Source organism: Streptomyces sp. NPDC006174 (genome assembly GCF_040614075.1).
Taxonomy (GTDB): domain Bacteria; phylum Actinomycetota; class Actinomycetes; order Streptomycetales; family Streptomycetaceae; genus Streptomyces.
The window spans coordinates 1-54888 of the sequence record NZ_JBEXTJ010000001.1 but is presented as its reverse complement, the minus strand read 5'-3'; the positions used below and the strand labels follow the sequence as shown (position 1 = coordinate 54888).

The window sequence follows — 54888 nt, the reverse complement described above, 5'->3', positions numbered from 1 at the left end:
GTGATCAACGTGGCGTCGGTCGCGGCGTTCGTGCCGCGCGGTACGTACGGCGCGTCCAAGGCGTGGGTCGTGCAGTTCACCACGGGCGCGGCGAAGGATCTGGCCGGTTCGGGCGTGCGGCTGATGGCGCTCTGCCCGGGCTTCGTCCGTACGGAGTTCCACGAGCGGGCCGGGATGGGCACCGGCAACATCCCGGGCTGGATGTGGCTGGACGCGGACAAGCTGGTGGCCTCGGCCCTGACCGACCTGGCCCGCGGCCGGACGGTGTCGATCCCGGACCCGCGCTACAAGGCGCTGATGGGGCTGGTCAAGGTCACGCCGCGCGGCCTGCTGGGCGGCGTCACCTCGCGTACGGGACGTAAGTACGGGCCGCAGTAGGCCCGCGGACGCACCGAGGCCCGGTACCCCCGCGACGGGGATACCGGGCCTCTGACGTACCGGCAGGTACTAGTGGGAGTGGCCGTGGCCGCCGTGACCGGCGTCGCCCTCGTCCTCGGCCGGCTTCTCGACGACCAGGGTCTCGGTCGTGAGCAGCAGCGAGGCGATGGACGCGGCGTTCTCCAGGGCGGAGCGGGTGACCTTGACCGGGTCGATGACGCCGGCCTTGACCAGGTCGCCGTACTCGCCGGTGGCGGCGTTGAAGCCCTGGCCCTTGTCGAGCTCGGAGACCTTGGAGGTGATGACGTAACCCTCCAGGCCGGCGTTCTCGGCGATCCAGCGCAGCGGCTCGACGGCGGCGCGGCGGACGACCGCGACACCGGTGGCCTCGTCGCCGGTCTTGCCGAGGTTGCCCTCCAGGACCTTCACGGCGTGGACGAGAGCGGAGCCACCGCCGGAGACGATGCCCTCCTCGACCGCGGCGCGGGTGGCGGAGATGGCGTCCTCGAGGCGGTGCTTCTTCTCCTTGAGCTCCACCTCGGTGGCGGCACCGACACGGATGACGCACACGCCGCCGGCCAGCTTCGCGAGGCGCTCCTGGAGCTTCTCGCGGTCCCAGTCGGAGTCCGTGGACTCGATCTCGGCCTTGATCTGGTTGACGCGGCCCTTGACGTCCTCGGAGTTGCCCCCGCCGTCGACGATGGTCGTGTCGTCCTTGGAGACGGTGACGCGGCGGGCGGTGCCCAGCACGTCGAGACCGGCGCCGTCGAGCTTGAGGCCGACCTCCTCGGCGATGACGGTCGCACCGGTGAGGGTGGCGATGTCACCGAGCATGGCCTTGCGGCGGTCGCCGAAGCCCGGGGCCTTCACCGCGACGGCGTTGAAGGTGCCGCGGATCTTGTTGACGACGAGGGTGGAGAGCGCCTCGCCCTCGACGTCCTCGGCGATGATCAGGAGCGGCTTGGAGGCGCCGGCCTGGATGACCTTCTCCAGGAGCGGGAGCAGCTCCTGGATGGAGCCGATCTTGCCCTGGTGGATCAGGATGTACGGGTCGTCGAGGACGGCCTCCATACGCTCCTGGTCGGACACCATGTACGGGGACAGGTAGCCCTTGTCGAAGGCCATGCCCTCGGTGAACTCCAGGTCCAGACCGAAGGTGTTGGACTCCTCGACGGTGATGACACCGTCCTTGCCGACCTTGTCCATCGCGTCCGCGATGAGCTCGCCGACCTGGGTGTCCTGCGCGGAGAGCGCGGCCACGGCGGCGATGTCGGACTTGTCGTCGATCGGGCGCGCGGTCGCGAGGAGCTCCTCGGACACGGCCTTGACGGCGGCGTCGATGCCCTTCTTCAGGGCGGCCGGGGAGGCGCCGGCGGCGACGTTGCGCAGACCCTCGCGGACGAGCGCCTGGGCCAGGACGGTCGCGGTGGTGGTGCCGTCACCCGCTACGTCGTTGGTCTTGGTCGCCACCTCCTTGACGAGCTGGGCACCGAGGTTCTCGTACGGGTCGTCGAGCTCGACCTCGCGCGCGATGGTGACGCCGTCGTTGGTGATGGTGGGTGCGCCGAACTTCTTGTCGATGACGACGTTGCGGCCCTTGGGGCCGATCGTCACCTTGACCGTGTCGGCAAGCTTGTTGACGCCGCGCTCAAGGGCGCGACGGGCGTCCTCGTCGAACTTCAGAATCTTCGCCATGGGCTGTACTTTTCCCTCTCGAAATGAACTGCGCCCCTCGCCACCCGGCTAGTTGTTACGCAGGGGGCCAGGGGCGCAGAACACAGGCAGACGTGGGTGAGTTACTTCTCGACGATCGCGAGGACGTCGCGGGCCGAGAGGACGAGGTACTCCTCGCCGTTGTACTTCACCTCGGTGCCGCCGTACTTGCTGTACAGGACGACGTCGCCGGTCTTGACGTCGAGCGGAAGACGCTCGCCGTTCTCGAAGCGGCCCGGGCCCACGGCGAGGACGACGCCCTCCTGGGGCTTCTCCTTCGCGGTGTCCGGAATGACCAGGCCGGAAGCCGTGGTCTGCTCGGCGTCGAGCGGCTGGACCACAATGCGGTCCTCGAGCGGCTTGATCGCAACCTTGGAGCTGGTGGTCGACACGATCCGGTCTCCCCCTTCGGAGATCTCACGGGGTTTAACAGTCAGTGGGCGGCGACCAGACCGATCCGTCGTCGCGGGTGCCGGACCTGCCCTGTCGCACAGTGTGGTGCTGGCACTCTCCAGTGGGGAGTGCCAGACCTGAGACTATGACCGCGATTAGCACTCGGTCAAGCGGAGTGCCAATTCACCACCCTCGCGCCGTCTCGATCGGGGCTCCGTCGGATCACCGTCCGGACAACGCGGCGGCGGAGCCCCGGGTTCCGTACGACGGTACGGAGATGACGCATCCCGAGAGCGACCTGCCCGGAAGACCGGAGGGGCGGGCCCCGGACGAGCGGTCGGAGCCCGGCGGCTGCGCCGATCCCGCCGTAGGCCTCCTGCTCACGGTCGCCGAGGCGGCCGTCCTGGCCATGCTGCTGATGTGGCTGGCGCTGCGCGGCCTGGGACGGTCCCACGCGCCCATCGACAGCGGCGCGCCCTCGTCCTCCGGCGCCGGAGCGGAGCCGGACTGGGCGCCCACCATCGCGTTCGGCGTCCTGGCCCTCGCGGTCGCCGTCCTCGCCGCCGTGCTGCTGCGTGGCCGGTGGTACTGGGCGGGCGGCATCCAGGCGCTCGTGGCCGTGGCCCTGTGCACGCTGACTCTGACGTCCGTGTCCCGGGCCGACGGCCACGCGCTCCCCGCGCCCACACCCAGCACCGCTCCCGCCTGGGAGTCCCCGCCGTGCCGCAGCGGCGGCACGAGCGACGAATGCGCGCGCAGCGGAGGCTGAGCGCGCATTCGGGGCCGTACGTCCATGAGGCCGGACCATTCCATGGCCGTACGGGAGAAAGGTCCGTCAGCTCCTCAGACGTAGTCCTCCAGCTTCGCCACCGCGTATCCCTTGTCCGTGATGGTCTTCATGACCAGGCGGATCATGTCCGGCATCGTGCCCTTCCAGGCGCCCTTGCCGCGGAAATGGGTGAGGACGATGTCGCCGGGGTGCAGGTCCCGGTCCCACTCGCGCCACTCCATGTGGTCGGCGAAGGCCTCGGCGGACCAGAGCGGTACGGCGGTGATGCCGCAGGTCTTGGCGACGACGAGGGTGTCGCGGTTGTAGTTGCCGTACGGCGGGCGGAAGAGGGTCGGCCGCTTCCCGTAGTGCTTGAGGATCTTCTCCTGCTGGCCGCAGATCTCCCGCTTCTGCTCGGCGTAGGAGAGGCCGGGCAGATAGCGGTGGTTGAGCGTGTGGTTGCTGATGACCACGCCGCGCTTCTGCATCTGCTTGAAGTAGCCGTAGTCGTCGTTGATGACGTAGTCACTGAGGAACGCGCTGTACGGAATGTCCAGTTCGGTCATCATCCGCAGCAGCGCGGGGTCCTTCTCCGCACCGTCGTCCATGGTGAGGAAGACGATCTTCTCCTTGGTGGGGACGGTGGTGAAGACGGGCGGCAGGCCCTCGTCGTCCCGGACCTCGAACCCTTTACGGGTGGTGATGCGCGGCTTCACCTTCGGCGGTTCGGGCGCCGCGAGCGGGACCTTGGACAGGCCCCACTTCTTCGCGGCGACGACCCGTGCGGCCTGCTTCCGCTTGAGCTCCTCGGCGTACGTGTCCAGAGCGCGCGCGGGCCCGCCCTGCCGGGCGGCCTCGCCCTGCTGCCCGGCGGCGGGCTCGGCCGGCCCGCCAAGGGCTCCCGCGCCGCCGCCGGCCGTCTCCGCGGCGCAGGCCGAGGTGACGGTGGCGGCCAGGAGGGCCGCCAGCACGACGGAGACCGGCCGGTGCCGCTTCATGGGTGATTTTCCTTTTTGTCGTACTAGCTGCATGGCGCCGCATCCTGCCAGCCACCCGCCCGTCGCCGGTCCCGACACCGCGAGGCGGCCGCGCCCGTCGCCCGACCGGCGGATCGTGGCCGGCGCGCACCGGCCACAATGGACCGGGTGAACGCATCGACCCCCTCCGCCTCCTCGGCCTCCTCCGCCTCCTCGGCCGACGACTCCGCCCACGCCGCCTTCGCCGCGCTGCGTACGCCCGAGGGCGAGCACCTGCTGGCCGAGCTGCGCGACCACGACCCGGCCGACGAGCTGGCCACCGCGACCCGGTTGCGGCGTACGCATCCGGCGGAGCTGGTGTCGGCAGCGCTGGGCCAGGCCCGGTTGCGGCAGCGGGCGGTGGCGAAGTTCGGGGCCGAGGACGCGTACCGGATGTACTTCACGCCCAACGGCGTCGAGCAGGCCACCCGCACCTCCGTCGCCGCCCACCGCGCCGCCCGGTTCGCCGCGCTCGGCGTGCGGAGCGTGGCGGACCTGTGCTGCGGCATCGGCGGCGACGCCATCGCGCTGGCCCGCGCCGGGATCGCCGTCCTCGCCGTGGACCGCGACCCGCTCACCGCCGAGGTGGCCCGCGCCAACGCGGAGGCCCTCGGGCTGAGCGCGCTGATCGAGGTGCGGTGCGCCGACGTCACGGAGATCGACACCTCTCCGTACGACGCGGTCTTCGTGGACCCGGCCCGGCGCGGCGGACGCGGCAGGATCTTCGATCCGGAGGCGTACTCACCGCCGCTCTCCTGGGCCACGGCCGCCGCGCTCAAGGCGCCGCGCGCCGCGCTGAAGATCGCGCCCGGCATCCCGCACGAGGCGATCGGCCCGGAGGCGGAGGCCGAGTGGATCTCGGACGGCGGGGACGTGAAGGAGGCGGTGCTCTGGTACGGAGAAGGCATCGCGCCCGGTTCGTTCCGGGCCACCCTGCTGCCGTCCGGCGCCACTCTCACCGCTCCGGCCCCGCTGGAGGCTCCGCCGGTCGGCCCGGTCGGGCGGTATCTGTACGAGCCGGACGGCGCGGTGATCCGGGCGCACCTGGTCGCCGACATCGTGGAGCGGTGCGGCGGGCGGCTGGCGGACGAGACGATCGCGTACGTCACGAGCGATGTGCCGTACTCCTCGCCGTACGTCGCCGGGTACGAGATCACCGACCGGCTGCCGTTCAACATGAAGAAGTTGAAGGCGCTGCTGCGGGAGCGTCAGGTGGGTGTGCTGACCGTCAAGAAGCGCGGCTCGGCGGTCGAACCGGAGGAGCTGCGCCGCCGGATGAAGCTCGCCGGACCGAACGCGGCGACGGTGTTCCTGACCCGGGTCGCCGGAGCTCCGACGATGCTGATCGGGCATCCGCTGAGGTGAGCCGGAAGGCTTGGGCCGGTGTCAGCGGTGGACCGGGACGTCGAGCGCGGCAGGCGCCGTCAGGACGCGCAGCACCCAGCGCCGGTGCGCCAACGCCTTGACGGCGCCGGTGAGTCCGGTGAGTCCGGTGAGTCCGGTGAGTCCGGTGAGTCCGGTGAGCCCGGTGAGCCAGGCGACCATGCCGAAGCCATGATCAGGGCGACCATGCCGTACGTGTCGTCGCCGGGCCGGGCGCTCGCCGGGCCGATCACACAGAGCGCCGGCCCGCCCGCCGCCAGCACGAACGACAGCAGCAGCCAGACCAGGCTCATCCCGGGCAGCCGCAACTCCCGGTCGCGCTCAGGGTCCTGATCCAGCGCGGCCCACTCCACGAGCAGCGCGCATGATCGACAAGACATCCCCTAGGTGCATCCGCACCCCGCACCGTCCCAACCGAACCCGCACTCCGCGCGGTCCGGACCGAGCCTGCGCACCGCACGGTCCGGACCGGGCCCCGTAGCTCACGCGTCCCGCAGCGCCTGGATGTCCAGCTTCCGCATCCCGAGCATCGCCTTCATCGTGCGCTCCGCCTTCGCCGGATCCGGATCGGCCAGCAGCTTCGGCAGCTCGTTCGGGACGATCTGCCAGGAGACGCCGTACCGGTCCTTGAGCCAGCCGCACCGGCTCTCCTCGCCGCCCTCCGAGAGCGCGCTCCAGAGCCGGTCCACCTCGGCCTGGTCGGCGCAGTCCACGGAGAGCGAGATCGCCTCGGTGAACGGGAACTGCGGGCCGCCGTTGAGGCCCAGGTACTCCTGGTCCGCGAGCCGGAAGCTGACGGTGAGGACGGAGCCGGTCTCGCCGGGAGCCTCTTCGCCGTAGTAGCTGATGTCCAGGATGCGGGAGTCGCCGCCGAAGATCGCGATGTAGTGCTCGGCCGCCTCCTTCGCCTGGCCGTCGTACCAGAGACAGGGGGTGATCTTCTGCATGATGGTCGTCTCCTCGTCCGGCCGCCCCGTGGTCGGGGTGGGTCTCGTGGAAGGTAGACCGGCCGGCGCGCCCGGACTCATCGGCCCGCCGCGTCCTCTTCGTGCTCCGCCACCACCGCCTCACCGGCCACCGGACCGCCCAAGGTCCTCCGCTCCGCCGGCAGCAGGACGTACGCCGCCGACGCGGCGGCCGCCAGGAGCCCGGCCGCGACCCAGAACGCGGCCGCGTATCCGGAGGCGAGGTCCACGACCTCGGCCGATCCGCCCGTGACCTGCGCGGCGACCGTGACCAGCACCGCGAGGCCGAGCGAACCACCGACCTGGCGCGAGCTGTTGAGCAGCCCGGACGCCATCCCGGTCTCGCCGGGCACCACGTCGGTCGTGGCGGCCGTGCCGAGCGGGACGAAGCAGAGGCCGATGCCGAGCGAGCAGAGCAGCGACGGGCCGAGGATCGAGGTGAGGAAGGAGCCGTCGGCCGTGGCGGTGGCCGCGAACCAGGCCATCCCGAGCGCCGCCAGCGCGCCGCCCAAGGCCATCAGCCGCCGGGTCCCGAGCACCGCGACCGCACGGGTGGCGAGGATCGAGCCCGCGACGACGCCCACGCAGAACGGCAGGAACGCGAACCCGGTGGCGGTCGGCCCGTAACCGAGGACCAGTTGCAGGTGGAGCGAGACGAAGTAGAAGGCGCCGAACTGGGCCGAGGCCAGCAGCAGGCAGAACAGGTTGGCGGTGAGCACCGGCCGTCCGCGCAGCAGGCCGGGCCGGAGCAGCGGCGACGCCGTACGGAGTTCGACGGCGACGAAGGCGGCCAGCAGGAGCACCGCCGCGCCGAGCGTGGAGAGCGTGACGGCCGAGGACCAGCCGTCGTCCGAGGCGCGTACGAGTCCGAGGACCAGCAGCGTCGTCCCGGCCGTGGCGAGGAGCGCTCCGGCGAGGTCCAGCCGGGCGCCGGTCCGCCGCCGTCCGCCGACCGGTCCGGTGCGCGCGGCGGCGGCCAGAGCGAAGGCCACGATCGGCACGTTGACGAGCATCACGGCCCGCCATCCCGCCACATCGGTGAGCACACCGCCCGCCAGCACCCCGACCGCGCCGCCCGCCGCGCCCGCCATGCCCCAGAGCCCGAGCGCGCGGGAGCGGGCGGGTCCGGCCGGGAAGGCGAGCGTGATCAGCGCGAACGCCACCGGCGCGAGGGCCGCCGCACCGACGCCTTGGACGGCCCGCGCCACCACCAGCGAGCCGGGCGACCAGGCGAGGCCGCCGGCCAGGCTGGCGAGGCCGAAGAGGACGAGCCCGGCCGTCAGGACGCGGCGCGGACCGGCGAGGTCCGCGAGCCGGCCGCCGAGCAGCAGGAGCCCGCCGAAGGCGAGGGCGTACGCGTTGATGACCCAGAGCAGCCCGTCCCGGCCGAAGCCGAGGTCGCCGCGGATGTCCGGCAGCGCCACGTTCACCACGGACATGTCCAGCGACACCAGGAACTGCACGGTGAGCGCCACCACCAGCAGCCACCACGCCTGCCGCGCGGCCGTCCCGTCCGTATCCGACCCGCTGGCCACCGTGCCGCTCATGACGCGCCCTCCCCTTCGCCACCCTCGGCCAGAGAATTACCATACACGTATAGAAACTAAACCCGCCGGCACGGAGAAGGACCCGAAAGGGGAGAATGCCCGGGTGCCAGGCAGCGAGAAGACCGAGAAGTCCGAAAAGAAGAAACCCGTGGGCCGCCCGCGCCGACTCGACCCGGACGTGATGGTCGCCACCGCGCGCCGCATCGTCGAGGAGGAAGGCGTGGACGCGCTGTCCATGCGGCGGGTGGCGAAGGAGCTGGGCTCCACGCCGATGGCGCTGTACCACTACGTGCAGGACAAGGACGAGCTGCTGATGCTCACCCTGTCCGGCACCGCGGCCGCCTTTCCGCGCCCGGAGCTGCCGGAGGACCCGCGCGAGCGGCTGGTGGCGGTGGCCGTGCACATGCACGACATCATCGGCCGCATCCCGTGGGTGCTGGACATCCTGGCGCTCGGCGAGCTGACCGACCGGAACGCGCTGTGGATGGTGGAGGAGATCATCGACTGCGCCCTGGCCTGCGGCCTCTCACCCGCCCGCGCGGTGCGCGCGTACCGGACGATCTGGAGTTACGTCTACGGCGACCTGGTCTTCCGCAGAGCGGCGGCCCGCCGCGCGGAACAGCCGTCGCGCCGGGAGTTCTTCCCGGAGATGATCACGGAGAAGGACACGGCGGAGCTGCCACGGCTCACCGAGGTGAAGGAGCACTGGCGGGGGTACGCCGCCGACTACGAGACCGCCGCCGAACTGGACGCGATCGTGGAGGGCCTGATCAGCCGGGGAACGCGGAGCTGAAGAGCGCTGCTCAGTCCACCGCCTCGAACCGCCACCGGTGCACCGGCCGGGTGATCAGGGCGCCGTCGGGCTCGGGGAGTTCGGGGAGGTCGTCGGCGTACGACGCTTCCTCCCACCACGTCATGACCAGCACCCGGTCCTGCGGGGCGCGCAGGAGTTCGCGGCGGGCCGGTTCGCGCGACAGCTCGGCGGACCGGGCCCGCGCCCACTCCAGGAGCTCGCCGCCGCGGCCCTCGACCGCGCGGGCCTCCCACATCAGGACGACGGTCGCGGCGCTCATGAGTACAGGTTGTCCTTGCTGATCTCGTGCACGTGGTCGTGATCATGCGCGTGCTGGTGCTTCCCCGGAACGTGCGGCTCCGTCACCGGCAGCGACGAGTCCGCCGACAGCTCCAGGTCGGACGGGCGCCGGTTGCGCGCCACCATCTCCGCGCCGAGCGCCGCGACCATCGCACCGTTGTCCGTGCAGAGCCCCGGTCGCGGCACCCGCAGCCGGATGCCGGCCCGCTCGCACCGCTCCTGCGCCAGCGCACGGAGCCGGGAGTTGGCCGCCACGCCACCGCCGATCATCAGGTGGTCGACGCCCTCGTCCTTGCAGGCCCGCACCGCCTTCCGCGTCAGCACGTCCACCACGGCCTCCTGGAAGGACGCCGCCACATCCCGTACCGGCACCTCCTCACCCGCCGCCCGCTTCGCCTCGATCCAGCGCGCGACCGAGGTCTTCAGGCCGGAGAAGGAGAAGTCGTACGGTGCGTCACGCGGGCCGGTCAGGCCGCGCGGGAACGCGATGGACTTCGGGTCGCCCTCGCGCGCCAGGCGGTCGATGACCGGGCCGCCGGGGAAGCCGAGGTCCAGCACGCGGGCGATCTTGTCGAACGCCTCGCCCGCCGCGTCGTCGATCGTCGCGCCGAGCGGCCGCACGTCGCTGGTGATGTCCGGCGCGAGCAGGAGCGAGGAGTGGCCGCCGCTGACCAGGAGCGCCATGGTCGGCTCGGGCAGCGGGCCGTGCTCCAGCTGGTCGACGCAGATGTGCGAGGCGAGGTGGTTGACCCCGTACAGCGGCTTGTTCAGCGCGTACGCGTACGCCTTCGCGGCCGACACACCGACCAGCAGCGCGCCCGCGAGTCCGGGGCCGGAGGTGACCGCGATCCCGTCGAGGTCGCGCGCGCTGACGCCGGCCTCCTTCAGGGCGCGCTCGATGGTGGGGACCATCGCCTCCAGGTGGGCGCGGGACGCGATCTCCGGGACGACGCCGCCGAAGCGGGCATGGGTGTCGACGCTGGAGGCGACGGCGTCCGCGAGCAGGGTCGTCCCGCGCACGATGCCGACGCCGGTCTCGTCGCAGGAGGTCTCGATGCCGAGTACGAGGGGTTCGTCGGCAGCCATCATTCAGTCCCGGTCTCTGGTGCTTGCTCTTGCATGGTGAGGCGCATGACGAGCGCGTCGATGTTCCCCGGCTGGTAGTAGCCGCGCCGGAAACCGATCGGCTCGAAGCCGAACCGCTCGTACAGCTTCTGCGCGCGCGTGTTGTCGACCCGGACTTCGAGGAGCACGGTGGCGCACTCGAAGGCGGTCGCGGCCTTCAGCAGGTCGGCGAGGAGTTCGGAGCCGAGGCCGGTGCCCCACGCCGCGCGGCTGACCGCGATGGTCTGGACGTCGGAGAGGTCGCCGAGCGCGGCGAGCCCGGCGTATCCGACGATCCGGCCGGTGTCCGGTTCCTCCGCGACGACGTAGTGGCGGGTGGCGCCGGGGCCGCGCGCGTGGGCCAGCTCGGACCAGAACATGCCGGGCGACCAGGCGTCGTCCGGGAAGAGCGCGTGCTCGAGCTCCAGCACCGGCTCGATGTCCCACCAGCGCATCTCGCGCAGCACGGCAGTGACGGCGGCGCTCACTTCGGGGTGACCACCTTGTAGTTCTTCGGGACCTGCGCGTCGGGCCGGCGCAGATAGAGCGGCTGCGGCTCCAGCAGCTCCTGGCCGGCCGCCAGCCGTTCGGCGGCGAGTGCGGCGAGTGCGCCGGCGGCCACGTGCTCGGGTCCGCGCGCGTCCGGGAAGGCGTCCGGGTAGAGGACCGCGCCGGCGCCGACCACCGGGAGGCCGGCCAGTTCGGCGGCGATGTCGGCGGGCCGGTCGACGGCCGGGTCACCCGTACGGGTGCGGGCGTCCTCGTACCGCGCCCAGTACACCTCCTTGCGGCGCGCGTCCGTCGCCACGGCGAAGGGCCCTTCCAGGCCGCCGTCCTGCCCGGCGGCGTACGCCAGTCCGTCCAGCGTGCAGATCCCGTGTACCGGGACGGCGAGGGCGGAGCCGAAGGTGGCGGCGGTGACCAGGCCGACCCGCAGGCCGGTGTACGGGCCGGGGCCGACGCCCACGACCACGCCCGTCACGGCGTCGAGCTTCACGCCGGCCTCGGCGAGGACCCGGTCGACGGCGGGCAGCAGCAGTTCACCGTGCCTGCGGGCGTCGACCTGGCCGGAGGCGGCGATGACGGACGTACCGTCGTGCAGGGCGACGGTGACGGCGGGCGTGGCGGTATCCATGGCGAGCAAGAGCACGCAAACAGCCTACGGCTCCGCCGACGGCGGTACGGCGTCCGTACGGCGTCCCGGCCTGCCCGTCGCCTGCTGCTACCGTCACCGGGTATCCGCGGGTACGACGTAAACGCTTGTACGACAACGCCGGTGTGAACCATGCGGCAGCCGAAAGGGGAGTTCACGGTGTCAAGGGGAAGCTCGGGAATGGTGGCCGGGCTCACTGCGGCGGCGGTCGTCGCGGTCGGCGTCCTCGCCTACCAGGCATCGGCGAACGCACCCGATTCGGTGGCGTCCTCCTCCTCGGCCACTCCGAAGGCCTCGGCCTCCGCCTCCGCGCAGCCGTCGGCGAAGCCGAAGCCCACACAGGACGCATTGGCCGTCCCGGTGGCCTCGGGCACCGGCGAGCGCGTCGTCTACGCGCTGAGGGACCGGCGGGTCTGGCTGGTGGAAGAGAGCGGCAAGGCGATCCGTACGTTCACGGTGATGCCGAGCCCCGTCAGCCCGCCGCCCGGCACCTACCGGGTCTCCTCGCGCTCGGGCACGGTCCAGGGCTCGGACGGCGTGCCCATCGAGCACGTGGTGCGGTTCGCCAACGTCAACGACGTCGCGGTGGGCTTCAGCGCGGCGCAAGACGGCTCGATGAAGGCGCCGGACCCGACGTCGAAGACCGGCGGCGTACGGATGAAGCGCGCGGACGGCAACGCGATGTGGAGCTTCGCGACGGTCGGCGCCAAGGTGGTCGTGGTCCCGTAGGACCTGGGCCTCAGGCCGCCCGGCGCCGCACCGCGCTCTCGTCGCCGCTCTCCTCGTCACCGTCGGCCGCGTCCGGCTCGCTCGGCGGGGTGGAGACCGCGGTCGCCGCCGCACCCGCGGCCAACAGGTCCTTCATCGACAGGTCGGACGGCGTCGGCTGCTGCCGCGGCTGCTCCGCACGCTCGGGCGTCGGCATGGATGCCTCCTGGGTTCCGGTGGAGGTCGTGGTTAGGCAGACCTAACTAGGTCTCGTACCCATGTGACCACGACCACGGTCCCGTGCGCAACAATTTACCGACAGCTCGTCGGGAAGGCCGCCTCCGCCTGACGCTCCGGCTAGGCCAGCTCCTCCCGCAGCCCCGCCCAGCGCGGGCCGATACCGACCAGCGTGACTTCGCGCCGCTCGTCGTCCGTGTCGCCGGTCGCGCGGTCGATGAGCACGCGCAGCCGGTCCTCGGCCAGCTCCTCCACCTTGCCGTCGCCCCACTCCACGACCACCACCGACTCCGGCAGCGACACATCGAGGTCCAGGTCCTCCATCTCGTCGAGCCCGCCGCCGAGGCGGTACGCGTCGACGTGGACCAGTGCCGGACCTTCTACCAGGGACGGGTGGACGCGGGCGATGACGAAGGTGGGCGAGGTGACCGCGCCGCGCACACCGAGGCCCTCGCCGAGCCCGCGGGTCAGCGTCGTCTTCCCGGCGCCCAGCTCGCCCGTGAGCATGACCAGGTCGCCGGGGGCCAGGACGCGGGCGAGGCGGCGGCCGAGGTCCTGCATCCGTTCGGGCGACTGAACGGTGAGCGTGACGGTGACGGCCTCGGTGACGGCCTCGGGGAGGGCCTCGGTCACGGCCGTCTCGCGGCTATCGGCGGCCGGGCTGCTGTGCGGTGCTTCCATGCTCGCCAACGTTAGCGGCAGCCACCGCTCCGCCGCGTACGAGCAGGTCGGCCAGCCGGTCGGTGACCGTCTCCGGGTGCTCCAGCATCACCAGGTGTCCGGCGTCCGGCACCAGGATCAGCTCGGCCTCCGGCAGTACGTCCGCGATGGCCTCGCTGTGCGAGCTCGGGGTGACGAGATCCTTCTCGCCGGCCAGGATCAGCACCGGCACGTCCCGGAAGGCGGGCAGCGCACCGCTCTTGTCGTGCTCGGTGAAGGCCGGATAGAACTCGGCGACCACGTCGATCGGGGTCGACTCGATCAGCCGCTCCGCGAACCGCGCGACGGCCGGATCCACGTCCCGCGAGCTGAACGAGTACCGCTTGATCAGCCCGGCGAAGAGGTCGGCCGTGGCCCGGCGCCCCTTCTCCACCAGCTCCGCCTGCGTCCCGAGCGCGCGCAGCACGCCCGGCAGCACCCGCCGCACCGCCCGTACGCCCGCCACCGGCAGCCCGAAGTCGACCTCGCCGAGCTTGCCGCTGGAGGTGCCGACGAAGGCGACGGCGGCGACCCGGTCGCGGATCAGGGCCGGATACCGGTCGGCCAGCGCCATCACCGTCATGCCGCCCATGGAGTGGCCGACGAGCACGATCCGGCCTTCGGGAGCCGCCGCGTCGATGACGGCCTTGAGGTCGCGGCCGAGCTGGTCGATGCCGAGGGCCACGCCGTCCGCCTGCGCGCGCCCGCGCTCGGAGCGGCCGTGGCTGCGCTGGTCCCAGTAGACGGCGCGGACGAGGCCGCGCAGCGCGGCGCGCTGGAAGTGCCAGGAGTCCTGGCCGAGGCAGTAGCCGTGGCTGAAGACGACGGTGACGGGAGCGGGTGCCTTGCGCCCGAAGAGCCGGCGGCGGCGGTTGCCGTCGGATGCGGGTCCGTCGGATGCGGGTCCGTCGGCGGGCGCCGGTGGCTCCACCTCGTCGACCTCGTAGTACAGCTCGGTCCCGTCGTCGGCGACGGCCCGGCCCGGCGTCCCGCGCAGCGAGCCGTACGGCCCGGTCGCGTCCAGCGCGAGGCGGGCCTTCTTGCGCATCCCGCGCCCGACGGTGAGCCGCTCCACCGCGACCCCGGCCGCCGCACCGGCGGCGAGCACTCCTATCGCGGCCCCGGCGACGCCCGCCCGGCGCCATCCGGGTGCCGTCGCGGCGGCCACCGCCATGACGTCTCCCGCCGCCGCCCCCGCGCTGCTCTCGCTCACTGTGGTGCGCCCCCGCTCGGTTCTGCCGTCTCGTTCACGTACACCCTGGGCACCCGGCTGCCGATCCGGGTGACGATCTCGTACCCGATCGTCTCCGCCGCCACCGCCCACTCCTCGACGCTCGGCTCGCCGCGGTCGCCGGGCCCGAACAGCACGGCCTCGGCGCCCGGTTCGGGCCGGTCGCCGCCGAGATCGACGACGAACTGGTCCATGGCCACGCGGCCCGCCGCCGTACGGACCGTGCCGCCGACCAGGACGGGTCCGCGTCCGGAGGCGTGGCGCGGGATGCCGTCCGCGTAGCCGACGGGGATGAGGCCGAGCGTGGTCTCGGCGGAGGTGGCGTAGTGGTGGCCGTAGCTGACGCCGTGGCCGGCCGGGACGTCCTTGACCAGCGCGACGGCGGCGGCGAGCGTCATCACCGGGCGCAGGCCCAGCTCGGCGGGCGTGCCGAGTTCGGGAGCGGGCGAGACGCCGTACATCGCGATGCCGGTCCGTACGAGGTCGAAGTGCGCCTCCGGAAGCGTCAGCGTGGCCGGGGAGTTGGCCAGGTGGCGCACCTCGGGGTCGACGCCCTCCTTCTCGGCGTACGCCACCATGTCCCGGAACGCGGAGAGCTGGGCCGCGTTGGCCGGGTGGCCGGGCTCGTCGGCGCAGGCGAAGTGGGACCAGAGGCCGGTGATCCGGATGGTGCCGGTCCGCTCGGCGGCGCGGGCCTCGGCGACGAGTTCGGGCCAGTCGGCGGGCTGGCAGCCACCCCGGCCGAGGCCGGTGTCCGCCTTGAGCTGGACGCGCGCCGGCCGGGCGGCGGCGGAGGCGGCCGCGACGACCTCGCGCAGCGCCCACAGCGCGCTGACCGAGACGTCGATGTCGGCCTCGATCGCCTCGCGCCAGGGTCCGCCGGGCGTCCAGAGCCAGCACATGATCCGGCCGTCGAGACCGGCGGCCCGCAGCGCGAGGGCCTCGTGCGGAGTGGCGGTCCCGAGCCAGGTGGCCCCGGCCTCCTGCGCGGCCCGTGCGCACGGCACGGCGCCGTGCCCGTACCCGTCGGACTTCACCACGGCCATGAGCTGTGCGCCGGCCGCACGCTCGCGCAGCGCACGCACGTTGGCGCGCAGCGCGGCGAGGTCGATCTCGGCACGGGCTCTCAGGGACGCTGTCTCGTTCATCGCGCCCAGTCTCTCAGAGGCGCCCGCCACCTCCCCGGCAGTGCGCGCCGGTATCCACACCTATGTACGTTTCATCACATGCTGGAGGTGGTCGGCGAGGACCGGCACATGGCTGCCGGCGACCTCCTTCACGGCGGTGATCAGCGTGACCGGCCCGCCTCCGGCCTCCGGGCTTCCGCCTTCGCCCCCGCCTCACCCGGCCCGCACGTCTCGCCAGGCCGCCGGGATGCCGTCCGCGACGTCCTGCGCGGAGACCGGAGCGCCGTCGGAGTTGTGCCGGGCGGCGAGGCCGTGCAGGTAGGCGCCGACGGACGCGGCGTCACGCGGAGCCAGTCCGGCCGCCAGCAGCGAGCCGGTCAGCCCGGAGAGCACATCGCCGCTGCCGGCCGTGGCGAGCCAGCCGGTCCCGGTCGGGTTGACCCGCACGGGCGTGTCCCGGGCCTCCGCAACCAGGGTCGTGGAGCCCTTGAGGAGGACGGTGGCGCGGTAGCGGGCGGCCAGTTCGCGTACGGCGGCGAGCCGTCCGGCCCCCACCTCCTCGCGCGCCACGCCGAGCAGGGCCGCGGCCTCACCGGCGTGCGGTGTCAGGACGGTGGCGGCGGTCCGGGTCCGTACGGTCTCCGGCTCCAGCAGCCGCAGCCCGTCCGCGTCGACCAGCACGGGGACGTCGGCGCCGAGCACGTCGGCGACGGCCTCCTCCGCCCACCGGCCGTCACCGAGGCCGGGCCCGATCACCCAGGCCTGCACGCGTCCGGCCTCCGACGGCGGCCCGGCGTGCACCAGCGTCTCCGGGAAGCGCGCGATCACCGCGTCCGCGCCGGGCCCGACGTACCGCACGGCGCCCGCACCGCCGCGCAGCGCGCCCGCGACCGCCAGGACCGCCGCGCCCGGATAGCGCTCGGACCCGGCGACGACGCCGACGACGCCCCGGCTGTACTTGTCGCTCTCGCCGCCCGGCACCGGCAGCAGCGCCGCCACGTCCGCGTACTGGAGCGCCTCCAGATCCGGCGGCTCCGGCAGCTCCGGCCCGAGCCCGATGTCCACCAGCCGCAGCGCGCCCGCGTGTTCGGCGGCCGGGTCGATGAGGAGGCCCGGCTTGTACGTACCGAAGGTGACGGTCGCGTCGGCGCGCACGGCCTCGCCGTGCACCTCGCCGCTGTCGGCCTCGACGCCGCTCGGCAGGTCGACGGCGACGACGGGCGTACGGCCGTGGTCCCGGGTCACCGCCCGCAACAGGGCCACGGCGTCCTCGCGGAGCCCGCCGCGCCCGCCGATGCCGGTGATGCCGTCCACGACGAGGTCGAGCGCGCCGCCGACATCGTCCGGCTTGTCGACGACCTGGCCTCCGGCGGCCAGGAACGCGGCGAGCCCGCCGGCGTGCGCCCGGTCGGGCGAGACGAGGAGCGCGCGCACTCCGGCGCCTCGCCGGGCAAGGCGTGCGCCCGCGTACAGCGCGTCGCCGCCGTTGTCGCCGCCGCCGACCAGGAGCAGGACCCGGGCCCCGTACACCCGTCCGCCGCGCCGGAGCAGATCGCCGCAGGCGGCGGCGAGGCCGGCGGCGGCGCGCTGCATCAGGGCGCCTTCGGGCACCCGCTTCATGAGGGCGGCCTCGGCGGCCCGTACGGTCTCCACGCTGTAGGCACGTCGCATGGCACCAACCCTCCGCGATCACGACGGCTGACGCCACCCCCGACGCCCCGGAGCGTCGGTCACCCTTCCGCGATCACCACCGCCGACGCCACGCCCGCGTCATGGCTGAGCGAGACGTGCCAGCCGCGTACGCCCAGTTCGGCCGCGCGGGCGGCGACCGTGCCGCTCACCCGCAGCCGTGGCTGTCCGCTCTCCTCGACCCAGACCTCCGCGTCGCTCCACAGCAGCCCGCCCGGTGCGCCGAGCGCCTTCGCGAGGGCCTCCTTCGCGGCGAACCGGGCGGCGAGCGAGGCGATTCCGCGCCGCTCGCCGCTCGGCAGCGTCAGCTCGCTCGCGACGAAGAGGCGGTCGGCCAACTGCGGCGTACGCTCCAGCGCGGCGCCGAACCGCTCGATCTCGGCCACGTCGATCCCGACTCCGATGATCACGAACCCACCCTCGCCATCCCCATCACGCGGGGCGCGCGCCCCGGCTCACTCCACGGTCACGGACTTCGCCAGATTGCGTGGCTGGTCCACCTCGTTGCCACGGGCCGTCGCCAGCTCGCAGGCGAAGACCTGGAGCGGCACGGTGGCGACCAGCGGCTGAAGCAGCGTAGGCGTTACGGGGACGGTGATGAGGTGGTCGGCGTACGGGACGACGGCCTCGTCGCCCTCCTCGGCGACGACGATGGTGCGCGCGCCCCGGGCCCGGATCTCCTGGATGTTGGAGACGATCTTGTCGTGGAGGACCGAACGGCCGCGCGGTGACGGCACGATGACGACGACCGGCAGGCCCTCCTCGATGAGCGCGATGGGCCCGTGCTTGAGCTCGCCGGCCGCGAACCCTTCGGCGTGCATGTAGGCGAGCTCCTTGAGCTTGAGCGCGCCTTCGAGAGCGACCGGATAGCCGACGTGGCGTCCGAGGAAGAGCACGGTGTCGTGGTGGGCGAGGGAGCGGGCCAGCGCGCGGACGGGCTCCATGGTCGTAAGGACGCGTTCGACCTCGCCGGAGATCGCGGAGAGCTGGCGCACCACCGTACGGATCTCGTCGCCCCACTTCGTGCCGCGCAGCTGGCCGAGGTACAGGGCGACGAGGTAGCAGGCGACGAGCTGGGTGAGGAAGGCCTTGGTGGAGGCGACGGCGACCTCGGGCCCGGCGTGCGTGTAGAGGACGGCGTCGGATTCGCGCGGGATCGTCGAGCCGTTCGTGTTGCAGATGGCGAGCACCTTCGCGCCCTGTTCGCGGGCGTGGCGCAGGGCCATCAGGGTGTCCATGGTCTCGCCGGACTGGGAGATGGCGACGACGAGGGTGCGCTGGTCGAGGATCGGGTCGCGGTAGCGGAACTCGCTGGCGAGCTCGGTCTCGCAGGGCAGGCGGGTCCAGTGCTCGATGGCGTACTTGGCGATCATCCCGGCGTGGAAGGCGGTCCCGCAGGCGACGATGACGACCTTGTCGACCTCGCGGAGTTCGGCGTCGGGAAGGCGGACCTCGTCCAGGGTCAGCGAGCCCTCGCCGTCGATCCGGCCGAGGAGGGTGTCGGCGACGGCCTGCGGCTGGTCGGCGATCTCCTTGAGCATGAAGGAGGCGTAACCGCCCTTCTCGGCGGCGGAGGCGTCCCAGTCGACGTGGTACTCGCGCACCTCGGCCAGGTCCCCGTCGAACCCGGTGACGGTGACGCCTTCGCGGCTCAGCTCGACGACCTGGTCCTGGCCGAGCTCGATGGCGGAGCGGGTGTGCGCGATGAAGGCGGCGACGTCGGAGGCGAGGAACCACTCGTCGTCCCCGACGCCCACGACGAGCGGCGAGTTGCGCCGGGCGCCGACGACGACGTCCGGCTGGTCCGCGTGGACGGCGACCAGAGTGAAGGCCCCTTCCAGCCGCCGGCACACCTGCCGCATGGCGTCCGCGAGGTCCCCGCCCGCCGAGAACGCCTCGGCCAGCAGATGCGCGACGACCTCGGTGTCCGTCTCCGACCCGAGCGCGTGCCCGCGCCCGGTCAGCTCGCGCCGCAGGGCCGCGAAGTTCTCGATGATCCCGTTGTGGACGACGGCGACCCGGCCCGCGTTGTCCAGGTGCGGATGGGCGTTCACATCGTTGGGCGCACCGTGCGTGGCCCACCGCGTGTGCCCGATCCCGGTCCGCCCGGCCGGCAGCGGCCGGGCCCCCAGCTCCTTCTCCAGATTGACGAGCTTGCCCGCCTTCTTCGCGGCGGCGAGCCCGCCGTCCGCGAGCACGGCGACACCCGCCGAGTCGTAGCCCCGGTATTCGAGGCGCTTGAGTCCCGCGACGACGACGTCCTGCGCCGACTGACCACCGACATAACCCACGATTCCGCACATAGCGGCAGCCTAAGGCCGGAAGTGGCCGCGGGGCAGAAACGCGGGCGACACACGATTCCACCGGGCCTAGGTGGTCGGCCGGGCCGTCGCCGAGCGCTGATTCAGCTCGTGCGAGAAACAATTCTTTGTACATGACCCGTATGAAGGGCGGCCGGACATGTCGGTGACCCAGATCGACATAGACGATGAAGCTCTGGAGCGGGCGATGGCTCTCTCCAAGGCCCGGACGAAGAAGGAGACCGTCAACCTCGCCCTCCGCTTCTACGCGGAGCAGCAGGAGCGCGCGGCGCGGATCAGCCGCCATTTCGAGCGCGCGCGTGACTGGGGCGCGGTCGAGGACGCCGAGCGGCGGCACCGGGCGGAGAAGGACGGCCGGTGATCTACCTGCTCGACCTTCGGGCCTCGTACGACTGCTCTCCGACACCACCCTGCAGTCGGCATGGTCCGATGCGATCGAGGCCGGAACGGTCGCCTCCTGCCATCCGCAGCGAGCGGAGTTCCTGTACGGCGCCCGCAACGCACGGGAGTACGACGAGATCGTCGAGATGTTCACCGACCTCTACCCGGACGTCTCCGTGCCGAAGAGCGCCGGACGCTGGATCACCTCGGTCCAACACCGCATGGCACGCGCCGGACAGCACCGGAGCGCCTCCGCCGTGGACCTCGTCGTCGCCGCCACGGCGGCCCATCACGGTCTGACGGTCCTCCATGACGACCTCGACTACCGCACGGTCGCCCGGCACGCCCCGGATCTCGGCGAACACAGCGTGCACGACGTGGCCTGACACTCCGGTGCGGGCCCGTGCGGGGTTCCGCACCGGAGCAGGTTCAGCACGTCACTAGCAGTACTGCGCCGCCTTGCCGATCGACCGGTACATGCAGTCCGCGTTCTCGATCAGCTGCAGCACCGCGTCCCGGTTGCGGGAGGTCTCGCGTTCGATGACCTCGTCCGGCGGGTAGAAGCCGCCGCCGGAGGCCGAGCGCGGGTACATCTCGAAGGTGTAGCCGAAGATCTTCTGCGAGCCCCACAGCCAGTCGTCGATCGAGCCGTCCGTGATGTACAGGTCGCTGGACTGTTCGGCGGTGTACCCGTTGCTCGCCGCCATCTTCTGGCCCACCGCCGCGAACGCGTTGCGGTCGTCGGCCGTCATGCCGGGGGCCGTGTCGTTGTACGTGTAGCCGAACGGCCAGAGCACCAGCTCGCTGTACGTGTGGAAGTCGATCGCCGCCGTGATCTGCTGCTTGCCGCCGACCACCCGGCTCCGTACGAAGTCCGCGACGACCTTCGTCTCCGGCGCGGACTCGGCGGCCCGGCCGCGGTAGGTGTCCGAGGACGGGCTGGAGGAGGAGCCGCCGCAGCAGCCCCACTTGAAGGCCCAGTTGCGGTTGAGGTCGGTGCCGACGGCGGTGGAACCGGAGTTGGGCTGCCGGTTCTTGCGCCAGCTGCGGTACGAGCCGGAGGCGATGTCGTACTCGCCGCCGTCCGGGTTCATGTCCGGGATGATCCACAGCTCGCGGCCGTTGACCGCCTGGGTGATCCGGGAGTCGCTCCCGTACCCCGCCGCGAACTCGCGGAGCAGGTAGAGCGACATCTCGACGGTCAGGTGCTCGCGGGCGTGCTGGTGGGCGGTGAAGAGGACCTCGGGCTCGGCCTCGTCGGTGGCCACGTTGTCGCTGATCTTGATCGCGACGATGTCGCGGCCCTGGTAGGTCTTCCCGATCACGCGCTTGCTCATGATCGAGGGGTTGGCGGCGATACGGGCGTCGATCGCCGCCGTCATCTCGGCGTAGTTGTGGTACCGGGAGTCGGCCGGCGGGAAGTCGAGCGCGCCGACGCCTTCCTCGCCGTGGGTGTGGGCGCCGGGCGCGGGCAGCGCCTGCAGGACGTGGCCCTTGGCCCGGAGCTTCCTGACCTGGCCGGCCTTCGCGCTGATCACGATGCCGTGGTCGTGGACCTCGTCGATCGTGACGCCCGTGCGGAGGATCTCGGTGCGGGCGGCAGGCGTGGTGCGCCCGGTGATCTCGTACTGGACCGGCCGCTCGTCCGGCGCGACGACCGTGTTGCGGGCGGCGGGCTCGGCGGTGGCGACGGCGGTCGCCGGCGCGGCGAGACCGAGAGCGAGCAGGACGGCGAGGGTGGCGTTCCGCCGGGCCTTCGTCCTGGCCGTACCGGCCTTCGTTCTGGCTTTCGCCGGGCGGGATTTCCGTGTGTTGGCGAGTCGCATGCTGGCAGTCTCCTGAGTCCGTCGGGGTGGGGGGTGGAGCTGTGCGACGGGCACAGGATGGATCCATGTCATGAGCGGGTCAAGGCACGGATTCCGGCCATGATTCACCGCGAGGCGGACGGCGCCCCGGCCGCCCGGCCGGCCGTGACCCGCTCACGGCGGCTCACGGCGCGGTCGCTCACAGGCGGCGGTAGGTGCGGCCGCCCCGCCGTGGAAGAGCCCTCGGGTCGTCTCCGTCCTTCGCGGTGGCCTCCAGAGCGAGGTGCAGTTCGGCTCGTACGGTGGCATCGGTGAGGTTCTGCCCCAGGCGCTCGGCGCACCGGGTGAGCCAGGCCGTCAAAGTGGTGCGGTGGACGTGCAGTTCGGTCGCGGCGGGAGCGGTCCTGGCGTGGTGGCGCAGCCAGCAGGCGAGCGCGATCCGCAGGTGCGGTTCGAGCCCGCCGACCAGGCCGGCGGCCCAGGCGCGGGCCGCTTCGGTGTCCAGGATCCCGCCGGGCAGCGTCTCCAGCCGGGCCTGGCCCTCGCTCTCCGCCTGGCCGTCGCCCCGCGTGGGAGCGCGGAGCGCGAGCAGCAGATGCGCCTGCACGGTGATGTCGTCGAGGTCCGCGCCGAGCAGAACGGCGAGGGAGCGGAGCCGGGTGCGGACGGTGCCGGATGAGAGCCCCAGCGCGGCGGCGGCACGCGGTGCGCTGCCGGTGCGGAGCCGGACCAGGAGCAGGTGCCGGTGCTCCGGCGTCAGCGGGCTCAGCACGGATCGTGCCCAGGCGGTGTACGGGCCGGGAGGGAGCAGGCCGGCGAGCTGCGGGGTGCCGACGGCGTCGGCGGGGACGATGCGGTGGGCGGGGGTGGCGCTGTGCCGGGCCGCCGCCGCGTCGGCGTGGGCGGTGGGCATCTCGGCCAGGGGCAGCGGTCCGGCCAGGCCCGCGAGGAGGCCGTGACGTTCGCTCACCCGGGACACCAGGCGCAGGATCCGTCCGTCGTCGCTGCCGTGGTGGAGTTCGGCGACCAGGAGCTCGCCGTCCACCTCACCGATCAAGGCGCAGGATCCGCCGTGCCCGGCCAGGGACGGGCGGGCGGCCCGCCAGAGGACCTGGTGAGCGGTGGGGACGTCGGGGCCGGTGAGCCGGTAGAGCGTGGCATGCGTGAGCCCGCCGGCGTTCACGGTGTTCGTGACGGAGGCGGTGTGGCCGGCCAGGAGCAGCCGGAGCAGCGTGGTGTGCAGTCGCATCTGCTCGGCGCGCAGTTCGGCGGCGCGCTGCCCGCGCACCTCCAGGAGGGCCGCCGTGGTGGTGGCGACGTGGCCGACGTGGTCGGCGGGCACGGTGGGTGCCGGATGCAGGACGAGGACGGCTCCGGCCGCCGGGCGCTGCACATGGTGCGGGTGGTCCTGCGGATGGGCCGCGGCGTGGACGCCGTCGGCCGCCGCACCGACGGGCGTGCTGTAGACGGCCCCGGCGATCGGGTCGGTCAGCACCGCCGCTCCCTGGATGAGCACGGCGGCCTCGCTGACCAGCTGCGCACCGGACCGTGTCGCGGCCCGCAGCAGCCGGTCCGCCATCGCTTCCCGTACCGCGCGGGAATCTCCCGGGCCCGCGGCGTCGGGTCCGGTCGTGTACGTGGTGCTCATACCGCGCCCCCTCGGCGGCCGAAGCGCGCCGCGCACCTGCGGTCCGGGTGCGCGGCGCGGCGATGACGGGAACGGGTCAGGGAATGCGGGCGACGGCTCCCCAGCCGGCCCGGGCGGTGGTGGTGCCGGTGTTGGCGTCGGGCCGCCAGTTCGGCCAGGACACCATCCCCGGCTCCACCATCTCCAGCCCGTCGAAGAACGCGATGGTGGTCTCCGGCTCGCGGAAGATGTACGGGATCGCCCCGCTGCTGTTGTACTCGTCCTGGACCGCCCGGTGGGCCTCGTCCGAGGCGGTGGAGTGGGACAGGGACAGGTAACTGCCCGAGGGCAGACGCGCCACCAGCCGCCGTACCAGGGACAGCGCGTCGTCCCAGTCCACGATGTGCCCGAGGACGTCGGAGATCACGAGAGCGACGGGTCGGCTCAGGTCCAGGGTCTTGGCCGCGCCCTCCAGGACCGCCTCGGTGTCGCGCATGTCCGCCTCCACGTAGGCGGTCGCGCCCTCGGCGCTGCTGGTCAGCAGCGCGTGGACGTGCAGCAGCACCAGCGGGTCGTGGTCGACGTAGACGATCTTCGCGTCCGGGGCTATCCGCTGCGCGACCTCGTGCGTGTTGTTCGCCGTCGGCAGGCCCGCGCCGACGTCCAGGAACTGCCGGATCCCGGCATCCCGCGCGAGGTAGGTCACCGTACGGCGCAGGAAGTCACGCGACTCCTTCGCGAACGTCTCGATCAGCGGGTACTTCTCCCGGTAGGCGTCGCCCGCGGCCCGGTCCGCCGGAAAGTTGTCCTTCCCGCCGAGCCAGTAGTTCCACACGCGCGCGGAGTGCGCGACGCTCGTGTCGATCTGCGCGGGCAGTTCAGCCCCGTTCCCGGTCGTACTCATCCTGCAGAACCTCCCTCGTTCGGTCCGGACGCATCGCCATCACGCACGACACGTCCAGCATCGCCTGATATTCCTGTACGGGCGGGCCGCTGTCCCACACCTCCGCCGTTCCCGGCAGCCCTCCCTCACGCACCACGTGATCCGCGATCTCGCGGATCTCCACGCGGTACAGACTCACTGCCGGAACACCGGTCAGCGGATGCGGCGGTGCGTCCTCGGCATGGAGCTGCACCATCACATCCCGTCGCTCCGCGGCCTCCTGGAGCGCGGCGAGCTGTTCACGCATCACCTCGCCGTCGCCGACCCGGCAGCGCAGTGCGGTGACCGGCAGCACCGCCCACACCCGCGCCTGCTGCTCACGCAGCCGCCGCTGACGCATCACCAGCAGATCCGCGCGCCGCCGCCGGACCGCGGGGTCCAGGTCGGGCCGCAGGGCGGCGTCCACGGCCATGGCGTACGCCGGGGTCCGCAGCAGCAACGGCACGAGCGCCGGGTCCCAGGTGCGCACGAAGCTCGTGGCGGACTCCACGCTCATCAGGTCCATGAGCCAGGGGTCCATGGCATCGCGCCACGGATGCCACCAGCCGGGCATGTTGGCCGCGTTGAGCCGGCCCATGATGTCGTCGGTCTCGGACGCGCCCGCTCCGTACCGGTCGAGCAGAGCGGACACCTGCCCCACGTCCAGCGAGGTCTGCGCCTGCTCCAGCCTCCGCAGCGTCGACGGGTGCCAGCCGAGCAGCTTGGCGGCCTGCGGTACGGACAGGCCGGCGCCTTCCCGCAGGTGCCGCAGACGTGCCACCAGCACCAGGTGCTGCGCCGTCCGGCCCGACCGTTCACGCGCCACGGCTCATCCTTCCGCTCCGGCTCGCCATCCGACAGTTCGCGCAGCCTGCGCACAGTGCACACAGCGCACCTTGCGACGATCGCGCGCCGCTCTCATCGTGAGTATGTCCGACCTCGACGACCGCAACGCGGCGGAGCGTTGCCACCGCCTCTCGCACCTCCCGCGGAGACCCTTTGGCCACCTCGATCCTCGCTCGCCCGCGCACCCGGATCAGCCACCTCCCCGCCCGCCGCACCATCACCACCTTTCCACGGGACCGCAGTTGAGCGACCGGCGCCCTCCCCTCCCCCACGCCCGAGCCTCCCCGGCCCTCTCCCTCGCCCCGAACTCGACGGTCCCGTACGCCCGCACCCTGGAGTCCACCTCATGAACCGCCCGCACCTGACCTACCCGGACCCGCGCCCCGCCGTCGCCTCACCTAGGCAGTTGCCCCGACGCCCTCTGGACCTCCGCGTCCGCACCCGGCGCATCCAGGTCGAGGAACTCGTCGTCGACGACCCCGGCAAGGTCCTCGATCACGCCGAGCAGGCCGCTCTCACCGCGCCCGACACCGCCGCCGTCCTCGGCCACAGCCCCACCACTCCTCTCACGCTCCCGGCGGCGGCGGCCCTGCTCTGCGCCCTCCACGAACCCGAGGAACTCGCCGCGATGGGCCTGCGCCTCACCCGCCGCACGACCCACGTCACCGCCTCCGACCAGCAGACCGAGCCCGTCTCCCTGGAGCTGTCGTACGCCCCCGACCCGGAGGTCTGACCTGCCGGTCCAGCGGAGCAGCGCACCGTGGACAGGGCTTGACCTCAAGCCGACTTGAGGTCGGAGGGTGGCCTCATGACGATCTCACCGGAACACCGCACGGCGGTTCAGAACTGGCTCAGAACCACGGCACACCCCCTGACCACCGTGGACACCTCGGCGTCGTTGGAAGACCTGAGGCCGCTCCTGGACATGCTCGGTGAGCGGACGGCCGTGGTGGGATACGGGGCCGGAACACGGGGAGCCCATGAAGTCTTCGCCCTCCAGGTGCGCATCGCCAGGCTTCTGGTCGGTGAGGCCGGATTCCGCGCGGTCGCCTTCGACCAGGACTGGACGCTCGGCGTCCGGCTCGACACCTACGTACGCACCGGCGCCGGAGATCCCGTGGCGCTGCTGGAGTCCGCGGAACCCTTCTGCCGCACCGCCGAGGTGCTGGCCCTCGTCCGGTGGATGCGCGCCTTCAACGAGGACCACCCGCACGACCCCGTCCGCTTCGTCGGCGTCAGCCCCCACGAGACAGGCCCCTCGGCATACGACACGGTGGCCGCCTACGTGCGCCGCGCCGCACCCGAGCTGCTGGACGAGCTGGAGTCCTGTTACGCCGGCCTCCGGCCGCAGGGCGAGGTGGCCGCGCACACGCGTCGTTTCCGCGCTCTGCCGGACAGGCGGTCCTGGCGCTACCGGGCGCGAGCGGCCCATGCCCTGGTGGCGGAGGTACCGGCCGCCGACGGCCACGCCTGGGCGCTCCACAACGCCCGCGTGATCGTCCAGTTCCACGAACTCCACGACCACGACGACGATCCGCTGGACCCGCACAACATGGCCTGCTACGAGCGGTTCTTCGTCGAGAACGTCCTGTGGTGGCACCGGCACACCGGCCACAAGGTGCTGTTCTGGACCTCCAGCTCCCATTCCGCCAAGGCACCGGGCCGGGCCATCAGCTTCCCGCCGGACCCGGCGAGCGCCTCGCCCAACGCCGGCAGCCACCTCCAGGACCGGCTCGGGGACCGGTACCTGTCGATCGGGCTCACCTTCGGCCACGGTGAACTGGCCACGTACACCGGCACCCCGCCCCACCGGGTGCCCGGACCCGTACCGCCACTGGTGGAGTCGGTCCTGGAGGACGACGCGGCCGGTGACTACCTGCTGGATCTCCGGACCGGCGCGCCGCGGCCCGTCGCCGACTGGCTCGCACGGACCGCCGTGTCCCGGGCCATCGGGCCACACCACGACCCGGACGACGACACCGCTCACCACATGACGGGCGGTTCCCTGGCCGAGTGGTTCGACGTCCTCGTGCACCGGCGGCTCGTGACACCGGTGCACCCTCTCCGCCGGTGAAGCCCTGCCAGGAGGCGAGGGTCACCCCTCCCCCAGCTTCCGCCGCAGCGCGGCCCGTTCCGGCTCGGTGCCCCCCAGCTCCAGCGCCTCCCGGTAGGCCACCGCAGCCTCCCCGTCCCGCCCCAGCCGGCTCAGCAGATCACCGCGCGCCACCGCGTAGGGCCCGTACGCCCGCAGCCTGGACTCACCGCCCAGCGCGTCCAGCAGCGCCAGTCCCTCACCCGGTCCGTCGCGCATCGCGACCGCCACCGCGCGGTTCACCGCGACCACGGGGGACGGGGCCAGCGCGAGCAGTACGTCGTACAGGGCCACGATCTGCGCCCAGTCCGTCGACTCCACGTCCGCCGCCTCGTCGTGCAGCGCGGCGATGGCGGCCTGCACCCCGTACGGACCGGCCGGTCCGCCGGTCAGCGCCCGCACCACCAGCACCCGGCCCTCCTCGATCATCGGCCGGTCCCAGAGCCTCCGGTCCTGGTCCTCCAGGAGCACCGGCTCGCCGTCCGGACCGGTCCGCGCCGCGCGCCGGGCATGGACGAGGAGCAGCAGCGCGAGGAGCCCGGCGGCCTCGCGTTCGGCCGCGAGCAGGCGGTGCAGTATCCGCGCCAGGCGGAGCGCCTCCTCGGCCAGGTCGAGCCGCTGGAGACGAGGGCCCGAGCTGGCCGCGTACCCCTCGGTGAAGACCGAGTAGACGACCTGGAGCACGCCGGGCAGCCGCTCCGGCAGCTCGTCGGGGCCGGGCACCCGGAACGGGATGCGGGCCTCGCGGATCTTCTTCTTCGCCCGCACGATCCGCTGGGCCATGGTCGCCGTCGGCACGAGGAAGGCCCGCGCCACCTCCGGAGTGGTGAGCCCGGCGAGGCAGCGCAGGGTGAGGGCGGTGCGGTCCTCGGCGGCGAGTGCGGGGTGGGCGCAGGTGAAGAACAACTGCAGCCGTTCGTCCGGCAGTTCACCGTGTCCGGTCGGTGCGGCGACGGTCTCGTCCCGTTCCGCGTCGGCCTGGAGGACGGCGAGCCGTGCCGCGTACGCCTGGTCCCGCCGCAACCGGTCCACCGCCTTCCGCCGCGCGGTCGTCAGCAGCCAGGCCCCGGGCCGCGCCGGAACGCCCTCGGCCGGCCAGTGGCGCAGGGCCGCCTCGATCGCCTCGGACGTCACCTCCTCGGCCAGATCGAGATCCCCGAACCGCCGTACGAGAGAGGCGAGCAGCAGCCCCCGCTCCTCCCGGAACACCGCCTCGACCGCGACCTGAGCCTCACCGGACTCCCGCGCCACCGCTCTCAGCCCCCGAAGTCCGCGACCGGCCGGACGACGACCGAGCCGCCGTCGCGCGCACCGGGACAGCGGGCCGCCCAGTCCAGGGCCGCGTCGAGGTCCGGCACGTCGATCACCAGGAACCCGCCCAGCAGCTCCCGCGTCTCCGCGAACGGCCCGTCCGTCACGGTCCGCTCTCCGGCCGGCGAGACCCGCACGGTGGTCGCGGTCACCAGATCGGCCAGCGACTCGCCGGAGACGAGGATCCCGGCGTCGCGTACGTCCTTGTCGTAGGCCATCCAGTCCTCGACGGTGCACTGCGGCGCCCCGCCCTGCTCGTCGACGGCCCCGCTGTGGATCAGCAGCATGTACTTCATGGTCCGGCTCCTGTCGCCTCGGTGTTTCGAGCCCCTCGGGGCTGCCTTACACCATGACGACGAACGGCCCCGGCCCCGATCGACACGCCGCCCGACGTTTTCTTCCGAGGACGGGGCTCGGGAGCAGTCGGCGGCCGGTGAGGGTAGCCAGGAACCTGCCGCATTCGACGTGGCGCCGGTCCCCAGCGTTGAGTGCCGCAGCCAGCGGGCCGGTGTCGAGGACCGTGGTGATCACTCGGCGTTCCCGAAGCGCCGCTCCATGCGCTCGCGAAGGTAGTCGTCGTGCCGCTCCGCAAGGTCCGCCGGTCCCTGGATGCTGCCGATCAGAGCGATCAGCCCCTCCGGCACCGGCTCGTCCTCGGACGGCTGCTCGGGTGAGGCAGCTCCGGCTACCTGCGCCAGTTCCTCGTCCTGCGTCACCAGCAGCCGCAACCGCCGCACCTGGCGGGGCGAGAGCCGGTCCACCAGGTGGTGCATGTCTTCGTAGTCGCGCGCAGCAGTCACTCCAGCAGTGTAGAACTGTGCAACCCCGCGCGAACAGGACAGCGCCGCCTTCACGCGCTCAGACGAAACGACTCGGCACCGTCCGCGCGGGCCTCTCCGCACCCCCGGCACACCCCCGCCACCGGTGACCGGAACGCCCGGTCGCAGTCGTCGCAGTTCTGCAGGGGCACGACCGGCGCCGCTACGGGCAGCGGCGCCGGGAGGAGCGTGATCAGGCGGTGGCGCAGCAGTTTCGCCGGGTGCCGGAGCGGTACGGGCGGGTCGTCGGTGAGCGCCTCCCGTACGGCATCGGGCCGCATCCCCCGCTCCAGCCAGGCCGCGACCCCGGGAACGAGCCGCCGCACGTCCTCCTCGGAGAGGACGAACAGGGGCGCGGTCCGCCGCAGCCCGGCCAGCAGGTCGGCCGCCGCCGCGTACAGCGCCTCGGTGGGACGGCACGGACCGGGCAGCGGCGGGCGCGGCGGCTTCGGCGCGGTGGGCGGCGGCACAAGGCGGGGCTCGGGGGCGGGCTCCTCCGGTACGGGTTCGGGCTCGGACTCCCATACGGGCTCGGCTTCCGGCTCCGGCTCCGGCACGGCCTCGGGTTCGGGTTCGGGTTCGGGTTCGGCCTCCGGCTCCGGTACGCGCTCGGCATCCGGCCCAGGCTCGGCCTCGGACTCCGGCACGGCCTCAGCCTCCCGTACGGGTTCGGCCTCCGGCTCGGGCTCGGGCTCGGCTTCCGGCTCCGGCTCCGGCTCGGGCTCGGGTACGAGAACGGGCCCGCGCTCCAGTACCGGAGCCGGACTCACCCGCCGGGCCGCCGCCTCCGGGTGGTTGTACGACTCCGTGCGCGTGGCGACCCGGCCACCTCCTACGCGCTCACGGGTGCGGCGCAGGAACCCGTGGTGCTCCAGCTCGCGCAGCCCGGCCGCGATGGCCGTCTCGCCCTCCGGGAAGGTCGCGGCGAGCACCTTGATGCCGATGCGCCTCCCGGCGGGCAGCGACTGGATGTGGGTGCCGAGGCCGATGGCCAGCAGGGACAGGCCGCGGTGCTGGGAGAGGCGGTTGGAGATGATCGTGTAACCGTCGGTGAGGCGGATGTTGATGTGGACGACGCCGGAGGACGGCGCGCGCGAGGGCGCGCTAACCTGCTTGGTATCCATGGGGAAGCCTTTATCTTCCTCGGTGGTCAGGCCTTCGGTCGGGATGCCAGTCCCGGCCGGGGGCCGTCTCATGTCTGCGGTTGTGGTCAGCGTGAGCATATGCCCGCCAACAGGACCAAAATCCAGCCCGGTTGGCACACTTCACCCGTGTGAGTGACGACGCCCTCGCACGCACACGCGCGCCCTCGCGCGTCCAGTGGTAGCCGACGGCCCGTCAGGGTTGGGTTGGGTTATTTCCCCAGTAATCAAAAGCAAGTAATCAAAAGCTTTTACGTCGCGGCCGACCACGTCGCGGTCCACCACGTCGCGGCCGCCCGCGTCCCGGTCCACCGGGTCGCGGCAGTCACGATCCGGTGAGAACCGCCGACACGCCTCGGCTCAGAGCCAACGCAGCTCCCACAGGCGCCAGACGGCGTCCTCGGCCAGGCGATGTCCGCCCAGGACGGCCGAGCGCGTCACCACTTGGCGCTGCCGGTGCCAGACGGGGATCAGCGGAGCGTCCTTCGCGATGGTGTCCTGAATCGCGCGGAACTGCTTCACGGCCCGGCCGCGATCGGTGAACCGCTGCGTGTCCCTGATGACGTGGTCGACCTCGGCCGACGCGTAGCCGTTGTCGAGAACGTTCCCGGTCCCCACCAGCGGCTGGACGAACGTGTCCGCGTCCGGGAAGTCCGGCACCCATTGGAAGAGGTGGATGTCGAAATCGCCTTTCCGGCTGCGCTTCTGGTACGTGGTGAAGTCGCGTTCCTCGATCAGCTCGACCCGGAAGAGTCCGCCTTTCTCGAACTGCCGCTGGAGTTCGCCCGCCTCGATGGCGGCGGTACCGGCCTGGTGGCCCAGTCTGATGCGTACCGGTGTGGTGATACCGGCGGATCGCAGAAGCTGCTCCGCATACGCGAGGTCCGCCTCCGGATACCGGTCGAAGAACGCCGTGCTGTGTCCGGCGACGCCTTGCGGGACGAGTGAATACAGCGGCGTCACCGTGTGCTTGAAAACCTCGCCCGCCAGCTGTCCGCGGTCGATGAGTGCGGCGACGGCTCTGCGTACCGCGACGTTCCGTAACGGCCTCCGCGAGGAGTTCATGTTCAGGACGAGATAGTGCGCCTCGGCGCTGTTTCCGACGGAGAGGCGTACGTCGGTGTCGCCGGGGTCGATTCCCGCGAGGGTGGCGGCCGGAAGTCCCGCGTGGGCGATGTCGACCGTCCTGGCGTTCCACGCCGCTTCGACGTCCTGCGGAGTCTCGAAGTAGCGGACCTGGATAGCGACACCCTTCGCGGTCACCGCTCCCTTGTACGCGGTGTTCGGTTCGAGGGTGAGGGATTCCTCCTCCTTGTAGGACGACAGGAGGTAGGGACCCGAGCCCGAGGCGCTCTTCTCCTCCCGCAGCCGGTCCGCCGGGAACTCCGCCGGGTCGACGATGGAACCCGCTCCGGTGGCGATCTTCGACGGCCAGGTGGCGTCGGCGGTCGCGAGATGGAACGTCACGAGAGATCCCTGAGCCTCCACGGAGTCCAGGTTCGCGAACAAGGGCGCCGGTCCCAGCGGGTCGCGGATACGCAGAATGCGGTCGAACGAGCGCTTCACCGCGCTTGCCGTGAGCGGGTTTCCGTTGGAGAAGTGGAGATCGTCACGCATTTCGCATTGATACGTGGTGAGCGCGGATCCGACGAAGGTGCACGACTCGGCCGCGTCGGGTTTCGGTACCGTTGAGCCCGGTTCGAAGGCGAGCAGGCCCTGATAGATGTTGTTGTACACCGCCCAGGACCCGTTGTCGTAGACACCGGCGGGGTCGAGGCTCGTCAGATGGCTCGACGTACCGATGACGATCGGTTCTTCCTTAGCCGGCTCGGTCTGCGGCAGCTGACAGCCACCGGCGAAGAGAAGAGCGAAAGACCCGGCTGCTATTCCGGGACGGATGAGTTTCATGAACGCGCTCGTGCTTCCTTGGTCCATGGGCAGAGCAATGGGGGTGCTGTGCCACGGTGGCTGGAACGTAAGGGCAGCGCGTGGGGGTTGCCATCCGTAGGCCGGAATCACGGATACGGCACTACGGAATCTCCGCACGGCTCGGCCCGTACTCGGCCCGTACCCGCTCTGTTCTCGGCCCGTTCCCGGCCCGTTCCGACACCGGTCCCAGCCGTGGGCCGCCGAGATACGTATAGGTGATCGGCCCGCTCCGGATATTCAGGACCGGAGGCACTTCTTACGTTGGTCATGACCGCGATCCCGAGGAGATGGCGCCATGACCAAGGTCTACTTCCAGGTCAATGTCCCCACCCGGAACTCCGTCCAGCCCGAGCGGTGCGGCCTGCACGTCTTCACCGGGGCCGCCGAAACCGAGGCGGAGGCCCTTCGCATCGCGCGCGAGACCTGTGACGCGGCGGTGGTCGCCCGCGCGGCGGGCTCCGCGATCCCGCGACGGCGGCCGGACGGCTGGGGAGCGCGCGGAGTGCGTTCCGGCTGGGTGCTCGACTGGGCGGGCGCCACCGTCGCCGTCTGGGAGCACGACAGGACGTTCTGGACCTTCCGGGATCAGGGAGTCGGGCCCAGGCGGTGAGCGAGGTCGCGGCGGGAGAGCGCACCGGTCTTGCGCATCGCGCCGGCGATGTGCTGCTCCACGGTCCGCGGCGAGAGGTGCAGGGTCGTGGCGATCTCCCGGTTGGTCAGGCCGGAGACGGCCAGCTGCGCCACCTCCTCCTCCCGCGGCGACAGCTGGTCGGCATGGGAAGGACGGCCGGGGGGCCGTCCCTTCCTGGCCGGCTGCCGCGTCCGCAGCAGAGCCCTGGCCCGCGCGGCATCCCAGACGGCGCCCAGATCGGTGAAGCGCTGAGCACAGGCCTCCAGCTCGGCGAGCGCCGAGAGGATCGCGGCGTCATCGGAGGCCGGGACCGGTCCCGAAGACCCCTCCCCGTCCGCCGCGAGCACGCACCGTGCCGCGCCCTCCGCCGTCAGCGCCCGCGAGTACGGGCGCGGCAGCTCGCCGTACGCCGTCGCGGCCTCCTCGTACAGCTCGGCGGCCTCCAGCAGGCCGCTCCCGCGCTCCTCGGCCGGTGCCTCCGTCTCGGCGAGGACGGCCCGGCTCCAGGTCAGCGCGGCCCTGGCGGCGGGTGCGTCGCGTCGGCCGAGGCCCTGGGAGAAGTTGCGGACCATGGTGTGGGCCGCCGTTCCGTCGCCCGCGCGCGCCACGGCCTCCACGGCCCACGGCGCGAGTTCCGCGGCCCACGGCCATACTCCTTTGCCGGCCACCACCTTCCAGGCGGCCCGCGCGTGTTCCGCCGCGGCGGCCACCTCCTGCCGGGCCAGGGCCAGGCGGATCACGGCGCCGGCCGCCGCCGCGCCCAAGGGCACCGGCAGCTTCTCCGTGCCGAACGTCCCCTGCTGGGACAGCCAGGACCGCGCCTCTCCCCAGTCCCCCTGCGCGAGCGCGAGCAGGCCGCGTACGACATAGGCGTCGGAGGCGATGAACGGCATGTCGGCGGTGGCGGCGACGAAGTCCTCGCACCGCTTGTCCAGGCCCAGCCACCGGCCGGTCCACCACTCCTGGAGCAGCCGCGTCCCGAGCGCGCTGTGCTCGGTGTACGGCGCTCCGCTCCGCGCCGACAGGTCGCGTCCCTCGGCCAGCAGGTCGGCGCCGCGCTCGTAGAAACCGAGCCAGACCGCGGAGTCCGCGCCGTTGCACAGACCGCGCGCCGCCTGCCGGGCGCACGCCGGGTCGGTGCTCTTCACGGGCAGCTTCTCCACCAGCTCCCACGCGTCGGGGTCGGCGCAACTCATCGCGAGCCCCACGTGGTTGGCGAGCACCGCCGTACGCATCGGCTCGTCCCCGCTGTCGTCCGCGGCGACCACCGCCTTGATCAGCCACTCCCGGTGGACGTCCACGGAGACGCCCGGCCAGTACGGCGTGACCAGGGCCGCCATGGCGCGTGCGGCCAGGACGGAGCGGACCTCGCGCAGTTCACCGGCGGCGACCTCCAGGACCTGCCATCCCTCGTGCGACCGGCCCATCTGGTTGCACAGCATCAGGCCCAGGTCGAGCCGGAGCTCTCCGCGTACGGCCGGCGGGAGCGCCGCGTCCTGCACGATCTGCGCGAGCACCTCCACGGTCTGGTCCGAGCGCAGTCCGGTCACGGCGGTACGGGCCAGCAGCGGTGCCAGCCGGGCGCGGGCCTGCGGAGGAAGGCCGGGCAGGGCCAGCGTCCGCTCCAGGAGCGCGATCGCCTGCTCGTGCCGGCCGGAGGCCTCCGCCGCCTCCGCCGCCCTCTCCACCGCTCTGAGCCACCTGTGGCCCTCACCGGCCGCCCGGTGGTGCTCGGCCACGGCGGCCCAGGCCACCGGCTGCCTCCGGCTGAGCACGTCGGCCGCCCGCCGGTGCAGGTCCTGGCGTACGGGACCGGGCACGGTGGCCCGTACCGCTGACGCGGCCAGCGGGACCGCGAAGCCGTAGCGGCCCTCGGCCGGCTCCGCCAGGGCCGCGCTCTCCAGGGCCCGCAGGAGTGCGCCGCCTCCGGTCTCGGCTCCGAGGCCCGACACCGCGATCAGCTCGTCACGGCCGGCGGGCCCGTCGAGGACGGCGGCCGCCCAGACCACCGGCCGGTGCTCCGGCGCCACGGCGTGCGCGCGGCTCACCACCAGCTCCGCCAGCCGGGTCGGCACACCGGCCGCGTCGACCTCGGCGGCCGTGCCGGTGAAGGCCGGCCACTGCTCCCGGACCATGGCCAGCAGGTCCACGACGACCCGAGGCACACCACCGGTGCGCTCATGGAGCCTGGTCACGGCCTCGTCCGTACAGCGGTCCTCGCCCAGCGCCTCCACGGCGGCCCGGCGGACGCGCTCCTCGTCCCAGAGCGCCAGCCGGTTCCTCAGGACGGTCAGGCCGTTCGGATACGCCAGCGGCGGGCCGCCCAGCGGGAGGCCGGGCACCGGGAGCTCCTCGGGACGGTAGGTCACCGCGGCCGCCGAGCCCGGCGCCAGCTCCTCCAGCACCCGGCGCAGCCGCCGCAGCTCGTCCTCGTCCGCCCGGTGGACGTCGTCCACCAGCCACAGGGTCGCCTCGCGCCGGTGCCCGTCCTCCTCCGGCGGCCCGCCGTCGGCTCCGCACCGCCACCACAGGCGGGCCAGGTCCGGCGGGCCCGGCAGGTCGGCCAGCTCCTGGAGCAGGTGGCTCTTGCCCTCGCCGGCGGCGCCTTCGACGAACATCAGCACCGGCTCGGCATTCCGGGTGGGCAGCGCCCGTACGAAGGACCGCAGGGCCGAACCACAGGTCGTGATCACGTTGCCACCCTCGCCACGAGATTGCTTTCCTGGCTCCTGGAGAAACAAGTAGATCACTTGTCCTCGATGATCAACAGTGGACCGGACACGGTCGGTGAGAGGCCGTCGCCATCGCCTTCGGACGGCGTCCCGGCAGGTGAACGCACAGGTGCGCGGAAGAGCTCTCGGCGCTACGGCGTGCAGCGGAGCACGCTCGGCCGACTGCTCGAAACGCAGGGCGCAATGCCTTCCGGCCGGGACTGCCGAAAGCGGCGCGCACAGCTCGTTCCGCACACCCGTGCCCGGGCCGGCCGCCCGGGACCACGCAGGTGTCGCGCATCCCGCTCGCACGTTCCGCACGTCCGGTCGGCCGCGGTCCGAACGTACGCCTCCCGCGCACCCGCCAACATCCGGAACGCCGGTCCACGGATACGTAATCAACTCTCACCGCTCACACGCGGTACGGCAGTTGTCACGGCGCTCACCGTTATCGGGCTCTTCGCGGATTCGTTCCTTCTCTCCACGCCGACGCTGACGGGCCCGGCGCGAACCGGAATACGGGACGGTGAACGGCCGGTGAATTAAATAAGGGTCCGTATACGCGGCACCCGGATGGTCATCGCGGTGGCGGGTTCATAGGTTTCCCTCCATCGACCGATCACTCACACCCCACAGTGATCAGCCGCATCTCGACAGGCTCCCGTCCCACCGGGATCCCGAGAGCTGAGCATGCGCGTGCCCTGACTCCGCACCCACGCATGCGCCACCCCCCCTGTTTGTCATGACCCGTTCGAGCTGCTTCACCTGCTCGGACGGATCGAAAGGAACCGACGTGCACGGTCTTACCCCCCTCCGAATATCCGTCGCGCTCGCCACCGTCGCCGCTGTCATGGGCACCGGCGTCGCCTTCGCCGGCAGCTCCTCCGACACCGCCCGCCCCACCCAGGCCTCCGCTCCGGCGGCCGCCGACACCACCGCGCTCACCCAGCGGTTCATCGTCGGCTACAAGTCCCAGGCGGAAGAGGCCAGATCGAACGCGGCGATCGTGAAGGACGCCAAGGCCAAGGGCGAACGGGCCGGCGAGCGCCTCTCCTTCGAACGCCGCCTGGGAACGGGCGCCGCCCTCGTGGACCTGCCCGACGCCGACCGGCCCGAGGACACCCAGGAGGCCATGGCGGCCTTCCGGTCCGACCCGGACGTCGCCTATGTCGTCCCCGACCACCGGGTCTTCCCCACCGCGGTCGACCCCGCCGAGTACCGCTACCAGTGGGACCTGTACGAGTCCCAGGCCGGCATGAACGTTCCTTCGGCCTGGAAGCAGGCCACCGGCAAGGGCGTCACCGTGGCGGTCATCGACACCGGCATCACCAAGCACACCGAGCTGGGCTCCAGGCTGGTGCCGGGATACGACTTCATCTCCAACTCCTGGACGGCCACGGACGGCGGCGGCCGCGACAGCGACCCGTCCGACACCGGCGACTGGGCCAACCGCGGCGAGTGCGGCAAGGACCGGAACGGCAACCCGGTACCGGCCCGCGACACCGACAACTCCTGGCACGGCACCCATGTCGCCGGCACCATCGCGGCCACCGCCAACGGCTACGGCACGGTCGACGTGGCCCACGAGGCGAACATCCAGCCGATCCGCGTCCTCGGCAAGTGCGGCGGATCGACCTCCGACATCATCGACGCCATCACCTGGGCGTCCGGCGGAACGGTCTCCGGAGCGCCCGCCAACAAGAACCCCGCCGCGGTCATCAACATGAGCCTCGGCGGCGGGTTCACCTGCGACCAGGCGTACAACACCGCCATCAAGGCCGCCGTGGACCGCGGAACCTCCGTCGTCGTGGCCGCCGGCAACGACAACGCCGACGCCTCCGCCTACAGCCCGGCCGGCTGCGGAAACGTCATCGCCGTCGCCGCGTCCGACCGCGAAGGCAACCGCGCCGCCTACTCCAACTACGGCAGGACCGTCGACGTCACCGCACCCGGCGGCGAGACCGCCGTCCGTGCCGACGACGGCATCTGGTCCACGATCAACAAGGGCACCCGCTCGCTCGGCAGCGAAGGCTACGCCTCCTACCAGGGCACCAGCATGGCCACACCGCACATCGCCGGACTGGCCGCGCTGCTGAAGCAGACGAGCCCGTCCCTCACGCCCGCGCAGATCGAAACGGCGATCAAGAACAACACGCGCAGCCTGTCCGGCTCCTGCTCCGGCGGCTGCGGCGCCGGCCTCGCCGACGCGGCCAGGACCCTCACCGCCGTCACCGGCAACTGACCCGGTCCTGAGCACGCCCGCACGGCACGGCACCGCACCCCTCAAGGAGTAGACGTGAACAAGTTCAGCAGGACACTGTCGATCGGCGCGATAGCCGGAGCGGTCGCTCTGACCGGAGGCATGGCGGCCGCCTCACAGCCCGCCACCACCGATCCGACGCCCGCACCGACCGCCCGTACACAGCCCACCGGCATGGTGAAGGCGCTCGCCGACTCGCTCGGCGTGTCCGTCGCGGAGGCTGAGCGGAAGCTCGACCGCCAGGAGGCCCAGCAGAAGACCCTGGAGCGCCTCGGCGCCTCCGGAGTGCCCACCGGGAGCGCGTACTTCGACGCCAAAGGCACGCTCACGGTCGATGTCACCACCACACGGCAGGCCGCCGACGTGAAGGCGGCCGGACTCGCCGCCCGCATCCCGGCCCGCGCGCCGTCGGCGCTCGACCGGATCAAGGCGGAACTCGACCGGCTCGCCGAGAGGAAGCTCCCGGCCGGCGTGGAGTCGTGGCACGTCGACCCGGCCGGCAACAAGGTCGTCGTCACCGTCCGCGACACGGACGACGCCACCAGCCGGGCCTTCGTCGCCACCGCACGCGCCCACGGCCCGGCCGTCACCGTGGAGACCACCACAGACGACGCTCCGCAGGCCACCGCCGCCGTCGCGCCCGGCAGCAAGATGAACATCAACACCTCGGACGTGAACGGCGGTTACTGCTCCGTCGGCTTCGGCGCCCGGGACCAGCAGGGCCGGCAGTACCTGGCCACCGCCGGCCACTGCGTCAAGGGCCTGGACACGCTGTACTTCAACGGTTCGCAGTTCGCCAAGGGGACCAGGACCCGCTTCGCGCACGGCTACGACAGCGTCGACATGGGTGTCGCGGCCATCAGCTCCGGCAACTCCGTCACCACCTCCGTCGGCGGCTGGCGCGTCGTGGCGGACACTCCGGTCAAGGGGAGCCAGCGGGCCGCCGTCGGCTCGACGGTCTGCAAGTCCGGCGCGACCACCGGGTGGACCTGCGGCACCATCAGCAGCTACAACCACTCGGTCACCTACACCGACCCGGGCCAGCCGCAGACCCTGGTCAAGGGCCTGGCCAAGTCCACCGTCTGCATCCACAAGGGCGACAGCGGCGGCGCCTGGATCACCAACCAGGGCCAGGCCCAAGGTGTGACCTCCGGCTCCAGCAACACCAGCTGCGACGGCCGCTTCGGCAGCGGCGCCAGCTGGATGCAGCCGCTGGACGACCTGCTCCGCTACTACGGCCTGACGCTGAACACCGCCTCCTGACCGACCGCACCACGCGGCGAGCCCTACGAGAACGGCGGCCATCCGACCCCCCGTCGGGTGGCCGCCGTCCCGCGCCCGGGCCGATGACACGGCCCGCTCCACCGGGTCGCGGCCGTCACGATCCGGTGAGCGCCACCTCCGCCCAGACCGTCTTACGCGGAAACGGGCCGTGCTCGGTGCCCCACCGCACCGACAGCGCCTCCACGAGCAGCAGCCCGCGCCCGCTCTCGCAGGTGGCATCGGGGTCCTGCTTCTCCGGGACGCTCTCGCCGCGGGTGTCCGCGACCTCGATCCGCAGCACGTCGTCGTACACGCTCAGCACGATCCGGAAGTCCCGCCCCGGGACATACCCGTGCAGCGCCGCGTTGGTGGCCAGCTCGCCGATGACGAGGCTCGCGTCCTCCAGCGGCAGGCCCCAGGAGCGCAGCTGCTCGGTCGCCAGCAGCCGGGCCAGCCGGGCGCCACGACGGGTGGCGGACAGCTGGACGGCGAACTGTCCGGTGCGCGACCTCGGTTGGGTGATTTTCTGGTTCATGTCACTCAGCGTGGCCGCGCGTACCTACTCTGAGAAGTATTGGCACGGGTACGGACTGTCACTGTCCCTGGTGTGTACAGCCCTGTCCCGTTCGTACGGCGTCCGCGCGCGGACGCACGGGTGGAAGCGGGTCGGCGGATGGCTGACGGAAACGAAGAGGACCAGGAGTTCGGCCTGGAGGACGACTCGGGCGCGGTCATCGCGGCGGTCGGCCGGCAGATCAAGCTCTGGCGCGAGGGCGCCGGGCTGCGCGCCGCCGAGCTGGGCACGGCGATCGGGTACAGCGAGAACCTGGTCTTCAAGGTCGAGGGCGGCCGGCGCATCCCGAAGCCGGAGTTCCTGGACCGGACGGACGACGTCGTGGGCGCGGGCGGCAAGATCTCCGCGATGAAGAAGGACGTGGAGGAAGCCCGGTATCCGAGGAAGGTCCGCGACCTGGCGAAGCTGGAGGCGGACTCGATCGAGATCGGCGCTTACGCGGGCGAGGTGATTCACGGGCTGCTCCAGACCGAGGAGTACGCGCGCGCTCTGTACGCGCAGCGTCGGCCCGCGTACGCGGAGGACGACATCGAGCGCCTGGTGGCATCCCGGATGGCCCGGCAGGTGGTCTTCGACCGGCGGCCCGCGCCCCTGCTGACCTTCGTACAGGAAGAGGCGACCCTCCGGAGGCGGATCGGGGGCAGAATGGTCCTGCGCCGCCAGCTCGAACACCTGCTTGACCTGAGCCAGTTGAGGCATGTAGAGGTCCAGGTCATGCCGATGGAGGCGGAGGAGCACGCAGGTCTGGGCGGTTCGCACGAGGTGATTAAGCTCAAGGACGGAAAGGCCGTTGGGCACAACGAGGTCCAGCTCATCAGTGGGCTGATCAGTGATCCGAGGCAGGTGCAGATCCTGGAGATGCGCTACAACCTGATCCGATCGCAGGCCCTCACGCCCCGGCTGTCGCGGGAATTCATCGAGAAACTGCTGGGAGAGACATGAGCACCACTGAGCTGACCTGGTTCAAGAGCAGCTACAGCACCAACGACGGCCCCCAGTGCGTGGAGGTCGCCACCGCCCCCACCACCGTCCACGTACGCGACTCGAAGCAGCTCCCCGGCCACGGCCCGCACCTCGGCTTCGGGCCCGCCGCCTGGACCGACTTCGTCACGTACGCCTCGGAGGGCTGAGCAGACCCGGCCGTCTCGTCCGTTTCCCCGCCTCCGCCGTCCTCGGGAGGCGATGCTCGCTCCCGGCGGTGGTACGACCGCGTTCCGTGACCGGGAGGCAGAGGATGTACGGGAACGATGTCGTCAGCATGTACCCGTGGGAGACGGACGAGCCGGCCGAGACGCGCGGCGGGCAGCCGGGCGTGGTGACGACAAGCCGGCCGACCACGAGCCGTTGGCCGCCCTGCGCGCGGTCAACATCGTTCAGCGGCTCACCCGGATCTACGCGAGCTGCGCGGCCCTGGACGTCCAGCGGGACAGCACGCTGCTGGCAGCCTCCGGGGCCGCTCTCGGGTGCAGTACCGCCGAGGTGGAGAGCCGGCTACGGAAGTACACCGGCCGCTTCTGACCGGGCCCGCGTCCGCCGTACGGAGACGGCCCGACACCCACGTGACCGACCCCACCCCCCACTCCGTTAAAACTCCCGCAACAATGAAGGGTGATCACTTCGCCCGCACGGAGCCCGCAGCGCCGCACCGAGCATGCGCCGACCCCTTACGTCGACCTCTCGCGCGACGAGTGGAGCGCCCTGCGGGACAAGACCCCGCTGCCGCTGACCGCCGACGAGGTGGAGCGGCTGCGCGGGCTCGGCGATGTCATCGACCTGGACGAGGTACGGGACGTCTACCTGCCGCTCTCCAGGCTCCTCAACCTGTACGTCCAGGCCACCTCCCAGCTGCGCGGCGCGCTGAACACCTTCCTCGGGGACGCCGGGAACGGGCACGGGGCGCAGCGCGGTACGCCGTTCGTCATAGGCGTCGCGGGCAGTGTCGCCGTCGGCAAGTCCACCAGCGCCCGTATCCTCCAGGCGCTGCTGGCCCGCTGGCCGGAGCATCCGCGCGTCGAGCTGGTGACCACGGACGGGTTCCTGCTGCCGATGAAGGAGCTGCGGGCGCGCGGGCTGACCTCACGCAAAGGGTTTCCGGAGTCGTACGACCGGCGGGCGCTGACCCGGTTCGTGGCGGACATCAAGGCGGGCAAGGACGAGGTGACCGCGCCCGTCTACTCGCACCTGATCTACGACATCGTGCCCGGTGAGCGCCTCACCGTCCGCCGCCCGGACATCCTCATCGTGGAAGGACTCAACGTCCTCCAGCCCGCGCTGCCCGGCAGCGACGGCCGGACCAGGGTCGGGCTCGCCGACTACTTCGACTTCAGCGTGTACGTGGACGCGCGCGCCGAGGACATCGAGACCTGGTACCTGAGCCGCTTCCGCAAGCTGCGCGACACGGCGTTCCAGGACCCGTCCTCGTACTTCCGCAAGTACACCCAGGTCTCCGAGGAGGAGGCGCTGGACTACGCGCGCACGATGTGGCGGACCATCAACAAGCCGAATCTGCTGGAGAACGTGGCGCCGACGCGCGGCCGTGCCACTCTGGTCCTGCGCAAGGGTCCGGACCACAAGGTCCAGAAGCTGTCCCTGCGCAAACTCTGACACTTCCGGGGAAGGCGTGCCGCGTGCTGCATCTGCGTCTCATCGTGCCTGCCGCGACCACCGACGAGGTCGTCACCCTGCTGGAGTCCACCGTCGGCACCGCCCACCTCGTGGTCCTGCCCGGCGCGGCCCGCTCCCCGGCCGGGGACGTGGTGATGTGCGACGTGGCGCGCGAGGCCGGGGACGAGCTGATCGGGAAGCTCAGGCGCCTCGGTCTGGAGAAGTCCGGGGCGATCACCATGGAGAACATGGAGCTGACCCTGTCCGACCACGCGGACCGGGCGGAGCACGAGGCGCCGGGCGACGGCGCGGACGCGGTGCTGTGGGAGGAGCTGACGGAGGCGACGCACGAGGAGTCGACGTTCTCGATCACCTACGTCTCCTTCCTCGCCCTGGCGACCATGCTCGCCGCCTGCGGCGTGATGCTCGACAACGCGGTGCTGATCGTGGGCGCGATGGCGGTCGGCCCGGAGTTCGGCCCGCTGGCCGGCATCTCCACGGCCCTGGTGCAGCGCGCGCCTCGGCTGGTGGCGCGTTCGCTGTGGGCGCTGATCGGCGGCTTCGCGCTGGCGATGGTCGTCACCGCGGGGTTCGCCTGGCTGCTGGACGCGGCCGGGCTGTTCGAGAAGTCGATGATCGAGGCGGAGCGGCCGATCACCGGGTTCATCTGGCAGCCGGACTGGATGTCGTTCGTCGTGGCGTTCCTGGCTGGCATCGCCGGGACGCTCTCGCTCACCTCGGCGAAGTCCGGGGCCCTGATCGGCGTGGCGATCTCCGTGACCACGGTCCCGGCCGCCGCCAACGCGGCCGTCGCGTTCAGCTACTCCGACTACGAGCAGACCGTCGGCTCCGGACAGCAGCTGCTCGCCAACCTCGGCGGGATCATCCTCGCCGGCACGCTGACGCTGCTGCTGGAGAAGGCGCTGTGGCGGGCCCGGCGCGCGCGGAAGCCCCCGGCGAGCACACCGGGGGCTTCCGTACGTCTGTGAGCCAGGGGCCTGTGCGGCTCAGCCCAGCGCGGACTTCACCACATCGGCCAGCCGGCCCGCGACCGCGCGCGCCTGCTCGATGTCGGCGGCCTCGACCATGACCCGTACCAGCGGCTCCGTACCCGACTGGCGCAGCAGTACGCGGCCGGTGGAGCCGAGCTCGTGCTCCGCCTCGGCCACCGCCGTGGCCAGCTCGGAGGAGGTGGTGACCCGGGACTTGTCGACGTCCGGGACGTTGATGAGGACCTGCGGCATCCGCTCCATGACGCCGGCCAGCTCGGCGAGGCTCCGGCCGGTGGCGGCGACCCGGGCCGCCAGCATCAGGCCGGTCAGCGTGCCGTCGCCGGTGGTGGCGTGGTCCAGGACGATGACGTGGCCGGACTGCTCGCCGCCGAGCGCGAAGCCCTCGGCCTTCATCGACTCCAGGACGTAACGGTCGCCGACCGCCGTCTGGACGAGCTGGATGCCTTCGCGCTCCATGGCGATCTTGAAGCCGAGGTTCGACATCACGGTGCCGACGACGGTGTCCTTGCGCAGCTGTCCGGCCTCCCGCATGGCGAGGGCCAGGACGGCGAGGATCTGGTCGCCGTCGACCTCCTCGCCGGCCGCGTCCACGGCGAGGCAGCGGTCGGCGTCGCCGTCGTGCGCGATGCCGAGGTCGGCGCCGTTCTCGACGACGGCGGTGCGCAGCAGCTCCAGGTGGGTGGAGCCGCAGCCGTCGTTGATGTTCAGGCCGTCCGGCGCCGCGCCGATGGTGACGACCTCGGCCCCGGCCCGGGCGAAGGCCTCGGGCGAGACCCGGGCGGCGGCACCGTGCGCCTCGTCCAGGACGACCTTCAGCCCGTCGAGCCGGTTCGGGAGGACGCCGATGAGGTGGGCGACGTAACGGTCGAAGCCCTCCGTGTAGTCGGTGACCCGGCCGACGCCCGCGCCGGTCGGCCGGCTCCACGGCTCGCCGGTGCGGTGCTGCTCGTAGACCGTCTCGATCCGGTCCTCCAGCTCGTCGGCGAGCTTGTGGCCGCCGCGCGCGAAGAACTTGATGCCGTTGTCGGGCATGGCGTTGTGGCTGGCGGAGAGCATCACGCCGATGTCGGCGCCGAGCGCGCCGGTGAGGTACGCCACGGCCGGCGTCGGCAGCACGCCGACGCGCAGGACGTCCACGCCGGCGCTGGCCAGACCGGCCACGACGGCGGCTTCCAGGAACTCTCCGGAGGCCCGGGGATCGCGGCCGACCACGGCGGTCGGGCGATGGCCCTCGAAGGTGCCCACCTCGGCGAGTACGTGCGCCGCCGCGACCGAGAGCCCGAGCGCGAGCTCGGCCGTCAGATCCGCGTTGGCGACACCGCGCACTCCGTCCGTACCGAAGAGTTGTCCCACTGGTGTCCTCCGAAGTGCTCAGAAACCGCAAAAAACAAAGCAAAGCGAAACTAAACAACCACAACTACAAGAACAGTAAAACGGCCGGGCAGGCGGTATGACACGGCTCATGCAGGAGAGGTACGCGCGTGCGAGCCGATGAACGTCTCATGCTGTTATACGCCTGCTAAGCCCGATAAACGAACGCCCCAGCAGCACGGAGTGCGCCGCCGGGGCGTTCGAGTAATGCGGAAGAGCAGGCGATTTAGCGCTTGCTGTACTGCGGGGCCTTACGGGCCTTCTTGAGACCGGCCTTCTTGCGCTCGACCGCACGGTCGTCGCGGGAGAGGAAGCCGGCCTTCTTCAGCGTGGCGCGGTTGTTGTCCACGTCCGCCTCGTTCAGCGCGCGGGCCACGCCGAGGCGCAGGGCGCCGGCCTGACCGGAGACGCCGCCACCCGAGATGCGGGCGATGACGTCGTAGCGGCCGTCGAGCTCGAGCACCTTGAAGGGCTCGTTGACTTCCTGCTGGTGCACCTTGTTGGGGAAGTAGTCCTCAAGGGTGCGACCGTTGATCTTCCACTTGCCGGTGCCCGGAACGATCCGGACACGGGCGATGGCGTTCTTGCGACGGCCAAGGCCGGCGGCGGGCTGCGGGTCGCCGAAGCGGCCGGCGAGCGACTCGGAGGTGTACTCACCCTCGACGGGGACCTCCGACTCGAAGGTGGTCACCTCGGCGAAGGTCTCCTCGCCCTCGGTGCCCTCGACGGGGTTCTCAACAGTGGTCTCGGCCACGATGCTCCTCAGATCTTTCTGTATGTCTTAGGGGGTGGCCGGAACTACTGCGCGACCTGGGTGATCTCGAACGGGACCGGCTGCTGAGCAGCGTGCGGGTGCTGGTCGCCCGCGTAGACCTTGAGCTTCGAGAGCATCTGACGGCCCAGGGTGTTCTTGGGGATCATGCCCTTGATGGCCTTCTCGACGGCCTTCTCGGGGTTCTTCGCGAGCAGCTCGTCGTAGCGCACCGAACGGAGACCGCCCGGGAAGCCCGAGTGGCGGTACGCCATCTTCTGGGTCTTCTTGTTGCCGGACAGGTGCACCTTGTCGGCGTTGATGATGATGACGAAGTCGCCCATGTCCATGTGGGGGGCGTAGATCGCCTTGTGCTTACCCCGGAGGAGGTTCGCAGCCGTGGTGGCCAGACGCCCCAGGACGATGTCCTGAGCGTCGATGATGTGCCACTGGCGAGTGACATCGCCGGGCTTGGGGCTGTACGTACGCACTTCGTAGCCTTCGCTTCTTAGTGGATGAGGTCCAGACAACACATGGCACCCCTGAAGCGATCATGCAGCTGGGGCTGACACTGCCGGGACACCGCCCGTATGCAAGCCACTGGTAACTGCTCCAGAGAACCTACGTAAGGGCTTCTCGTACGGAGACGACGAAGCCGATACGCATAACAAACCTCGACACTACCCGCCACGCCCCGGACGGGTCAAAACGCACCCCTCCTACCGGGCCCGCTGAACCCGCCGCTCATCCCACACCGGCTCCGAGGTCTCCCGTACGACCCCGTCCGACCCGAACACCAGATACCGGTCGAACGACTTCGCGAACCACCGGTCATGCGTGACGGCCATCACCGTCCCGTCGTACACCTCGAGCCCGTCCTGCAGCGCCTCCGCCGACTCCAGGTCCAGGTTGTCCGTCGGCTCGTCCAGCAGCAGCGCCGTCGTACCGGCCAGCTCCAGCAGCAGGATCTGGAACCGCGCCTGCTGCCCGCCGGACAACCGCTCGAACGCCTGGTCGCCCTGCCGCTCCAGCTCGTACCGCCGCAGCACACCCATCGCTCCGCCGCGGTCCCTGGCGTGCTCGGACCAGAGGATCTCCACCAGCGTCTTGCCGAGCAGCTCCGGATGCGCGTGGGTCTGCGCGAAGTGGCCCGGCACGACCCGCGCCCCGAGCTTCCACTCCCCCGTGTGCGCCACCGGCTCGCCCGCCAGCAGCCGCAGGAAGTGCGACTTGCCGGACCCGTTGGAGCCGAGGACCGCGACGCGCTCCCCGTAGTAGATCTCCAGGTCGAACGGTTTCATCAGCCCGGTCAGCTCCAGGCCCTTGCAGGTCACCGCCCGCACGCCGGTCCGGCCGCCGCGCAGCCGCATCCGGATGTCCTGCTCGCGCGGCGGCTCCGGCGGCGGTCCGGCCTCCTCGAACTTCTTGAAGCGGGTCTGCATCGCGTGGTAGCGGTTGGCCATGTCCGGGCTGTTCGCCGCCTGCTGCCGCATCCGCAGGACGAGCGCCTTCAGCCGGGCGTGCTCCTCCTGCCAGCGCCGCAGCAGCTCCTCGAACCGAGCGAACCGCTCCTTGCGGGCATCGTGGTACGTGGCGAAGCCGCCGCCGTGCACCCACACATCGCTGCCGGCCGCGCTCGGCTCGACGCTGACGATCTTCTCGGCGGCGCGGGAGAGCAGCTCGCGGTCGTGGGAGACGAAGAGGACCGTCTTACGGGTCTCCTTCAGCTTCTCCTCCAGCCACCGCTTGCCCGGCACGTCCAGATAGTTGTCCGGCTCGTCCAGCAGCAGCACCTCGTCGGGCCCGCGCAGCAGCGCCTCCAGCACCAGCCGCTTCTGCTCACCGCCGCTGAGCGTGCGCACCTCGCGCCACTGCGCCTTCTCGTACGGGACACCGAGCGCCGCCATCGTGCACATGTCCCAGACCGTCTCGGCCTCGTACCCGCGCGCCTCGGCCCAGTCGCTGAGCGCCTGCGCGTACGCCATCTGCGCGGCCTCGTCGTCGACGGTGAGGATCTTCTCCTCGGCCACGTCGACCGCCTTCGCCGCTTCCCGGATGCGCGGCTGCGACACCGACACCAGCAGGTCCCGTACGGTCCGTTCGTCCCGCACCGAGCCCACGAACTGCGGCATCACACCGAGCCCGCCGCTCACCGACACCGTGCCGCCGTGCGGCTGGAGCTCGCCGGCGAGCAGCCGCAGCAGAGTCGTCTTGCCCGCTCCGTTCGCACCGACGAGGGCGACGACGGCGCCGTCGGCCACCCGGAACGAGGCGTCGCCGAGCAGCACCCGCCCGTCCGGTAGGTAGTACTCCAGGTGGCCCGCTTCAAGATGTCCCATACAGAGCATTGTCACGGGCCGCGAAGCCATGGCCCAACCGGTTTACCCAGGCGGCGCTTCCGGTCGAACAGCACCCTCTAGGATTCGCGCATGAGTTCATGGCAAGGGGGGCCCTCCTGGGGGCCGGGGGACAACGGGACTCCGGGGGACAGCGGGACTCCGGACTGGGCCGCGCTCGCCGACGCGTCCGCCGCACGGACCCGCCGCAAACGGTGGCTGATGATCGGCGGCGGGATACTGGCCACCGGCCTGGTCGGAGCGATCGTGGCGACCGCCGTGGTCACCACGAGCGGCACGAGCGATCCGGCCGGCAGCGCGAGCGAACTGCCGGCACCGGCCGACCTGCCCGAGGACACCTCGGCGCCCGCGCCCTCCTTCTCCTCGGTGGCACCGCCGCCTCCGCCGGACCCGAAGGACTACATAACGAGCGCCGGCAAGGACAAGGCGCCGATCACCGTCGACGGCTTCTTCCCCGGCACGAAGCTCGCCATGGGTGACCGCGTCCACACCAAGGGCGCCACCGGCCGCACCACCGAGTGCGCGACCGGCACGCAGGGCGCACTCGGCTCGATTCTCACGGAGAACGGCTGCGAGCAGCTGATCCGCGCGACGTACACCAAGGACGGAGTGGCCGTCACCGTCGGGATCGCGGTCTTCGACACCGAGGCCCGCGCGAAGAAGACGGTCGACGAGACCTCCGGCGGCCTCGCCTCCCTCAGCGGCGCGGGCGTCTCCACGTTCTGCCGCGGCGGTACGGTCTGCCGCCGCACGACCAACTCCTACGGCCGGTACGCCTACTTCACCGTCGGCGGCTTCACCGACGGCACCAGCGTCACCGCGCAGGACAGAGACGTCTTCGCGGTCGGCGACGACCTGACGAACTTCGTCTTCCGCCAGATCCACCAGCGCGGCCGGGTCCAGGCGTCACAGGCGGTGGCGGAACCGGCGCAGTAGGGGTCGCTCCCGGGGCCGGTGCGCAACACGTATAACTGAACATGTTCAATAAGGTCATGAACGCTCTCGGCCTCCGCACCGGACCCCGCCTCATCGCCGCCGGCTACATCGGCCTGGTCACGGCCGCCGCCCTGGCCTACGAGATCGCCGGGCGGCCGGAGTCCGCCGAGCCGGCGATGACCCTCGCCGCCTGGCCGGGCAGCATCCTGCTGCTGCTCTTCGTGCTGTACCCGCTGGCCCTGCTCCTCGGTGACGACCCGGCGACCGAGGAGGCCGGGTTCAGCCTCCTCAACCCGCTGCTCCAGGGCGCCGGCGCGGTGGTCAACGTCCTGGCCCTGTGGGCCGTCATCGCTTTCGCGCGTCACTTCGCGGCCGAGTGGAGCCGCAGCCGCAGCAGTTGACCGCCACCGGCCTCAGCAGCACCCGGCCGACCCCGGCAACGTCCTGACGTTCCGGGCCTCTTCGGCACGCATGGCCAGCAACTCGTCCGCCGGATAGGCCACTTCCTCCAGCGTCAGCCCGTGCGGCCGCACCACGTGCACGCCGGGGTCGCGCACCTTCGCGGCGAGCACCTCGGCGGGCCAGGAGGCCGGACGGCGGCCGTCACCGACGAACAACGCCGCACCGATCAGCGCGCGGACCATGTTGTGGCAGAAGGCGTCCGCCTGCACGGTCGCGGCGAGGACTCCGGACTCCTCGTCCCGTACCCAACTCAGCTTCTGCAGGGTCCGGATGGTCGTCGCGCCCTCGCGCTTCTTGCAGTACGCGGCGAAGTCGTGCTCGCCGACCATCAGCGCGGCAGCCTCGTTCATCGCGTCCAGGTCCAACGGCCGGTCGTGCCACAGCACATGACCGCGCGTCAGCGGATCGACGCCGCCGGGCCGGTCGCCGACCCGGTAGGCGTAACGCCTCCAGAGCGCGGAGAAGCGGGCGTTGAACCCGGCCGGTGCCGGCGCCGCACGCCAGATCCGTACGTCCAGCGGGAGCCGTCCCGCCAGCCGTCGCAGCAGCTTCTCCTCGTGCTCGGCCCACACCGCCTGAGGCAGGTCCACATGCGCCACCTGGCCGCGCGCGTGCACGCCGGCGTCCGTGCGGCCCGCCACCGTCAGGTCGTACGTCACCGGCGACCGGGTCACGGTCCGCAGCGCGTCCTCGATCTCGCCCTGCACCGTGCGCCGGCTGGTCTGCTTCGCCCAGCCGGAGAAGTCCTTGCCGTCGTACGACAGGTCCAGCCGCACCCGTACGAACCCGGGCCCCGCCTCGTCACTCACCTGCACATCTCCTCGCTCACCCTGCTCAGCGAAACGGGCCCGCACCGCCCCGAAGGGTGATGCGGGCCCGTCCCGTGGTCCTCAGAACGCTCAGGCGTCCTTCGACTCCTCGTCGGCCTTCTCGACCGGCTTGGCGTCCTCGACGGTCTCCTCGGAGGACTCGGCCTTGGCCTCGTCCTTCTTGGCGGCGTCTTCCTTGACCGCGCGCTTCGTGGCGGCCTCGGCCTCACCGGTGGCCTGCTGGGCCACGGTCAGCGCCTCGACCAGCTCGATGACGGCCATCGGGGCGTTGTCGCCACGACGGTTGCCGATCTTGGTGATACGCGTGTAACCACCGGGGCGGTTCTCGTACCGGGGAGCGATCTCGGTGAAGAGCGTGTGGACGACGCTCTTGTCCGTGATCGTCTGCAGCACCAGGCGACGGTTGTGGATGTCGCCCTTCTTCGCCTTGGTGACGAGGCGCTCGGCGACCGGACGCAGGCGGCGGGCCTTGGCCTCGGTCGTCGTGATGCGGCCGTGCTCGAACAGCGACTTCGCCAGGTTGGCGAGGAGCAGACGCTCGTGCGCGGCGCTGCCGCCCAGACGGGCACCCTTTGCGGGACGCGGCATGGTGATTCTCCTTGTGTGCTGCACCGGCCGTATCAGGTACCGGTGTCAGTTCCCGTAAGGCGGACGCCTCACGGAAGTCGTAGCTGCCGGACATCAAGCCCGCCCGGCGTTTGAGGACAAAGCCTCAGCCCCGGCCCGGGGCACCCGCAAAACCGGGCACCCCAGCCGGGAGGCGACTCAGTACTGCTCGGTCTCCACGAAACCCGCGTCCGCGTCGTCGTCGGCGCCGAAGGCGTCCGCCGCGGCGGTCGGGTCGAAGCCGGGAGGCGAGTCCTTGAGCGCGAGGCCCATACCGGCCAGCTTCGCCTTGACCTCGTCGATCGACTTCGCACCGAAGTTGCGGATGTCGAGCAGGTCCGCCTCGGAACGGGCCACGAGCTCACCCACGGAGTGGATGCCCTCGCGCTTGAGGCAGTTGTACGAACGGACCGTGAGCTCCAGCTCCTCGATCGGCAGCGCCAGATCGGCGGCGAGAGCGGCGTCCGTCGGGGACGGGCCCATGTCGATGCCCTCGGCGTCGATGTTGAGCTCGCGCGCCAGACCGAACAGCTCGACCAGGGTCTTACCGGCCGACGCCATGGCGTCACGGGGACGCATGGCCTGCTTGGTCTCGACGTCGACGATGAGCTTGTCGAAGTCGGTGCGCTGCTCGACACGGGTCGCCTCGACCTTGTACGTGACCTTGAGCACCGGCGAGTAGATGGAGTCGACCGGGATGCGGCCGATCTCCTGGCCGACCTGCTTGTTCTGGACGGCGGAGACGTAGCCGCGACCGCGCTCGACGGTCAGCTCCATCTCCAGCTTGCCCTTGCCGTTCAGCGTGGCGAGAACGAGGTCGGGGTTGTGCACCTCGACACCGGCCGGAGGCGCGATGTCGGCGGCGGTGACCAGACCCGGACCCTGCTTGCGCAGGTACATCACGACCGGCTCGTCGTGCTCCGAGGAGACGACCAGCTGCTTGATGTTGAGGATGAGGTCGGTGACGTCCTCCTTGACGCCCGGCACGGTGGTGAACTCGTGCAGGACACCGTCGATCCGGATGCTGGTGACAGCGGCACCGGGGATCGAGGAGAGGAGCGTACGGCGGAGGGAGTTGCCGAGGGTGTAACCGAAGCCCGGCTCGAGCGGCTCGATCACGAACCGGGAGCGGAACTCGTCGACGACCTCTTCGGTCAGCGACGGACGCTGAGCGATAAGCATGCGGTGATCCTTCAGTCGTGGGCACCCACTATTTGATGCCCGACAGATGTAACAAGGGTACGGGCGGTACGCCTCCGAGGAGGTGTACCGCCCGGGCCCGGCGCTACTGACGCACGGCCGTCACCGGCCGTAGCGGGTCAGACGCGGCGACGCTTCGGCGGACGGCAGCCGTTGTGCGGCGTCGGGGTGACGTCCTGGATCGAGCCGACCTCGAGGCCGGTGGCCTGGAGGGAGCGGATCGCGGTCTCACGGCCGGAGCCGGGACCCTTGACGAAGACGTCGACCTTGCGCATGCCGTGCTCCTGCGCGCGGCGGGCGGCCGACTCGGCGGCCATCTGCGCGGCGAAGGGGGTGGACTTGCGCGAGCCCTTGAAGCCGACGTGGCCGGCGGAGGCCCAGGAGATCACGTTGCCCGAGGGGTCCGTGATCGAGACGATGGTGTTGTTGAACGTGCTCTTGATGTGCGCGTGGCCGTGAGCGACGTTCTTCTTTTCCTTGCGACGCACCTTCTTGGCTGCGCCCTGACGACCCTTGGGGGGCATGTCTTGACTCCAGATGGAGAGGGGAGGTGATCGGTCCTACAGCGAAGACCGCTGGTTGCTGCGGGTTCCGGAGAACCGGAGGTCCGCAGTGCGTCCGCTGAGGACTACTTCTTGCCCGGCTTCTTCTTACCGGCGATGGCGCGACGCGGGCCCTTGCGGGTACGCGCGTTCGTGCTGGTGCGCTGACCGTGGACCGGCAGACCGCGGCGGTGACGAATGCCCTGGTAGCAGCCGATCTCGATCTTGCGGCGGATGTCGCCCTGGACCTCGCGACGGAGGTCACCCTCGGTGCGCAGGTTGGCGTCCACGTACTCGCGGATCTTGACCAGGTCCTCTTCGGCCAGGTCACGAACGCGGGCGTTGGGGTTCACGCCGGTGGTGGCGAGGATCTCCTTGGACCGGGTGCGCCCGATACCGAAGACGTAGGTGAGGGCAACCTCCACGCGCTTTTCGCGCGGGATGTCAACACCTGAAACGCGTGCCATTCAATGGCTCCAGTTGTTAGTTCGGGGGTCTTCCACAGTGCCGCTCCCGACCGCCGACCACTCACGAGGAGTGGTGGTACGTCCGGGTCCCCGGCCCCCGCCGGAGGTGTCGTCAGCCGTGGCTTGGACGGGCCCTGCGTATGTACGTGCTTACGTGCGTCGCGCGAAGAACTGCGAGATGCAGGGGGTCGTGCGTCAGCCCTGGCGCTGCTTGTGGCGCAGGTTGTCGCAGATGACCATGACCCGACCGTGACGGCGGATCACCTTGCACTTGTCGCAGATCTTCTTGACGCTCGGCTTGACCTTCATGGGATGTCAGGTTCTCCGGGTCAGTGCCATCACCGCGCCGAAACGGGGTGCGGGCAAGATCTACTTGTAGCGGTAGACGATCCGGCCACGCGTCAGGTCGTACGGAGAGAGCTCCACCACGACCCGGTCATCCGGGAGGATACGGATGTAGTGCATCCGCATCTTGCCGCTGATGTGCGCCAGGACCTTGTGACCGTTCTGGAGCTCCACCTTGAACATTGCGTTCGGGAGGGACTCGATCACGGTGCCCTCAATCTCGATGGCACCTTGCTTCTTGGCCACGCTTCGCCTTTCGAATCGGCTACCTTGATCGGCTCCTGCGATCCTCTGTCCTACCTGCGGACATACGGATGCACCGGAGCCGACGAGTCAGTCTACGTCAGCGGACTCCAAAAGACGAATCCGTCAAGTTTGCCCACTGCCGGTGATCCTTAGACCGGCCGGAAGGGTCTCATCACCCCAGAGGGTCCGGGGGCACCTCACAGCTTCGGGCCGCTGCGCCGGGCTCCGCCCGCCGGACGGTGTCAGCCCAACGGGTCGGGCGCGGCCTCGATCCCGTACGCCGCCAGCTTCGCCTTGCCGCAGTCCGGAGCGGTCAGGACCAGCGGGCCCTGCTCGGTCAGCGCGATGGAGTGCTCCCAGTGCGAGGACCAGGTGCCGTCCGTCGTGATGACCGTCCAGTCGTCGGCGAGGGTCTCCGTACGCGCCGTGCCGAGCGAGACCATGGGCTCGATCGCCAGGCAGACGCCCGGGACCAGCTTGATGCCCTTGCCGCGCTTACGGGAGACGTAGTTCAGCAGGTGCGGGTCCATGTGCATCTCGGAGCCGATGCCGTGGCCGCCGAAGTCCTCGATGATCCCGTACTTGCCGGTGGCCGGACGGGGCTGGCGGCGGATGTACGTCTCGATCGCCCGGGAGATGTCGACGAGGCGGTTGTTCGCCTTCATCGCGGCGATCCCGGCCCACATCGACTCCTCGGTCACCCGCGAGAGCTCGACCAGCTCCGGCGCGTGACCGGTGCCCACGAAGGCGGTGTACGCGGCGTCGCCGTGCCAGCCGTCCACGATGGCGCCGGCGTCGATCGAGATGATGTCGCCGTCCTTGAGGACCGTCTTCTCGTCCGGGATGCCGTGGACGACGACCTCGTTGACCGAGGTGCAGATGGTCGCGGGGAACCCGCCGTAACCGAGGAAGTTCGACTTGGCGCCGTGGTCGGCGATCACCTTGCGGGCGACCTGGTCCAGGTCCTGCGTGGTGGCGCCGGGCACGGCCGCCTCACGGGTGGCCGCGTGAATGGCAGCGACCACCAGCCCCGCCTCGCGCATCTTCGCGATCTGCTCGGGGGTCTTGATCTGCACCATTGCTCGGCGCCTCTCTGCATCTACGGGTGACGGGTGACGGTCCCGCCGCGGTCCCTTCAACGATACGGGCGCAGACAGTCGGCCGCGGCGCCCTGGGGCGCCGCGGCCCCTCCCTCACGGGGGGGTAGGGGGGGGGGGAGTGCTGGGGGGGGGGGGGATGCTCACCACGCAGCCGAACCCGCCGCCCCCCGCGCACGCCCGCCCCGGTGACGCCTCCGCCTCTCCGTCACCGAGCCTGAAC

59 protein-coding genes and 1 pseudogene (1 of these 60 only partly in view) are annotated in these 54888 nt (G+C 71.4%); 19 read left to right on the top strand and 41 right to left on the bottom strand.

The window, feature by feature from the left end; all coding sequences use genetic code 11:
• On the top strand, positions 1–378 hold the final stretch of the coding sequence (locus ABZ267_RS00300) for an SDR family oxidoreductase (protein ID WP_356754834.1). The gene continues 396 nt to the left of window position 1, outside the view; the window shows 378 of its 774 coding nt (coding positions 397–774); the start codon falls outside the window, past its left edge; it ends in the stop codon at positions 376–378.
• A 69-nt stretch (positions 379–447) separates the two neighbouring features.
• Here the strand turns inward: ABZ267_RS00300 and groL are convergent, their stop codons facing one another.
• Both groL and groES read right to left on the bottom strand, forming a co-directional pair.
• Positions 448–2073: a chaperonin GroEL gene (gene groL, locus ABZ267_RS00295; protein ID WP_356754836.1), complete on the bottom strand. Its 1626-nt coding sequence runs from the start codon at positions 2071–2073 to the stop codon at positions 448–450.
• A gap of 101 nt (positions 2074–2174) precedes the next feature.
• Positions 2175–2483, bottom strand: coding sequence for a co-chaperone GroES (gene groES / locus ABZ267_RS00290; RefSeq protein ID WP_003966899.1), 309 nt, complete (start codon positions 2481–2483; stop codon positions 2175–2177).
• A 278-nt stretch (positions 2484–2761) separates the two neighbouring features.
• Here groES and ABZ267_RS00285 point away from each other — a divergent pair, with 278 nt between their 5' ends.
• Positions 2762–3253 (top strand): DUF6234 family protein, encoded by a 492-nt coding sequence (locus ABZ267_RS00285; RefSeq protein ID WP_356754838.1) that lies wholly within the window; start codon positions 2762–2764, stop codon positions 3251–3253.
• A gap of 74 nt (positions 3254–3327) precedes the next feature.
• Here the strand turns inward: ABZ267_RS00285 and ABZ267_RS00280 are convergent, their stop codons facing one another.
• On the bottom strand, positions 3328–4251 hold the full coding sequence (locus ABZ267_RS00280; RefSeq protein ID WP_356754840.1) for a polysaccharide deacetylase family protein: 924 nt from the start codon (positions 4249–4251) through the stop codon (positions 3328–3330).
• 138 nt (positions 4252–4389) lie between these two features.
• On the opposite strand from ABZ267_RS00280, the gene ABZ267_RS00275 reads away from it, so the two are divergent.
• On the top strand, positions 4390–5634 hold the full coding sequence (locus ABZ267_RS00275) for a methyltransferase domain-containing protein (RefSeq protein WP_356754841.1): 1245 nt from the start codon (positions 4390–4392) through the stop codon (positions 5632–5634).
• A 21-nt stretch (positions 5635–5655) separates the two neighbouring features.
• On the opposite strand, the gene ABZ267_RS00270 is transcribed toward ABZ267_RS00275, so the two are convergent.
• From ABZ267_RS00270 to ABZ267_RS00260, 3 genes are all read right to left on the bottom strand, one after another.
• Complete coding sequence (locus ABZ267_RS00270; protein WP_356754843.1) at positions 5656–5814, bottom strand: hypothetical protein; 159 nt, start codon at positions 5812–5814, stop codon at positions 5656–5658.
• A 320-nt stretch (positions 5815–6134) separates the two neighbouring features.
• Positions 6135–6599, bottom strand: a complete 465-nt coding sequence (locus ABZ267_RS00265) for a VOC family protein (RefSeq protein WP_356754845.1) — start codon at positions 6597–6599, stop codon at positions 6135–6137.
• Positions 6600–6676: 77 nt separating this feature from the next.
• Positions 6677–8164, bottom strand: a complete 1488-nt coding sequence (locus ABZ267_RS00260; RefSeq protein ID WP_356754847.1) for an MFS transporter — start codon at positions 8162–8164, stop codon at positions 6677–6679.
• 103 nt (positions 8165–8267) lie between these two features.
• Between ABZ267_RS00260 and ABZ267_RS00255 the strand changes: the two genes are divergently transcribed.
• Complete coding sequence (locus ABZ267_RS00255; RefSeq protein ID WP_356363843.1) at positions 8268–8957, top strand: helix-turn-helix domain-containing protein; 690 nt, start codon at positions 8268–8270, stop codon at positions 8955–8957.
• Between the two features lie 10 nt (positions 8958–8967).
• On the opposite strand, the gene ABZ267_RS00250 is transcribed toward ABZ267_RS00255, so the two are convergent.
• From ABZ267_RS00250 to tsaB, 4 genes are read right to left on the bottom strand one after another with little or no spacing between them, the layout of a single operon-like run.
• Positions 8968–9237, bottom strand: coding sequence for a hypothetical protein (locus ABZ267_RS00250; protein WP_356754849.1), 270 nt, complete (start codon positions 9235–9237; stop codon positions 8968–8970).
• The gene (gene tsaD, locus ABZ267_RS00245) at positions 9234–10343 is read right to left on the bottom strand and encodes a tRNA (adenosine(37)-N6)-threonylcarbamoyltransferase complex transferase subunit TsaD (protein WP_356754851.1); all 1110 of its coding nucleotides are present in this window, start codon (positions 10341–10343) and stop codon (positions 9234–9236) included. Before tsaD ends, ABZ267_RS00250 begins: the two co-directional genes overlap by 4 nt.
• Complete coding sequence (rimI, locus tag ABZ267_RS00240) at positions 10343–10849, bottom strand: ribosomal protein S18-alanine N-acetyltransferase (RefSeq protein WP_356754853.1); 507 nt, start codon at positions 10847–10849, stop codon at positions 10343–10345. The genes tsaD and rimI overlap by 1 nt, the downstream gene beginning before the upstream one ends.
• Entirely contained in the window at positions 10846–11496 is a 651-nt protein-coding gene (tsaB, locus tag ABZ267_RS00235) for a tRNA (adenosine(37)-N6)-threonylcarbamoyltransferase complex dimerization subunit type 1 TsaB (RefSeq protein WP_356754921.1), read from the bottom strand. The genes rimI and tsaB overlap by 4 nt, the downstream gene beginning before the upstream one ends.
• Before the next feature lie 198 nt (positions 11497–11694).
• On the opposite strand from tsaB, the gene ABZ267_RS00230 reads away from it, so the two are divergent.
• A complete protein-coding gene (locus ABZ267_RS00230; RefSeq protein WP_356754923.1) occupies positions 11695–12243 on the top strand; it encodes a hypothetical protein in 549 nt (182 codons plus the stop codon).
• A 10-nt stretch (positions 12244–12253) separates the two neighbouring features.
• Here the strand turns inward: ABZ267_RS00230 and ABZ267_RS00225 are convergent, their stop codons facing one another.
• The 8 genes and pseudogenes from ABZ267_RS00225 to glmS form a co-directional block, all read right to left on the bottom strand.
• Positions 12254–12439 carry a hypothetical protein gene (locus ABZ267_RS00225; RefSeq protein WP_356754855.1) on the bottom strand — a complete coding sequence of 62 codons (186 nt, stop codon included), beginning with the start codon at positions 12437–12439 and terminating at the stop codon, positions 12254–12256.
• A gap of 140 nt (positions 12440–12579) precedes the next feature.
• Positions 12580–13140 (bottom strand): tRNA (adenosine(37)-N6)-threonylcarbamoyltransferase complex ATPase subunit type 1 TsaE, encoded by a 561-nt coding sequence (gene tsaE, locus ABZ267_RS00220; RefSeq protein ID WP_356754857.1) that lies wholly within the window; start codon positions 13138–13140, stop codon positions 12580–12582.
• On the bottom strand, positions 13106–14332 hold the full coding sequence (locus tag ABZ267_RS00215) for an alpha/beta hydrolase (protein WP_356754925.1): 1227 nt from the start codon (positions 14330–14332) through the stop codon (positions 13106–13108). Before ABZ267_RS00215 ends, tsaE begins: the two co-directional genes overlap by 35 nt.
• A 35-nt stretch (positions 14333–14367) precedes the next feature.
• Positions 14368–15537, bottom strand: coding sequence for an alanine racemase (alr, locus tag ABZ267_RS00210; RefSeq protein WP_356754859.1), 1170 nt, complete (start codon positions 15535–15537; stop codon positions 14368–14370).
• 60 nt (positions 15538–15597) lie between these two features.
• Positions 15598–15696: pseudogene (locus ABZ267_RS00205) on the bottom strand (DUF488 domain-containing protein); the annotation flags it as partial.
• Positions 15697–15729: 33 nt separating this feature from the next.
• On the bottom strand, positions 15730–17187 hold the full coding sequence (locus tag ABZ267_RS00200; protein WP_356754861.1) for an NAD(P)H-hydrate dehydratase: 1458 nt from the start codon (positions 17185–17187) through the stop codon (positions 15730–15732).
• Between the two features lie 59 nt (positions 17188–17246).
• Positions 17247–17615 (bottom strand): holo-ACP synthase, encoded by a 369-nt coding sequence (locus tag ABZ267_RS00195; RefSeq protein WP_015610767.1) that lies wholly within the window; start codon positions 17613–17615, stop codon positions 17247–17249.
• Positions 17616–17660: 45 nt separating this feature from the next.
• On the bottom strand, positions 17661–19508 hold the full coding sequence (gene glmS, locus ABZ267_RS00190) for a glutamine--fructose-6-phosphate transaminase (isomerizing) (RefSeq protein WP_356754863.1): 1848 nt from the start codon (positions 19506–19508) through the stop codon (positions 17661–17663).
• A gap of 157 nt (positions 19509–19665) precedes the next feature.
• Between glmS and ABZ267_RS00185 the strand changes: the two genes are divergently transcribed.
• Together ABZ267_RS00185 and ABZ267_RS00180 are read left to right on the top strand one after the other, a co-directional pair.
• On the top strand, positions 19666–19887 hold the full coding sequence (locus ABZ267_RS00185) for a type II toxin-antitoxin system VapB family antitoxin (RefSeq protein ID WP_176725502.1): 222 nt from the start codon (positions 19666–19668) through the stop codon (positions 19885–19887).
• Complete coding sequence (locus tag ABZ267_RS00180; protein WP_356754865.1) at positions 19826–20293, top strand: PIN domain-containing protein; 468 nt, start codon at positions 19826–19828, stop codon at positions 20291–20293. Before ABZ267_RS00185 ends, ABZ267_RS00180 begins: the two co-directional genes overlap by 62 nt.
• A gap of 54 nt (positions 20294–20347) precedes the next feature.
• Here the strand turns inward: ABZ267_RS00180 and ABZ267_RS00175 are convergent, their stop codons facing one another.
• The 4 genes from ABZ267_RS00175 to ABZ267_RS00160 form a co-directional block, all read right to left on the bottom strand.
• The gene (locus ABZ267_RS00175; RefSeq protein WP_356754866.1) at positions 20348–21733 is read right to left on the bottom strand and encodes a M14 family metallopeptidase; all 1386 of its coding nucleotides are present in this window, start codon (positions 21731–21733) and stop codon (positions 20348–20350) included.
• Between the two features lie 178 nt (positions 21734–21911).
• Positions 21912–23360 carry a helix-turn-helix domain-containing protein gene (locus tag ABZ267_RS00170; RefSeq protein WP_356754868.1) on the bottom strand — a complete coding sequence of 483 codons (1449 nt, stop codon included), beginning with the start codon at positions 23358–23360 and terminating at the stop codon, positions 21912–21914.
• Between the two features lie 76 nt (positions 23361–23436).
• Positions 23437–24243, bottom strand: a complete 807-nt coding sequence (locus ABZ267_RS00165) for an SAM-dependent methyltransferase (RefSeq protein ID WP_356754869.1) — start codon at positions 24241–24243, stop codon at positions 23437–23439.
• Complete coding sequence (locus tag ABZ267_RS00160; RefSeq protein WP_356754871.1) at positions 24218–25087, bottom strand: helix-turn-helix transcriptional regulator; 870 nt, start codon at positions 25085–25087, stop codon at positions 24218–24220. The genes ABZ267_RS00165 and ABZ267_RS00160 overlap by 26 nt, the downstream gene beginning before the upstream one ends.
• A 366-nt stretch (positions 25088–25453) precedes the next feature.
• Between ABZ267_RS00160 and ABZ267_RS00155 the strand changes: the two genes are divergently transcribed.
• Positions 25454–25840: a hypothetical protein gene (locus tag ABZ267_RS00155; RefSeq protein WP_356754873.1), complete on the top strand. Its 387-nt coding sequence runs from the start codon at positions 25454–25456 to the stop codon at positions 25838–25840.
• Between the two features lie 75 nt (positions 25841–25915).
• Positions 25916–27181 (top strand): erythromycin esterase family protein, encoded by a 1266-nt coding sequence (locus tag ABZ267_RS00150; protein ID WP_356754874.1) that lies wholly within the window; start codon positions 25916–25918, stop codon positions 27179–27181.
• A gap of 21 nt (positions 27182–27202) precedes the next feature.
• On the opposite strand, the gene ABZ267_RS00145 is transcribed toward ABZ267_RS00150, so the two are convergent.
• From ABZ267_RS00145 to ABZ267_RS00125, 5 genes are all read right to left on the bottom strand, one after another.
• Positions 27203–28450, bottom strand: coding sequence for a DUF6596 domain-containing protein (locus ABZ267_RS00145; RefSeq protein WP_356754876.1), 1248 nt, complete (start codon positions 28448–28450; stop codon positions 27203–27205).
• A 5-nt stretch (positions 28451–28455) separates the two neighbouring features.
• On the bottom strand, positions 28456–28806 hold the full coding sequence (locus tag ABZ267_RS00140; protein ID WP_030561860.1) for a YciI family protein: 351 nt from the start codon (positions 28804–28806) through the stop codon (positions 28456–28458).
• A gap of 231 nt (positions 28807–29037) precedes the next feature.
• Positions 29038–29310: a hypothetical protein gene (locus ABZ267_RS00135; protein ID WP_356754878.1), complete on the bottom strand. Its 273-nt coding sequence runs from the start codon at positions 29308–29310 to the stop codon at positions 29038–29040.
• A gap of 50 nt (positions 29311–29360) precedes the next feature.
• Positions 29361–30452 (bottom strand): hypothetical protein, encoded by a 1092-nt coding sequence (locus ABZ267_RS00130; RefSeq protein WP_356754880.1) that lies wholly within the window; start codon positions 30450–30452, stop codon positions 29361–29363.
• A 378-nt stretch (positions 30453–30830) separates the two neighbouring features.
• A complete protein-coding gene (locus ABZ267_RS00125; RefSeq protein WP_356754882.1) occupies positions 30831–32378 on the bottom strand; it encodes an ABC transporter substrate-binding protein in 1548 nt (515 codons plus the stop codon).
• A 316-nt stretch (positions 32379–32694) separates the two neighbouring features.
• On the opposite strand from ABZ267_RS00125, the gene ABZ267_RS00120 reads away from it, so the two are divergent.
• Complete coding sequence (locus tag ABZ267_RS00120) at positions 32695–33009, top strand: hypothetical protein (protein WP_356754884.1); 315 nt, start codon at positions 32695–32697, stop codon at positions 33007–33009.
• Here the strand turns inward: ABZ267_RS00120 and ABZ267_RS00115 are convergent.
• Positions 32985–35723, bottom strand: coding sequence for a LuxR C-terminal-related transcriptional regulator (locus tag ABZ267_RS00115; RefSeq protein WP_356754885.1), 2739 nt, complete (start codon positions 35721–35723; stop codon positions 32985–32987). The genes ABZ267_RS00120 and ABZ267_RS00115 overlap by 25 nt on opposite strands.
• An 811-nt stretch (positions 35724–36534) precedes the next feature.
• Here ABZ267_RS00115 and ABZ267_RS00110 point away from each other — a divergent pair.
• Positions 36535–37983: a S8 family peptidase gene (locus tag ABZ267_RS00110; RefSeq protein WP_356754887.1), complete on the top strand. Its 1449-nt coding sequence runs from the start codon at positions 36535–36537 to the stop codon at positions 37981–37983.
• Positions 37984–38037: 54 nt separating this feature from the next.
• The gene (locus tag ABZ267_RS00105; protein WP_356754889.1) at positions 38038–39264 is read left to right on the top strand and encodes a S1 family peptidase; all 1227 of its coding nucleotides are present in this window, start codon (positions 38038–38040) and stop codon (positions 39262–39264) included.
• A 115-nt stretch (positions 39265–39379) separates the two neighbouring features.
• Here the strand turns inward: ABZ267_RS00105 and ABZ267_RS00100 are convergent, their stop codons facing one another.
• Positions 39380–39799 carry an ATP-binding protein gene (locus ABZ267_RS00100; protein ID WP_356754891.1) on the bottom strand — a complete coding sequence of 140 codons (420 nt, stop codon included), beginning with the start codon at positions 39797–39799 and terminating at the stop codon, positions 39380–39382.
• A 138-nt stretch (positions 39800–39937) separates the two neighbouring features.
• On the opposite strand from ABZ267_RS00100, the gene ABZ267_RS00095 reads away from it, so the two are divergent.
• From ABZ267_RS00095 to ABZ267_RS00075, 5 genes are all read left to right on the top strand, one after another.
• Positions 39938–40780, top strand: a complete 843-nt coding sequence (locus ABZ267_RS00095; protein ID WP_356754893.1) for a helix-turn-helix transcriptional regulator — start codon at positions 39938–39940, stop codon at positions 40778–40780.
• Entirely contained in the window at positions 40777–40968 is a 192-nt protein-coding gene (locus tag ABZ267_RS00090) for a DUF397 domain-containing protein (RefSeq protein ID WP_356754895.1), read from the top strand. The genes ABZ267_RS00095 and ABZ267_RS00090 overlap by 4 nt, the downstream gene beginning before the upstream one ends.
• Before the next feature lie 136 nt (positions 40969–41104).
• Positions 41105–41356, top strand: a complete 252-nt coding sequence (locus tag ABZ267_RS00085) for a hypothetical protein (protein WP_356754897.1) — start codon at positions 41105–41107, stop codon at positions 41354–41356.
• A 90-nt stretch (positions 41357–41446) separates the two neighbouring features.
• Positions 41447–42442, top strand: a complete 996-nt coding sequence (gene coaA, locus ABZ267_RS00080) for a type I pantothenate kinase (protein WP_356754899.1) — start codon at positions 41447–41449, stop codon at positions 42440–42442.
• Positions 42443–42465: 23 nt separating this feature from the next.
• Entirely contained in the window at positions 42466–43431 is a 966-nt protein-coding gene (locus tag ABZ267_RS00075) for a DUF389 domain-containing protein (protein WP_356754901.1), read from the top strand.
• Between the two features lie 18 nt (positions 43432–43449).
• Here the strand turns inward: ABZ267_RS00075 and glmM are convergent, their stop codons facing one another.
• The 4 genes from glmM to ABZ267_RS00055 all read right to left on the bottom strand — a co-directional run bounded on the left by glmM (position 43450) and on the right by ABZ267_RS00055 (position 47916).
• A complete protein-coding gene (glmM, locus tag ABZ267_RS00070; RefSeq protein WP_356754903.1) occupies positions 43450–44808 on the bottom strand; it encodes a phosphoglucosamine mutase in 1359 nt (452 codons plus the stop codon).
• A 244-nt stretch (positions 44809–45052) separates the two neighbouring features.
• Positions 45053–45580: a 30S ribosomal protein S9 gene (rpsI, locus tag ABZ267_RS00065; protein ID WP_010058767.1), complete on the bottom strand. Its 528-nt coding sequence runs from the start codon at positions 45578–45580 to the stop codon at positions 45053–45055.
• 44 nt (positions 45581–45624) lie between these two features.
• Positions 45625–46068 carry a 50S ribosomal protein L13 gene (gene rplM / locus ABZ267_RS00060; RefSeq protein WP_003966932.1) on the bottom strand — a complete coding sequence of 148 codons (444 nt, stop codon included), beginning with the start codon at positions 46066–46068 and terminating at the stop codon, positions 45625–45627.
• Positions 46069–46296: 228 nt separating this feature from the next.
• Complete coding sequence (locus tag ABZ267_RS00055) at positions 46297–47916, bottom strand: ATP-binding cassette domain-containing protein (RefSeq protein WP_356754905.1); 1620 nt, start codon at positions 47914–47916, stop codon at positions 46297–46299.
• A 90-nt stretch (positions 47917–48006) separates the two neighbouring features.
• Here ABZ267_RS00055 and ABZ267_RS00050 point away from each other — a divergent pair, with 90 nt between their 5' ends.
• Positions 48007–48870 carry a hypothetical protein gene (locus ABZ267_RS00050; protein WP_356754907.1) on the top strand — a complete coding sequence of 288 codons (864 nt, stop codon included), beginning with the start codon at positions 48007–48009 and terminating at the stop codon, positions 48868–48870.
• A gap of 56 nt (positions 48871–48926) precedes the next feature.
• The gene (locus tag ABZ267_RS00045) at positions 48927–49271 is read left to right on the top strand and encodes a hypothetical protein (RefSeq protein ID WP_356754909.1); all 345 of its coding nucleotides are present in this window, start codon (positions 48927–48929) and stop codon (positions 49269–49271) included.
• A gap of 12 nt (positions 49272–49283) precedes the next feature.
• Here the strand turns inward: ABZ267_RS00045 and truA are convergent, their stop codons facing one another.
• The 8 genes from truA to map all read right to left on the bottom strand — a co-directional run bounded on the left by truA (position 49284) and on the right by map (position 54647).
• A complete protein-coding gene (gene truA, locus ABZ267_RS00040) occupies positions 49284–50141 on the bottom strand; it encodes a tRNA pseudouridine(38-40) synthase TruA (RefSeq protein ID WP_356754911.1) in 858 nt (285 codons plus the stop codon).
• A gap of 90 nt (positions 50142–50231) precedes the next feature.
• A complete protein-coding gene (gene rplQ, locus ABZ267_RS00035; RefSeq protein ID WP_356754913.1) occupies positions 50232–50750 on the bottom strand; it encodes a 50S ribosomal protein L17 in 519 nt (172 codons plus the stop codon).
• Between the two features lie 177 nt (positions 50751–50927).
• Complete coding sequence (locus tag ABZ267_RS00030) at positions 50928–51950, bottom strand: DNA-directed RNA polymerase subunit alpha (protein WP_003966937.1); 1023 nt, start codon at positions 51948–51950, stop codon at positions 50928–50930.
• Between the two features lie 137 nt (positions 51951–52087).
• Positions 52088–52492 carry a 30S ribosomal protein S11 gene (rpsK, locus tag ABZ267_RS00025; RefSeq protein ID WP_003956432.1) on the bottom strand — a complete coding sequence of 135 codons (405 nt, stop codon included), beginning with the start codon at positions 52490–52492 and terminating at the stop codon, positions 52088–52090.
• A gap of 104 nt (positions 52493–52596) precedes the next feature.
• The gene (rpsM, locus tag ABZ267_RS00020) at positions 52597–52977 is read right to left on the bottom strand and encodes a 30S ribosomal protein S13 (RefSeq protein WP_356754915.1); all 381 of its coding nucleotides are present in this window, start codon (positions 52975–52977) and stop codon (positions 52597–52599) included.
• A gap of 195 nt (positions 52978–53172) precedes the next feature.
• Positions 53173–53286: a 50S ribosomal protein L36 gene (rpmJ, locus tag ABZ267_RS00015; RefSeq protein WP_003956441.1), complete on the bottom strand. Its 114-nt coding sequence runs from the start codon at positions 53284–53286 to the stop codon at positions 53173–53175.
• A 60-nt stretch (positions 53287–53346) separates the two neighbouring features.
• Positions 53347–53568, bottom strand: a complete 222-nt coding sequence (gene infA / locus ABZ267_RS00010; protein WP_003956442.1) for a translation initiation factor IF-1 — start codon at positions 53566–53568, stop codon at positions 53347–53349.
• Positions 53569–53810: 242 nt separating this feature from the next.
• Positions 53811–54647, bottom strand: a complete 837-nt coding sequence (map, locus tag ABZ267_RS00005) for a type I methionyl aminopeptidase (protein ID WP_356754917.1) — start codon at positions 54645–54647, stop codon at positions 53811–53813.
• Between the last annotated feature and the right edge of the window lie 241 nt (positions 54648–54888).

Bases quoted from the DNA above. Each gene is read 5' to 3' on its own strand.
- groL (WP_356754836.1), bottom strand. From the start codon at position 2,073: ATGGCGAAGATTCTGAAGTTCGACGAGGACGCCCGTCGCGCCCTTGAG.
- ABZ267_RS00285 (WP_356754838.1), top strand. From the start codon at position 2,762: ATGACGCATCCCGAGAGCGACCTGCCCGGAAGACCGGAGGGGCGGGCC.
- ABZ267_RS00280 (WP_356754840.1), bottom strand. From the start codon at position 4,251: ATGAAGCGGCACCGGCCGGTCTCCGTCGTGCTGGCGGCCCTCCTGGCC.
- ABZ267_RS00275 (WP_356754841.1), top strand. From the start codon at position 4,390: ATGGACCGGGTGAACGCATCGACCCCCTCCGCCTCCTCGGCCTCCTCC.
- ABZ267_RS00270 (WP_356754843.1), bottom strand. From the start codon at position 5,814: ATGGTCGCCTGGCTCACCGGGCTCACCGGACTCACCGGACTCACCGGA.
- ABZ267_RS00265 (WP_356754845.1), bottom strand. From the start codon at position 6,599: ATGCAGAAGATCACCCCCTGTCTCTGGTACGACGGCCAGGCGAAGGAG.
- ABZ267_RS00260 (WP_356754847.1), bottom strand. From the start codon at position 8,164: ATGAGCGGCACGGTGGCCAGCGGGTCGGATACGGACGGGACGGCCGCG.
- ABZ267_RS00250 (WP_356754849.1), bottom strand. From the start codon at position 9,237: ATGAGCGCCGCGACCGTCGTCCTGATGTGGGAGGCCCGCGCGGTCGAG.
- tsaD (WP_356754851.1), bottom strand. From the start codon at position 10,343: ATGGCTGCCGACGAACCCCTCGTACTCGGCATCGAGACCTCCTGCGAC.
- tsaB (WP_356754921.1), bottom strand. From the start codon at position 11,496: ATGGATACCGCCACGCCCGCCGTCACCGTCGCCCTGCACGACGGTACG.
- ABZ267_RS00230 (WP_356754923.1), top strand. From the start codon at position 11,695: ATGGTGGCCGGGCTCACTGCGGCGGCGGTCGTCGCGGTCGGCGTCCTC.
- ABZ267_RS00225 (WP_356754855.1), bottom strand. From the start codon at position 12,439: ATGCCGACGCCCGAGCGTGCGGAGCAGCCGCGGCAGCAGCCGACGCCG.
- tsaE (WP_356754857.1), bottom strand. From the start codon at position 13,140: ATGGAAGCACCGCACAGCAGCCCGGCCGCCGATAGCCGCGAGACGGCC.
- ABZ267_RS00215 (WP_356754925.1), bottom strand. From the start codon at position 14,332: ATGGCGGTGGCCGCCGCGACGGCACCCGGATGGCGCCGGGCGGGCGTC.
- alr (WP_356754859.1), bottom strand. From the start codon at position 15,537: ATGAACGAGACAGCGTCCCTGAGAGCCCGTGCCGAGATCGACCTCGCC.
- ABZ267_RS00200 (WP_356754861.1), bottom strand. From the start codon at position 17,187: ATGCGACGTGCCTACAGCGTGGAGACCGTACGGGCCGCCGAGGCCGCC.
- glmS (WP_356754863.1), bottom strand. From the start codon at position 19,508: ATGTGCGGAATCGTGGGTTATGTCGGTGGTCAGTCGGCGCAGGACGTC.
- ABZ267_RS00185 (WP_176725502.1), top strand. From the start codon at position 19,666: ATGTCGGTGACCCAGATCGACATAGACGATGAAGCTCTGGAGCGGGCG.
- ABZ267_RS00175 (WP_356754866.1), bottom strand. From the start codon at position 21,733: ATGCGACTCGCCAACACACGGAAATCCCGCCCGGCGAAAGCCAGAACG.
- ABZ267_RS00170 (WP_356754868.1), bottom strand. From the start codon at position 23,360: ATGAGCACCACGTACACGACCGGACCCGACGCCGCGGGCCCGGGAGAT.
- ABZ267_RS00165 (WP_356754869.1), bottom strand. From the start codon at position 24,243: ATGAGTACGACCGGGAACGGGGCTGAACTGCCCGCGCAGATCGACACG.
- ABZ267_RS00155 (WP_356754873.1), top strand. From the start codon at position 25,454: ATGAACCGCCCGCACCTGACCTACCCGGACCCGCGCCCCGCCGTCGCC.
- ABZ267_RS00150 (WP_356754874.1), top strand. From the start codon at position 25,916: ATGACGATCTCACCGGAACACCGCACGGCGGTTCAGAACTGGCTCAGA.
- ABZ267_RS00140 (WP_030561860.1), bottom strand. From the start codon at position 28,806: ATGAAGTACATGCTGCTGATCCACAGCGGGGCCGTCGACGAGCAGGGC.
- ABZ267_RS00130 (WP_356754880.1), bottom strand. From the start codon at position 30,452: ATGGATACCAAGCAGGTTAGCGCGCCCTCGCGCGCGCCGTCCTCCGGC.
- ABZ267_RS00125 (WP_356754882.1), bottom strand. From the start codon at position 32,378: ATGAAACTCATCCGTCCCGGAATAGCAGCCGGGTCTTTCGCTCTTCTC.
- ABZ267_RS00120 (WP_356754884.1), top strand. From the start codon at position 32,695: ATGACCAAGGTCTACTTCCAGGTCAATGTCCCCACCCGGAACTCCGTC.
- ABZ267_RS00100 (WP_356754891.1), bottom strand. From the start codon at position 39,799: ATGAACCAGAAAATCACCCAACCGAGGTCGCGCACCGGACAGTTCGCC.
- ABZ267_RS00095 (WP_356754893.1), top strand. From the start codon at position 39,938: ATGGCTGACGGAAACGAAGAGGACCAGGAGTTCGGCCTGGAGGACGAC.
- ABZ267_RS00090 (WP_356754895.1), top strand. From the start codon at position 40,777: ATGAGCACCACTGAGCTGACCTGGTTCAAGAGCAGCTACAGCACCAAC.
- ABZ267_RS00055 (WP_356754905.1), bottom strand. From the start codon at position 47,916: ATGGGACATCTTGAAGCGGGCCACCTGGAGTACTACCTACCGGACGGG.
- ABZ267_RS00050 (WP_356754907.1), top strand. From the start codon at position 48,007: ATGAGTTCATGGCAAGGGGGGCCCTCCTGGGGGCCGGGGGACAACGGG.
- ABZ267_RS00045 (WP_356754909.1), top strand. From the start codon at position 48,927: ATGAACGCTCTCGGCCTCCGCACCGGACCCCGCCTCATCGCCGCCGGC.
- rplQ (WP_356754913.1), bottom strand. From the start codon at position 50,750: ATGCCGCGTCCCGCAAAGGGTGCCCGTCTGGGCGGCAGCGCCGCGCAC.
- ABZ267_RS00030 (WP_003966937.1), bottom strand. From the start codon at position 51,950: ATGCTTATCGCTCAGCGTCCGTCGCTGACCGAAGAGGTCGTCGACGAG.
- rpsK (WP_003956432.1), bottom strand. From the start codon at position 52,492: ATGCCCCCCAAGGGTCGTCAGGGCGCAGCCAAGAAGGTGCGTCGCAAG.
- rpsM (WP_356754915.1), bottom strand. From the start codon at position 52,977: ATGGCACGCGTTTCAGGTGTTGACATCCCGCGCGAAAAGCGCGTGGAG.
- rpmJ (WP_003956441.1), bottom strand. From the start codon at position 53,286: ATGAAGGTCAAGCCGAGCGTCAAGAAGATCTGCGACAAGTGCAAGGTG.
- map (WP_356754917.1), bottom strand. From the start codon at position 54,647: ATGGTGCAGATCAAGACCCCCGAGCAGATCGCGAAGATGCGCGAGGCG.